The organism is Micromonospora sp. ABR4_055 (assembly GCF_056160425.1).
On sequence record NZ_JBSWXD010000012.1, the window covers coordinates 1 to 57671 of the forward strand.

General features: G+C 70.8%; 51 protein-coding genes and 1 pseudogene. 29 read left to right on the plus strand and 23 right to left on the minus strand.

All coding sequences use genetic code 11. From position 1 onward, the window contains the following. Together ACXAHD_RS05520 and ACXAHD_RS05525 are read left to right on the plus strand one after the other, a co-directional pair. Nucleotides 1-116 (plus strand): annotated as a pseudogene (locus ACXAHD_RS05520) (IS110 family transposase); the annotation flags it as partial. 153 nt (nucleotides 117-269) lie between these two features. Continuing rightward, a complete protein-coding gene (locus ACXAHD_RS05525; RefSeq protein ID WP_281551360.1) occupies nucleotides 270-557 on the plus strand; it encodes a type II toxin-antitoxin system RelE family toxin in 288 nt (95 codons plus the stop codon). Nucleotides 558-570: 13 nt separating this feature from the next. Here ACXAHD_RS05525 and ACXAHD_RS05530 read toward each other — a convergent pair whose 3' ends face one another. Next, nucleotides 571-1236 (minus strand): GNAT family N-acetyltransferase, encoded by a 666-nt coding sequence (locus ACXAHD_RS05530; RefSeq protein WP_289213528.1) that lies wholly within the window; start codon nucleotides 1234-1236, stop codon nucleotides 571-573. Further along, entirely contained in the window at nucleotides 1233-1637 is a 405-nt protein-coding gene (locus tag ACXAHD_RS05535) for a DivIVA domain-containing protein (protein WP_475048979.1), read from the minus strand. The genes ACXAHD_RS05530 and ACXAHD_RS05535 overlap by 4 nt, the downstream gene beginning before the upstream one ends. Before the next feature lie 354 nt (nucleotides 1638-1991). On the opposite strand from ACXAHD_RS05535, the gene ACXAHD_RS05540 reads away from it, so the two are divergent. Both ACXAHD_RS05540 and ACXAHD_RS05545 read left to right on the plus strand, forming a co-directional pair. After that, the gene (locus tag ACXAHD_RS05540; protein ID WP_281551357.1) at nucleotides 1992-2210 is read left to right on the plus strand and encodes a winged helix-turn-helix domain-containing protein; all 219 of its coding nucleotides are present in this window, start codon (nucleotides 1992-1994) and stop codon (nucleotides 2208-2210) included. Nucleotides 2211-2503: 293 nt separating this feature from the next. Further along, the gene (locus tag ACXAHD_RS05545) at nucleotides 2504-3058 is read left to right on the plus strand and encodes a P-loop nucleotide/nucleoside kinase family protein (RefSeq protein ID WP_475048982.1); all 555 of its coding nucleotides are present in this window, start codon (nucleotides 2504-2506) and stop codon (nucleotides 3056-3058) included. A gap of 163 nt (nucleotides 3059-3221) precedes the next feature. Here ACXAHD_RS05545 and ACXAHD_RS05550 read toward each other — a convergent pair whose 3' ends face one another. Further along, complete coding sequence (locus ACXAHD_RS05550) at nucleotides 3222-4064, minus strand: ABC transporter permease (RefSeq protein ID WP_475048985.1); 843 nt, start codon at nucleotides 4062-4064, stop codon at nucleotides 3222-3224. A gap of 29 nt (nucleotides 4065-4093) precedes the next feature. Next, the gene (locus ACXAHD_RS05555; RefSeq protein WP_475048988.1) at nucleotides 4094-4954 is read right to left on the minus strand and encodes an ABC transporter ATP-binding protein; all 861 of its coding nucleotides are present in this window, start codon (nucleotides 4952-4954) and stop codon (nucleotides 4094-4096) included. A 146-nt stretch (nucleotides 4955-5100) separates the two neighbouring features. Here ACXAHD_RS05555 and ACXAHD_RS05560 point away from each other — a divergent pair, with 146 nt between their 5' ends. Genes ACXAHD_RS05560 through ACXAHD_RS05580 form a run of 5 tightly spaced genes read left to right on the plus strand, consistent with a single transcriptional unit; the run spans nucleotide 5101 to nucleotide 8745 of the window. Beyond that, on the plus strand, nucleotides 5101-5469 hold the full coding sequence (locus tag ACXAHD_RS05560; protein ID WP_475048991.1) for a GntR family transcriptional regulator: 369 nt from the start codon (nucleotides 5101-5103) through the stop codon (nucleotides 5467-5469). Continuing rightward, nucleotides 5466-6359 carry an ATP-binding cassette domain-containing protein gene (locus ACXAHD_RS05565; RefSeq protein WP_475048993.1) on the plus strand — a complete coding sequence of 298 codons (894 nt, stop codon included), beginning with the start codon at nucleotides 5466-5468 and terminating at the stop codon, nucleotides 6357-6359. Before ACXAHD_RS05560 ends, ACXAHD_RS05565 begins: the two co-directional genes overlap by 4 nt. Further along, nucleotides 6356-7081 (plus strand): hypothetical protein, encoded by a 726-nt coding sequence (locus tag ACXAHD_RS05570; protein ID WP_281551351.1) that lies wholly within the window; start codon nucleotides 6356-6358, stop codon nucleotides 7079-7081. Before ACXAHD_RS05565 ends, ACXAHD_RS05570 begins: the two co-directional genes overlap by 4 nt. A 21-nt stretch (nucleotides 7082-7102) precedes the next feature. Next, nucleotides 7103-8005 (plus strand): ABC transporter ATP-binding protein, encoded by a 903-nt coding sequence (locus ACXAHD_RS05575; protein ID WP_289213523.1) that lies wholly within the window; start codon nucleotides 7103-7105, stop codon nucleotides 8003-8005. Then, the gene (locus ACXAHD_RS05580; RefSeq protein WP_289213522.1) at nucleotides 8002-8745 is read left to right on the plus strand and encodes an ABC transporter permease; all 744 of its coding nucleotides are present in this window, start codon (nucleotides 8002-8004) and stop codon (nucleotides 8743-8745) included. Before ACXAHD_RS05575 ends, ACXAHD_RS05580 begins: the two co-directional genes overlap by 4 nt. Nucleotides 8746-8776: 31 nt before the next feature. On the opposite strand, the gene ACXAHD_RS05585 is transcribed toward ACXAHD_RS05580, so the two are convergent. Further along, the gene (locus ACXAHD_RS05585; RefSeq protein ID WP_281551348.1) at nucleotides 8777-9394 is read right to left on the minus strand and encodes a DUF4126 domain-containing protein; all 618 of its coding nucleotides are present in this window, start codon (nucleotides 9392-9394) and stop codon (nucleotides 8777-8779) included. A gap of 69 nt (nucleotides 9395-9463) precedes the next feature. Between ACXAHD_RS05585 and nucS the strand changes: the two genes are divergently transcribed. Continuing rightward, nucleotides 9464-10120, plus strand: a complete 657-nt coding sequence (gene nucS / locus ACXAHD_RS05590) for an endonuclease NucS (RefSeq protein ID WP_278171154.1) — start codon at nucleotides 9464-9466, stop codon at nucleotides 10118-10120. A gap of 102 nt (nucleotides 10121-10222) precedes the next feature. Next, nucleotides 10223-11617, plus strand: coding sequence for a DUF2786 domain-containing protein (locus tag ACXAHD_RS05595; RefSeq protein ID WP_281551347.1), 1395 nt, complete (start codon nucleotides 10223-10225; stop codon nucleotides 11615-11617). 7 nt (nucleotides 11618-11624) lie between these two features. Here the strand turns inward: ACXAHD_RS05595 and ACXAHD_RS05600 are convergent, their stop codons facing one another. Further along, nucleotides 11625-13127, minus strand: a complete 1503-nt coding sequence (locus tag ACXAHD_RS05600) for an aldehyde dehydrogenase family protein (RefSeq protein ID WP_281551346.1) — start codon at nucleotides 13125-13127, stop codon at nucleotides 11625-11627. Between the two features lie 327 nt (nucleotides 13128-13454). Here ACXAHD_RS05600 and ACXAHD_RS05605 point away from each other — a divergent pair, with 327 nt between their 5' ends. The 4 genes from ACXAHD_RS05605 (at nucleotide 13455) to ACXAHD_RS05620 (ending at nucleotide 16935) form a co-directional block, all read left to right on the plus strand. Further along, the gene (locus ACXAHD_RS05605; RefSeq protein WP_281551345.1) at nucleotides 13455-13997 is read left to right on the plus strand and encodes an FHA domain-containing protein; all 543 of its coding nucleotides are present in this window, start codon (nucleotides 13455-13457) and stop codon (nucleotides 13995-13997) included. A gap of 70 nt (nucleotides 13998-14067) precedes the next feature. Beyond that, the gene (locus ACXAHD_RS05610; RefSeq protein WP_281551344.1) at nucleotides 14068-15681 is read left to right on the plus strand and encodes a 3-hydroxyacyl-CoA dehydrogenase family protein; all 1614 of its coding nucleotides are present in this window, start codon (nucleotides 14068-14070) and stop codon (nucleotides 15679-15681) included. A 35-nt stretch (nucleotides 15682-15716) separates the two neighbouring features. Further along, nucleotides 15717-16076, plus strand: a complete 360-nt coding sequence (locus ACXAHD_RS05615; RefSeq protein ID WP_281551343.1) for a hypothetical protein — start codon at nucleotides 15717-15719, stop codon at nucleotides 16074-16076. 43 nt (nucleotides 16077-16119) lie between these two features. Next, nucleotides 16120-16935, plus strand: a complete 816-nt coding sequence (locus tag ACXAHD_RS05620; RefSeq protein ID WP_281551342.1) for an alpha/beta hydrolase — start codon at nucleotides 16120-16122, stop codon at nucleotides 16933-16935. A 55-nt stretch (nucleotides 16936-16990) separates the two neighbouring features. On the opposite strand, the gene ACXAHD_RS05625 is transcribed toward ACXAHD_RS05620, so the two are convergent. Together ACXAHD_RS05625 and ACXAHD_RS05630 are read right to left on the minus strand one after the other, a co-directional pair. Then, on the minus strand, nucleotides 16991-17965 hold the full coding sequence (locus tag ACXAHD_RS05625; protein ID WP_475048998.1) for a glycosyltransferase family 2 protein: 975 nt from the start codon (nucleotides 17963-17965) through the stop codon (nucleotides 16991-16993). Further along, nucleotides 17962-18768, minus strand: a complete 807-nt coding sequence (locus ACXAHD_RS05630) for a WecB/TagA/CpsF family glycosyltransferase (RefSeq protein ID WP_281551340.1) — start codon at nucleotides 18766-18768, stop codon at nucleotides 17962-17964. Before ACXAHD_RS05630 ends, ACXAHD_RS05625 begins: the two co-directional genes overlap by 4 nt. Before the next feature lie 288 nt (nucleotides 18769-19056). On the opposite strand from ACXAHD_RS05630, the gene ACXAHD_RS05635 reads away from it, so the two are divergent. From ACXAHD_RS05635 to ACXAHD_RS05650, 4 genes are all read left to right on the plus strand, one after another. Continuing rightward, nucleotides 19057-19962, plus strand: coding sequence for a glycosyltransferase (locus ACXAHD_RS05635; protein ID WP_475049025.1), 906 nt, complete (start codon nucleotides 19057-19059; stop codon nucleotides 19960-19962). Between the two features lie 458 nt (nucleotides 19963-20420). After that, the gene (locus tag ACXAHD_RS05640) at nucleotides 20421-22328 is read left to right on the plus strand and encodes a DUF4082 domain-containing protein (protein WP_475049001.1); all 1908 of its coding nucleotides are present in this window, start codon (nucleotides 20421-20423) and stop codon (nucleotides 22326-22328) included. A 306-nt stretch (nucleotides 22329-22634) separates the two neighbouring features. Then, nucleotides 22635-23852: a hypothetical protein gene (locus ACXAHD_RS05645; protein WP_281551337.1), complete on the plus strand. Its 1218-nt coding sequence runs from the start codon at nucleotides 22635-22637 to the stop codon at nucleotides 23850-23852. Between the two features lie 19 nt (nucleotides 23853-23871). After that, a complete protein-coding gene (locus tag ACXAHD_RS05650) occupies nucleotides 23872-25242 on the plus strand; it encodes an O-antigen ligase family protein (protein WP_281551336.1) in 1371 nt (456 codons plus the stop codon). Nucleotides 25243-25538: 296 nt separating this feature from the next. On the opposite strand, the gene ACXAHD_RS05655 is transcribed toward ACXAHD_RS05650, so the two are convergent. Continuing rightward, nucleotides 25539-25805 carry a hypothetical protein gene (locus ACXAHD_RS05655; protein WP_281551335.1) on the minus strand — a complete coding sequence of 89 codons (267 nt, stop codon included), beginning with the start codon at nucleotides 25803-25805 and terminating at the stop codon, nucleotides 25539-25541. Between ACXAHD_RS05655 and ACXAHD_RS05660 the strand changes: the two genes are divergently transcribed. The 4 genes from ACXAHD_RS05660 to ACXAHD_RS05675 all read left to right on the plus strand — a co-directional run bounded on the left by ACXAHD_RS05660 (nucleotide 25798) and on the right by ACXAHD_RS05675 (nucleotide 34203). Continuing rightward, a complete protein-coding gene (locus tag ACXAHD_RS05660) occupies nucleotides 25798-30240 on the plus strand; it encodes a DUF4082 domain-containing protein (RefSeq protein WP_475049004.1) in 4443 nt (1480 codons plus the stop codon). The genes ACXAHD_RS05655 and ACXAHD_RS05660 overlap by 8 nt on opposite strands. Nucleotides 30241-30307: 67 nt before the next feature. Further along, on the plus strand, nucleotides 30308-31522 hold the full coding sequence (locus ACXAHD_RS05665; protein WP_475049006.1) for a glycosyltransferase: 1215 nt from the start codon (nucleotides 30308-30310) through the stop codon (nucleotides 31520-31522). Beyond that, nucleotides 31512-33074 carry a lipopolysaccharide biosynthesis protein gene (locus tag ACXAHD_RS05670; RefSeq protein WP_475049009.1) on the plus strand — a complete coding sequence of 521 codons (1563 nt, stop codon included), beginning with the start codon at nucleotides 31512-31514 and terminating at the stop codon, nucleotides 33072-33074. The genes ACXAHD_RS05665 and ACXAHD_RS05670 overlap by 11 nt, the downstream gene beginning before the upstream one ends. A 13-nt stretch (nucleotides 33075-33087) precedes the next feature. Next, a complete protein-coding gene (locus ACXAHD_RS05675) occupies nucleotides 33088-34203 on the plus strand; it encodes a glycosyltransferase family 2 protein (RefSeq protein WP_289213515.1) in 1116 nt (371 codons plus the stop codon). Between the two features lie 97 nt (nucleotides 34204-34300). Here the strand turns inward: ACXAHD_RS05675 and ACXAHD_RS05680 are convergent, their stop codons facing one another. Continuing rightward, nucleotides 34301-35407, minus strand: coding sequence for a glycosyltransferase (locus tag ACXAHD_RS05680; protein ID WP_475049013.1), 1107 nt, complete (start codon nucleotides 35405-35407; stop codon nucleotides 34301-34303). Nucleotides 35408-35643: 236 nt separating this feature from the next. Here ACXAHD_RS05680 and ACXAHD_RS05685 point away from each other — a divergent pair, with 236 nt between their 5' ends. Continuing rightward, nucleotides 35644-37038: a hypothetical protein gene (locus tag ACXAHD_RS05685; RefSeq protein WP_281567285.1), complete on the plus strand. Its 1395-nt coding sequence runs from the start codon at nucleotides 35644-35646 to the stop codon at nucleotides 37036-37038. Between the two features lie 8 nt (nucleotides 37039-37046). Here ACXAHD_RS05685 and ACXAHD_RS05690 read toward each other — a convergent pair whose 3' ends face one another. The 8 genes from ACXAHD_RS05690 to ACXAHD_RS05725 are packed head-to-tail and all read right to left on the minus strand — an operon-like array spanning nucleotide 37047 to nucleotide 45360. Next, complete coding sequence (locus ACXAHD_RS05690; RefSeq protein WP_281551328.1) at nucleotides 37047-37913, minus strand: DUF6492 family protein; 867 nt, start codon at nucleotides 37911-37913, stop codon at nucleotides 37047-37049. A 19-nt stretch (nucleotides 37914-37932) separates the two neighbouring features. Further along, nucleotides 37933-38952 carry a TolB-like translocation protein gene (locus ACXAHD_RS05695; protein ID WP_281551327.1) on the minus strand — a complete coding sequence of 340 codons (1020 nt, stop codon included), beginning with the start codon at nucleotides 38950-38952 and terminating at the stop codon, nucleotides 37933-37935. After that, complete coding sequence (locus ACXAHD_RS05700; RefSeq protein ID WP_281551326.1) at nucleotides 38952-40244, minus strand: MFS transporter; 1293 nt, start codon at nucleotides 40242-40244, stop codon at nucleotides 38952-38954. The genes ACXAHD_RS05695 and ACXAHD_RS05700 overlap by 1 nt, the downstream gene beginning before the upstream one ends. Continuing rightward, nucleotides 40241-41371, minus strand: coding sequence for a DegT/DnrJ/EryC1/StrS family aminotransferase (locus ACXAHD_RS05705; RefSeq protein WP_281551325.1), 1131 nt, complete (start codon nucleotides 41369-41371; stop codon nucleotides 40241-40243). The genes ACXAHD_RS05700 and ACXAHD_RS05705 overlap by 4 nt, the downstream gene beginning before the upstream one ends. After that, nucleotides 41368-42123: an acetyltransferase gene (locus ACXAHD_RS05710; protein ID WP_289213513.1), complete on the minus strand. Its 756-nt coding sequence runs from the start codon at nucleotides 42121-42123 to the stop codon at nucleotides 41368-41370. Before ACXAHD_RS05710 ends, ACXAHD_RS05705 begins: the two co-directional genes overlap by 4 nt. Next, nucleotides 42120-43268, minus strand: a complete 1149-nt coding sequence (locus ACXAHD_RS05715; RefSeq protein WP_281551323.1) for a DegT/DnrJ/EryC1/StrS family aminotransferase — start codon at nucleotides 43266-43268, stop codon at nucleotides 42120-42122. Before ACXAHD_RS05715 ends, ACXAHD_RS05710 begins: the two co-directional genes overlap by 4 nt. Beyond that, complete coding sequence (locus ACXAHD_RS05720) at nucleotides 43265-44308, minus strand: NAD-dependent epimerase/dehydratase family protein (protein WP_281551322.1); 1044 nt, start codon at nucleotides 44306-44308, stop codon at nucleotides 43265-43267. The genes ACXAHD_RS05715 and ACXAHD_RS05720 overlap by 4 nt, the downstream gene beginning before the upstream one ends. Next, a complete protein-coding gene (locus ACXAHD_RS05725; protein WP_281551321.1) occupies nucleotides 44305-45360 on the minus strand; it encodes a Gfo/Idh/MocA family protein in 1056 nt (351 codons plus the stop codon). Before ACXAHD_RS05725 ends, ACXAHD_RS05720 begins: the two co-directional genes overlap by 4 nt. Before the next feature lie 393 nt (nucleotides 45361-45753). Between ACXAHD_RS05725 and ACXAHD_RS05730 the strand changes: the two genes are divergently transcribed. Then, nucleotides 45754-46380, plus strand: coding sequence for an acyltransferase (locus tag ACXAHD_RS05730; RefSeq protein WP_281551320.1), 627 nt, complete (start codon nucleotides 45754-45756; stop codon nucleotides 46378-46380). 54 nt (nucleotides 46381-46434) lie between these two features. Here ACXAHD_RS05730 and ACXAHD_RS05735 read toward each other — a convergent pair whose 3' ends face one another. The 3 genes from ACXAHD_RS05735 to mce form a co-directional block, all read right to left on the minus strand. Then, nucleotides 46435-48309 (minus strand): coiled-coil domain-containing protein, encoded by a 1875-nt coding sequence (locus ACXAHD_RS05735; protein ID WP_281551319.1) that lies wholly within the window; start codon nucleotides 48307-48309, stop codon nucleotides 46435-46437. A 282-nt stretch (nucleotides 48310-48591) separates the two neighbouring features. Further along, nucleotides 48592-49836, minus strand: coding sequence for a DivIVA domain-containing protein (locus ACXAHD_RS05740; RefSeq protein WP_281551318.1), 1245 nt, complete (start codon nucleotides 49834-49836; stop codon nucleotides 48592-48594). A gap of 461 nt (nucleotides 49837-50297) precedes the next feature. After that, a complete protein-coding gene (gene mce / locus ACXAHD_RS05745; protein WP_281551317.1) occupies nucleotides 50298-50783 on the minus strand; it encodes a methylmalonyl-CoA epimerase in 486 nt (161 codons plus the stop codon). Nucleotides 50784-50860: 77 nt separating this feature from the next. On the opposite strand from mce, the gene ACXAHD_RS05750 reads away from it, so the two are divergent. The 3 genes from ACXAHD_RS05750 (at nucleotide 50861) to ACXAHD_RS05760 (ending at nucleotide 53886) form a co-directional block, all read left to right on the plus strand. Beyond that, nucleotides 50861-52048, plus strand: coding sequence for an acetyl-CoA C-acetyltransferase (locus tag ACXAHD_RS05750; RefSeq protein WP_281551316.1), 1188 nt, complete (start codon nucleotides 50861-50863; stop codon nucleotides 52046-52048). A 20-nt stretch (nucleotides 52049-52068) separates the two neighbouring features. After that, on the plus strand, nucleotides 52069-53076 hold the full coding sequence (meaB, locus tag ACXAHD_RS05755; protein WP_281555686.1) for a methylmalonyl Co-A mutase-associated GTPase MeaB: 1008 nt from the start codon (nucleotides 52069-52071) through the stop codon (nucleotides 53074-53076). 141 nt (nucleotides 53077-53217) lie between these two features. After that, the gene (locus tag ACXAHD_RS05760) at nucleotides 53218-53886 is read left to right on the plus strand and encodes an ABC transporter ATP-binding protein (protein ID WP_281555685.1); all 669 of its coding nucleotides are present in this window, start codon (nucleotides 53218-53220) and stop codon (nucleotides 53884-53886) included. 89 nt (nucleotides 53887-53975) lie between these two features. Here ACXAHD_RS05760 and ACXAHD_RS05765 read toward each other — a convergent pair whose 3' ends face one another. Both ACXAHD_RS05765 and ACXAHD_RS05770 read right to left on the minus strand, forming a co-directional pair. Next, entirely contained in the window at nucleotides 53976-54674 is a 699-nt protein-coding gene (locus tag ACXAHD_RS05765) for a hypothetical protein (protein ID WP_289213512.1), read from the minus strand. 173 nt (nucleotides 54675-54847) lie between these two features. Continuing rightward, a complete protein-coding gene (locus ACXAHD_RS05770) occupies nucleotides 54848-55774 on the minus strand; it encodes an LLM class F420-dependent oxidoreductase (RefSeq protein WP_475049028.1) in 927 nt (308 codons plus the stop codon). Between the two features lie 174 nt (nucleotides 55775-55948). On the opposite strand from ACXAHD_RS05770, the gene ACXAHD_RS05775 reads away from it, so the two are divergent. Then, nucleotides 55949-57655, plus strand: coding sequence for a proline--tRNA ligase (locus ACXAHD_RS05775; protein ID WP_475049019.1), 1707 nt, complete (start codon nucleotides 55949-55951; stop codon nucleotides 57653-57655). Nucleotides 57656-57671 lie beyond the last annotated feature (16 nt).

Here is a 57671-nt window from a genome sequence, read left to right on the forward strand (position 1 = left end):
AGCAGCGCACCAAGGAAGGCCTGTCCAAGAAAGAGATCATCCGCTGCCTCAAGCGCTACGTCGCGCGCGAGCTTTACCAGCTCATCACCTCAAAAGATCTTGAACTAGCAGCTTGACATCTATAGGAGCATCCTCGACGCCAGCTACCGGAATGCGGGCCAGTGCTCCGGCCTTCAGGCCGGGGGTGAAGGCCCGCGCGCCGCTGGCCACGGCGTCGACGCTGACGAACTACTGCGCCAGCTTGCTGACCGCGCGGAGCGCGAACAGCAGTGAGCGACGAGGCGTGCCGACTCTCCGTAGCGCCCGCTGCCCGGCGAGCCCTGACCGAGGGACCACCTGTCGGCCTGCCGCTGGCCGTCGCGATGGCCGTCGGTCAGTTCCTGACCGGCCTGCTACTGGAAAGGCCGTACGTGGTCGGCAAGCCGTTGACCCGCGAGCTGACCGGCTATCACTCGGCACGGCGCGGCCCTTACCGGGTGGTCTACCGAATCGACGAGGACAACCGGACAGTGCATGTCACCCGCATCGACCACCGAGCGGATGTCTACCGTCCGTAGCAGTCGCACCGGCTCAGCCGACGCGCAGCGCCGCCGCCAGGGGTGGTTGGTCGACCGGGTCGCCGGAGCGGCGCATGGCCCACAGCGGCGGCCCGCCGGCCGGCAGGTGCGCCACCCGTACGACGCGGTAGCCGTGGCGTTCGTGGAACGCCCGCTGCCGCTGGCTGCTCGCCTCGACCACCGCCGGCATGCTGATCCGGTCCAGCCGGGCATGATGCGCGGCGAGCAGCGTCGACCCGATTCCCTGGCGGCGTAGCCAGGGTGCCGCCGCCAGGAACGCCAGATGGTGGTGTCGGCCGGTCGGTTCCAGGCGGCCGGCGGTGAAGGTGTAGTGCGCGTACGGGCCGTGCCGGTCACCGCAGGCCCGCAACCGGCGCCGCTGATGTTCCGCCGCCAGGAGCCGGTCTGCCGGGTGCGGGTACCAGATCGCCACGCCGTCGCAGTGCCCGACCACGTCGACGATGCCGTGCCGTACGGCGTACTCCAGCTCGGCGGTGAAGAACCGGTGCATCGTCAGGTACCGCAACGCGTGGTCGCTGATCAGCCAGGACACAACCGGGTCCAGTACGCACGCCTGTGCCAGCAACTCTGCCAGGGGCTCGACGTCGGCGGCGGTGGCGGTCCGTACGGTCAGCGCCGGACCGCCACCGCTGCCGGCGACCGGCGTCGACCCGGTCACCGGCGCGCGCCGGCCTGGTAGACGCCGTGCCGGGTGGGCGTCGCCTGCGCGGACTGCCAGCGGCGCAGCGCGTCCTTGATCCGGTCGTTCTGCTCCCAGGTGCGTTCGAGCTCGGCGTACACGACGCCAAGATCGTGGGCGACGCGGTCGAGGAACGCGGCGTCCTCGCTGGGGTCCAGGCCTCGGCCGCCGCCGCGCCGGGGGACCGTCGGGAAGCGGTGGCTGCGGACCTGCCAGGGCCGGATCGGCCGGTACGCCGACCCGCGCTGATTGTGGCCGGCGGGGCTGCCGGGTGTCCGGTAGACGCCGGTGGCGCTGCCGGCGGGCCAGGCGGCCGGTGGTGTGGCGGCCATGGTGCGTCGTTGCCGGCGGACCTGCCACCGGCGCCACAGTTCACGCATCTCGTGTTCCTCCCCATTGCTCGCTGCTGCCGCTGGTGGTTCCGCTCATCTGGGTGTTGTTGGTGGGTGGACGGGGTGGCCCTGCCGCTTGCCGATGCCGGCGGGGCCACCCCCACCCCGATCACCGCAGCCCTCCTCGGCGGTACGGCGACCAGGGCGAACCTTCGGGGCCGGGACGCCCAACGGCGTGACTCGCTACACGCCCCGACCGGAGGTGACCGCCCCAAGAGCCATCCGGGGGCGTTCGCCATCAACCTACAATCGCCACCGGTTGTAGGTCAACGAGCAACGTGCAACTGGTTGAGGTCGGAGGTAGAAGCGTGATCAAATGGGCATGCCATCCGGGGAGTGTGTATGCCCAAGCAGCAGTACCAAGTTCTTGCCGACGAGCTACGAGCGAAGATTGAGTCTGGCGAGTGGCCACCGGGCACAAAGCTGCCCAGCCGCTCACAGCTCTGCCGCGAGTACGACGTCTCGGACACCGTCGTCGGCAAGGCGATGATGATCCTCCGTGCCACCGGGCTGACCGAGACCCTCGAAGGAGTCGGCGTGTTCGTGGCCGAACCAAAGTGACTGCGTGTCGGCGTTGGGCGGACAGGGGTGGCTCGGGCGGCCGTAGTTCATGATCAGGTGAGGCCTACGCACGTTAAAACGCGAAGATAACGTGCGTAGGCCTCACCTCGATAGCGTTCGGCAGGGCGCGGATGATCATCCGCGTCAGCCGGCGGTGTGTCGGTGGCCAGTTCGGTCTTCGCTGGTGGCCAGTTGGCGGGGATATTTCTGGCCGTAGATGACTATGACTACTCAGGGCCGACTACTCAGGGCCGTCCCTGCCCGTGCACCGGCCGCCGCGCTATAACGACGTGGTGGAAACAAAGCCGACCCTTGTCGTCATCAGCGGACCACCCGGGGCTGGCAAGACGACGCTTGCCCACCTGCTCGCCCGGCGGATCGGCTGCCCGGCGATCTGCCGCGACGAGATCAAGGAGGGCATGGTCCACACTGCCGGCGGCATCATCGCCGCACCGAGCGACGAGCTGACCCTTCGAACCCTGCCCACCTTCTTCAACGTGCTGCGACTGCTGCTGACCGCTGGGGTCACCACGGTCACCGAGGCGGCTTTCCAGGACCGCCTGTGGCGGCCGGGCCTGCAGCCGTTGATCGGAATCGCCGACATCCGGGTGGTGCACTGCCGGGTCGCCGCGCAGACGGCCTTCGACCGCGTCCAGCGGCGGCAGAACGAAAACGCAACCCGGCGCGCCCACGCCGATACGTACCTCGGTGACCATCAGACCCATACCGTCGGCCACCACGGCTTCCAGCCCGTCCGACTCGACGTACCCGAGATCGAAGTGGACACCAACGACGGCTACCGTCCTGGGCTCGACGAGATCGTCGCTTTCGTGAACGCCGGACGGTGAGCCGACCGTGGTCCCATTCCGTCGTGGTCCTCGACCACGGCCAGGTGTCGGCGGTCGTGTCGCCTCGCGGGGTTGGTGGTACCGGTTTAGCTTGATGCCTCAGGTGCATCAAGATGCACCTGAGGCATCAAGCTTTGGGCGAGCACCTCGGGCCCAGAGGGAGTCAGCCGTCGCGTTTGGTGGTCCAGCGGAACGTGGTCAGGCAGAGCACCAGGCCGATGACGCACCAGATGGCCAGCACCAGCGCGACCATGCCCAGCTCGAACGAGCCGCCTGGCTCCTGGGTGCCGAAGGCCTCCGGCAGGAAGACCGAGCGCAGCCCCTGGCACATCCATTTGAGCGGGAACAGCGCGGCGATCTGCTGCATCCAGCCGGGCAGCGCGGTGAAGACGAAGAAGACGCCGGAGGTGAACTGCAGCACCAGCGACACCGGGGTGGCCACCGCCGAGGCGCTGCGACCGCTGCGCGCCAGCGACGAGAAGGCGATGCCGCACAGCGTGCAGGCGGTGATGCCGAGCACCGACACCCACCCCAGGGTGAACCACTTGAACGCCGTGTCCGGAAGTTGCAGGTCGAACAGCAGGGTGGCGACGGCCAGCAGGAGCACCGTTTCGGCGAAGCCGATCACCGCCACCATGATGACCTTGCCGGCGAAGTAGACCCATTTCGGCATCGGGGTGCCGCGCAGCCGCTTGAGCACACCCCGGTCCCGCTCGATCGGGATCTGGATGGCCAGGCTCTGGAAGCCGACGGTCATCAGTCCGGTGGCGATCATGCCGGTGATGAAGTACTGGGTGAACCGTACGCCGTCGGTGATCTCGCCGGTGAAGATCGACGCGAAGATCAGGATCATGATGACCGGGAAGGCCATCGTGAAGACGACCGACTCGCGGCTGCGCATGAACTGCCGGATCTCCAACTTGCCCTGCCGCAGCCCCAACCGCGCCGGCCCGACCCGGGTGACGGCCGCCGAGGCGCCGGGGGCGCCGGCCGCTGGAGAGGTCACAGCGCCGGCTGTGCCGCCGGTGGTCGCGTTCACTTGTGTCCAATCATCCGCAGGTAGACGTCTTCCAGGGTGGGCCGGGTGACGGTCAGACCGGGCACCTCACCGTCGAAGCGCGCGGCCAGCTCGGCGACCAGCTTCGTTGGCGTGGCGCTCTCCTCGCGACGCGCCGTCCCGTCGGCGGTACGCCAGGAGACGGTGGCCAGGGCGTCCCGCCGACCACCCAGCTCGGCCGGGGGTGCCACCTCGACGAGCCGACCGGCGGCGATCACCCCGACCCGGTCGGCGAGGGCTTCGGCCTCGTCCAGGTAGTGGGTGGTCAGCAGGATGGTGGTGCCGGCACCGGCGAGTGACCGGATCAGCTCCCAGAACTCACGGCGGGCCTCCGGGTCGAAGCCGGTGGTCGGCTCGTCGAGGAAGAGCAGCTCCGGTCGGCCGACGATGCCGAGCGCCACGTCGAGGCGACGCTTCTGCCCGCCGGACAGCGTGTGGGTGCGGGCGCGGGCCTTGCCGGCGAGGCCGACCCGGTCGATCACCGCCGCCGGGTCGTCCGGTGCCGGGTAGAAGGCGGCGAAGTGGCCGACCACCTCGGCGACGGTCAGTTCGTCGAACTCGCCGGTGCCCTGCAGCACGATGCCGATCCGGGAGCGCCACTGCGGCGTACCAGGGTCGGGGTCGACGCCGAGCACCCGCACCTCGCCGGCGTCGCGGCGGCGGTAGCCCTCCAGGATCTCGACGGTGGTGGTCTTGCCAGCGCCGTTCGGGCCGAGCAGAGCGAACACCTCGCCGCGCCGCACGGTCAGGTCGACCCCGTCCACCGCCGGTGTCCCGGCGTACATCTTGCGCAGCCCGCGTACCTCGATGGCCGGCGCGTCCGCCGCCTTGTCGCTCATGGCGTCAACTATCGCCCCTGCCGTGCGGGGGAAGGCGCCCGGGTGTCGTGGTGGTGACGGACACCGCTGGCGGGCTGGACTGGGTTGGTTCGCCGGTGCTACGGTTCATTACACGAGTAATGAACCAGTGAACCAGAGGTGCTCCCGTGTTCGATGATCGAAGTCCGATCTATCAGCAGATAGCCGACAAGATCAAAAACGACATCCTGAGCGGGGCGCTGCAGGAGGGCGAGCAGGTCATGTCCACCAACCAGTACGCCAGCTACTACCGGATCAACCCCGCCACCGCCGCCAAGGGCTTCCACCAGCTCATCGACGAGGGCGTGCTGTTCAAGAAGCGGGGCATCGGGATGTTCGTCAGCCCCAACGCCCGCGAGACGCTGCGCGGCCAACGCCGCGACCGGTTCTTCACCGAGGTCGTCGACCCGATGGTCACCGAGGCCCGGATCATCGGCATCCCGTTGACCGAGGTCGTCGCCCGCATTCAACACACAGCAGGAGGGGAACACCAGTGACCGGCCTGGGCATCGAGACCCGCAATCTCACCGTCCGCTACGGCGACACCGTCGCCGTCGACTCGCTCGACCTCACTCTCGTCCCGGGCAAGATCTACGGACTGCTCGGCCGCAACGGCTCCGGCAAGACCAGCCTGCTCGCCGTACTGTCCGCCTTCCGGGCCGCCACCAGCGGCACGGCGCGCATCGGCGGCGCCGACCCGTTCGAGAACGCGGCGATCATGTCGCAGATCACGTTCGTCCGGGACCGGGTTGACGCCCAGGACACCGACCGGGTCAGCTGCATCCTGGACCTCGCCGCGACACTGCGGCCCAACTGGGACGCCGACTACGCCGCCCGTCTGGTCGAGCGGTTCGACCTGCCGATGCGCAAGCGGCTCAACGGGCTGAGCCGGGGCATGAAGTCGGCGCTCAGCGTCACCCTCGGGCTGGCCGCCCGGGCACCGCTGACCATCTTCGACGAGGCCTACCTCGGCCTCGACGCACCCAGCCGGTACGCCTTTTACGAGGAACTGCTCAACGACTACCTCGCGCACCCGCGCACCATCGTGCTCTCCACCCACCTGATCGAGGAGGTCGGGTCGCTGTTCGAGGAGGTGGTGGTGCTGCACCGGGGTCGGCTGGTCGCCCACGAGGAGACCGAGACGCTGCGGGCCCGGGGGACGGCAGTGACCGGCCCGGCCGCCGCCGTCGACGCGTTCGTCACCGGACGCACCGTGCTCGGCAGCCAGCAGCTCGGCGGCACCCGGTCCACCACCGTCTTCGGGGCCGTCGACGACGGCGACCGGGCCGCCGCCCGCGCCGCCGGCCTGGAGCTCGGCCCGATCGGGCTGCAGGACCTGTTCGTACACCTCACGGCGGACACCACGGACAAGGAGGCCCGGCGATGAACGCCACCGCCTGGAAGGTCACCCGTACGCTGCTGCGCCGGTCGCTGCCGCTGGCCGGGTGGTACTGGACGATCATCTACCTGGTCTGGGCCGTGGTCGTCGGCCTGATCGCCCGGTTCGGCACGGTCGAAGCGAGCATGTGGCAGAACATGGGCCTGCAGGCACCGCGTTGGTTCACCTTCGTGTTCGGCATCATCGCCGTCGGCACCTACCTGCCGATGTTCGTCGCCCACGGCGTCACCCGGCGGGACGCGCTGATTGGCTCCTGGGGCTTCCTCGTGCCGTACGCCCTCGGTTTCTCCACCCTGACGACGCTCGGCTTCGGCCTCGAATACCTGACCCTCGACGTCTTCGGTCTGCTCGACGGGCTCACCGAGCCGTACCTGGTCGGTTCGGCAGGCGACGCCGCCGCGATCTGGCTGGAGTACAGCCTGGTCAACCTGGGCTACATGGCGGCCGGGGTACTGACCGCGATCGTCTACCACCTGCTCAATCCGTGGTGGGGGACGTTGCTGCTGCCAGTGGTGCTGCTGCCGGCGTTCGTCGTCGAGATCGGCTTCCGTACCGAATGGACCGGGTTCGGCCTCGCCCGGATGCTCGGCCTTGACGACGAGGCACACGCTGGCACCGGAACGGCGATCGCGCTGCTGACCCTGCTGGTCGCCGGTGCCGTCACCTGGCTGCTGGTCCGCCGGCTGCCACTGAAGAAGATCTCCGGCTGAGGAGAGCTGAGGAGCGACGCCATGTCCGTCATCGAGATCGAGCAGCTGCACAAGCGGTACGGCGACCTGATCGCGGTGGACGACGTGTCGTTCACCGTCGATGAGGGGGAGATTTTCGGGATCCTCGGCCGTAACGGTGCCGGCAAGACCACCACTGTGGAGTGCGCGCTCGGGCTGCGCCGGCCGGACCGGGGCACCGTACGGGTGCTCGGCCTGGACCCGCAACGCGACGGCGCGCGGCTGCGCCAGCGACTCGGGGCGCAGCTGCAGGAAAGCCAGCTACCGGAGCGGATCAAGGTGTGGGAGGCGCTGGAGCTCTACAGCTCCTTCTACCGGCAGCCGGCCGACTGGCGGGAGCTGCTCGACCTGCTCGGCCTGTCCGCTCGGCACGACGCCCGCTTCGGCCAGCTCTCCGGCGGGCAGAAGCAGCGCCTGTCCGTCGCCCTGGCCCTGGTCGGCGACCCGAAGGTGGCGTTCCTCGACGAGTTGACCACCGGGCTGGACCCGGCGGCCCGCCGGGACACCTGGGGACTTGTCGAATCGGTCCGCAACCGGGGCGTCACTTTGGTGCTGGTCACGCACCTGATGGAGGAGGCGGAGCGGCTCTGCGACCGGGTCGCGGTGATCGACGCCGGCCGGGTGGTCGCCCTCGACACCCCGGCCGGGCTGGCCGCCAGCGTCGACAGCGGGCAGCGGATCCGGTTCGTCCCGGACCGACCGCTCGACCTCGCCCTGCTGGCCGAGCTGCCGCAGGTTACCGCCGTGACCATCGAAGGTCGTGAGGTCGTTGTCGACGGCGGTGCGGAGCTGTTCTTCGCCGTCGCGGCGGCGCTGTCCCGGCACGGCGTCACGCCGCGCGAGCTGCGCCTGCAGCAGGCGACGTTGGACGACGCGTTCCTCGCCCTCACCGGAGGTGACCGGTGACCGCGCTGCGCCGGCTCACCGTGATGGAGGCCAAACTGTTCCTGCGGGACCCGGCGGCGATCGTGATGTCGCTGGCCTTCCCGATGCTGCTGGTCGTCGTGCTGGGTGGGGTGATGCCAGGTTTCCGTACCCCGGTGGCGGAGCTCGCCGGGCTGCGGCCGATCGACATCTATCTGCCGGTGGTGGTCGCGATGGCGGTCGCCACCGTCGCGATCACCACCCTGCCCACGACCGTGGCCGGGTACCGGGAACGCGGGGTGCTGCGCCGGATGGCCACCACCCCGGTACGCCCGGCGAAGCTGCTCGGTGCCCAGCTGCTGGTCTCGGTGGCCGCGACGACGCTCGCGGTCGGTCTGGCCGTCGCCGCGGCGGCGGTCACGTTCCGGGTGCCGCTGCCCGAGCATCCGGTTAGCTTCCTCGGTGTGTTCCTGCTGGGCGGGGCGGCCACCTTCACGGTCGGGTTGCTGATCGCGGCGCTGGCGTCGACCGGGCGGGCGGCGAACGCCATCGGCATGCTGGTCTACTTCCCGATGTTGTTCTTCGCCGGGGTGTGGACCCCGGGGCCGATGATGCCCGAGACGATCCGCCGGTTGAGCGACCTCACCCCGCTCGGCGCACTGAGCCAGGCCTTGCAGGCCAGCTGGGCCGGGCAGGCGGTTCGTCCGCTGCACCTGCTGGTGATGGTCAGCTACCTGGCGGTGGTCGGTGCCCTGGCGGCCCGCTTGTTCCGCTGGCGGTGAGGCGATGCGATGCGCGGCCCGGGATGTCCGGTCAGACCCGGTATCCGGCGGCCCGGGCCGCCTGCCGATCCCGGCGGCGCTGCCGGGCCCGGCGGATCAGCAGCGGCCCGCCGATCAGCAATGCCACCAGGAAGACCAGCACCAGGACGGGCAGCAGGATCGCGACGACCGACATCACCACGCTGGTCGCGTCCTCGGCAGTGCTCGCCACCGGCGCGCCGATCCCGGCGGTGGCGGTGTTGATCACCGGTCGGGCGGTCGCCTTGAGTAGATGTATGCCGAGCGCGATCAGCACGCCGACCAGCACCGGAACCCACTGGTCCGAGGAGAAGAACCCTCCGGGGTCGCTGACCGTCACCGTCTCCGACGCCGACCCCGCTCCGAACGCCAGCCCGCCGGCGGTCGGCCGGACGACCGTCTGCACCACGTCGTTGACGTGGTCGACGACCGGCACCTTGTCGGCGACGACCTCGACAACCAGCAGGACGGCGAGGATGCCCAGCACCCATTCGTCGGACATCCACTGCCAGCCGTCCGGCAGCGTGATCAGGCTGGTGTAGCGGGCGAGCACGCCGACGGTCAGCAGCGGGATGTAGGCGTTGAGCCCCGCGGATGAGGCCAGCCCGGTCCCGGTCAGCAGTTCGAACACGTCACCAGGATCGCACCGCCGCGCCAGCCCTGCGCGGTACGCGGGCACCGCTGGCGCTACCCTCGTCGGGTGCGGCTGGTGATTGCTCGATGCTCGGTGGACTACGTCGGTCGACTCTCGGCGCATCTGCCGCCGGCCACCCGGCTGTTGATGGTCAAAGCGGACGGATCGGTCTCGATTCACGCCGACGATCGGGCGTACAAGCCGCTGAACTGGATGAGCCCGCCGTGCCGGCTGGAGGAGACGCCGGGCATGTGGCGGGTGGTCAACAAGGCCGGCGAGGAGCTGCGGATCACCCTGGAGGAGATTCTCCAGGAGATGTCGTACGACCTGGGTGTCGACCCCGGTCTGCGCAAGGACGGGGTGGAGGCGCATCTCCAGGAACTGCTCGCCGCCAACCCGACCACCTTCGGTGACGATTTCACCCTGGTGCGGCGGGAGTACATGACGGCGATCGGCCCGGTGGACCTGCTCTGTCGCGACGGCGCGGCGAGCGTCGCGGTCGAGGTGAAGCGTCGGGGCGAGATCGACGGTGTCGAGCAGCTGACCCGCTACCTCGAACTGCTCAACCGAGACCCACTGCTGGCGCCGGTGACCGGCATCTTCGCGGCACAGGAAATCAAACCGCAGGCCCGGGTGCTGGCCGAAGACCGCGGCATCCGGTGCGTGGTGGTCGACTACGACAAGTTGCGGGGCATCGAGCGGGACGAGCTCACCCTGTTCTGACCACCGTCAACTTTCGACCAGCAGCAACCTTCGGACCAGCACCGAACTTTGACCAGCTCCGAACTTTGACCAGCTCCGACACCGAGCTTCTGGAGTTCCCCGATGGGTGTGCGCAACCAGCAACGTCGAGCCGCCAAGAAGAAAGCCAGGGAGCAGCGGCAACGCCAACGGGCGCAGGCCGCCGGCGCGGCGTACCCCGACGGGTTCGGTTTCTACCAGCCACCGACCGAGGCGCAGCGGGTCGACGAGCTGCTGCGCCGGGCGGCCCGAATGGCGACGGCCGACCGACCGGACGACCTCGACGAGTGCGTGGCCGCGCTGGTCGCAGCCGACGGCCGGCTGGTGGACCAGGCGGTAGACGAGGCGTTGCGGCAGGTGGCCGCCGGGCTGTGGGGCCACGGCTGGATGCCGGCCGACGTGCTGCGGGTGGCCGGCCGCGAGCTCGGCAAGCGGGCGGTGAGCCTGACCGCCGGGTACGTCGCGGCGCAGCTGCGCGGGTACGCGCCGGCGACGGTCGCCGACCGCTGGCACCGCCAGCTGCGTGATCTCGACCTCGACGTGTGGGGTGCTGCTCGGCCCGACCACCGGCTGACCGCCTGGGCGGCCGGAGTCAAGCTGGACCGGACCGCTGCCGTGCTGCTCGCGGTGCGAGTGGCCGGGCTGCTGATCGGCCTGCCGAGACTGGAGCTGGTGGCCCCGCTGCCCGGCACGGTCCGCCCCGGTGACGACGGGACGCAGCAGCGTCGGCGGCCGACCCCCGCCGCACCCTCCGGGGCGGCCGGGACGGACGATGTGGACGAGCGTCAGCTCGGCCGGATCCGGGCGCTGCTGGCCAAGGCCGAGTCGACCGAATTCGCGGAGGAGGCCGAAGCGCTGTCGGCCAAGGCCCAGGAGCTGATGACCCGGCACCGCATCGACCATGCGCTGCTCGTCGCGCAGCAGACCGGTGCCGGCGGGCCACAGGTCGACCCGGTGGCCGTCCGGATCGGTCTGGAAGCACCGTACGAGCAGGCCAAGGCGTTGCTGCTGCAGCAGGTCGCCGAGGCGAACGGCTGCCGGTCGGTGTGGTCCAACAATCTCGGCTTCGCCACCGTCGTCGGGTTCGCCGCCGACTGCGAGTCGGTTGAGTTGCTGCACACCTCGCTGCTGGTACAGGCCACCGCGGCGATGCTGCGCAACGGCCCGCAGCGTGGCCGGGGCGGGCAGTCGACCACCCGGTCGTTCCGCCAGTCCTTCCTGGAGGCGTACGCGGTGCGGATCGGGCAGCGGTTGCGTACCGCCGCCGACGACGTCGGTCGAGAGGCGGCCGCGCGGACCGGCACCGCGCTGGTGCCGGTGCTGGCGGCCCGCGACGAGCAGGTGGACCGGGCCACCGAGCGGCTCTTCCCGACGGTGACCAGCCGGTCGATCGCCGGTCACAACCGGGCCGGGTGGATCGCCGGCACCACCGCCGCCGACCAGGCCAGCCTCGGCGCGCACCAGCCGATCGCCGGCTGACCCGCGATCAGTCGCGGCCGTACCGCAGCTTGATCACCTTGACGATGCGGGCCACGTCGGTCGGGGTCCGCTCGAACGTCATCGTCGGCAGCAGCGACGGTGCCCTGCGGCGGGTGATCGCCTTGGACCGGGTAAACTCCCGCAGCCCGTCTTCACCGTGCACCCGGCCGAAACCCGATTCGCCGACTCCGCCGAACGGCAGCTCACTGAACCCGACGAAGGTGAGCACCGAGTTGATCGACACCATTCCACTGCGAATCCGGCGGGCGACGGCGATCCCCCGCCGCTTGCCGAAGACCGCGCCGCCCAGCCCGTAGCGGGTGTCGTTGGCCGCCGTGATCGCCTCGTCGATGGTCTCGACCCGGTGGATCGTGACGGTCGGTCCGAAGGTCTCCTCCCGGACGGCGGCGCAGTCGGGCGGCACGTCGACCAGTACGGTCGGATGCACGTACGGCGGCTGTACCGCTGCGGCACCGCCGAGCACCGCCCGCCCACCGGCGGCCAGCGAGTCCTCGATGTGCCGTCGGATGACGTCGAGCTGGCCGGGCACGGCGATCGGCCCGACCTGGTCCTTCGGCCCGCTACCGACAGTCAGCCGGCCGGCCCGGTCCACCACCGCGGTGACGAACGCGTCGTACACCGGGGCCAGCGCGTACACCCGCTCGATGCCGATACAGCTCTGCCCGGCGTTGGTCATCGCTCCCCAGACGCAGGCCTCCGCCGCCGCGTCGATGTCGGCGTCGTCGTCGACGATCATCGCGTCCTTGCCGCCGGCCTCGATCACCACCGGGGTGAGTGTCTCGGCGCAGGCCGCCATGACCAGGCGGCCGGTCCGTGGTGAGCCGGTGAACGAGAGCTTGTCCACGCCGGACCGGCACAACGCGTCGCCGACGTCGCCAAGCCCGTGTACGGCCGTCAGGACCGACTCCGCGCCGACCGCCTCGGTGAGCGTGTCGACCAGCCACTGTCCGGTCACCGGGGTGTACTCGCTGGGTTTGAAGACCACCGTGTTGCCGGCGGCCAGCGCGTACGCGATCGGGCCGATCGGAATGAGCACCGGGTAGTTCCACGCGCCGATCACCCCGATCACTCCGAGCGGTTGGTACTCCAGGTGACCGCTGAACTCGGCGGTGATCAGCCGGGTGCGGGTCCGCCGGACCCCGAGCACCCGCCTGGCGTGCTGGGCCGCCCAGTCGATGTGTTCGATCGCGGCGGCGATCTCGACGACCGCCTCGGCCACCGGTTTGCCACACTCCCGGTTGACCAGATCGGCGAGTTCGGTGATCCGGGTGGCGAGCAGCGACCGCCAGCGCAGCAGCCGGCGGCGGCGTTGCGCGTGGCCGATTCCGACCCACCAATCGGCGGCGGTCCGGGCCGCCGCCACCGCCGCCGCGACCTGATCGCGGTCGGCGATCGGGACCCGGCCCACCTGCGCACCGGTCGCCGGGTGGCAGGAGAGAAGGTGCCCGTCGTCGACCACCGGCAGGCTTGGGTTCCGTACCACCGTCACCTTGGCCTCCTCCACCAGCTGCGGCTGCGCACCGGCCCCGGATCGCTCCGCCTGCCCGCCGCGCAGTATTGTCCGAGGTTAGCCGTAAAGGGTACTCGCGGGTAGCGAGACTTCGATTCTTGGCGATGCAATGACAGCCTTGGCCACCTGGCGTCAGGGCGGGTGTCCGGTTGTCGCGGACCACCGTCGAATCGGTGGCGCGGACCTGACCCGGCCGGCGGCCAACACCGGACAAGGGACCATGTCCCGGGTCGGCGCGAGCTGGCAGGCTGCAACGGGTGGCGCGACGTGCGTCGCTGTCGAGGGGGGAAGGCACTTCACCAGCTGATGTCCGAACACCAGTCGCTGCTACCTCTCCTTCAGGTGATAACCGGCCCGACTCCGGGGGCCAGCTACCGGCTGTCCCCCGGGGAACGGGTGATCGGTCGGGACGCCGGCCTGGACATCACCATCGACGACATCAAGGTCAGCCGGTGCCACGCGGTGCTAACCGCCGGTGGCGGCCGTACGGTGCTGACCGACCAGGAGTCGACGAACGGCACCTGGGTCAACGACCTGCGTATCCGGCAGCCGACCGAGCTGCGCGACGGGGACCGGATCCGGATCGGTGGCGTGGAACTGCGGTTCTACGACCCGGCCTCGGCGCTCACCGACCCGGTCGGCACCCGGATCCCCCGACCGGCCACGGCGGCGCTGCCCGGCGCACCGGTGCGCCCGACCACCGGGCCGGGTTCGCCGCTGCACACCGCGCTCGGCGAGCCCACCCAGCCGATGCGCCCCCGACGCCGGCCCAGCACGTTGCTGATGGCCGGGCTGGCGGGGATCTTCCTGGTCGGCTGGTTGACCTGGCTGGTCGTGGTGCTCTCCTGAGCGGCGGCGCGGCGGCTCGTGGCAGACTCGCCATGCATCGGGGCCGACGCAGGTGACGGACGGAGACCAGATGGCGCGCGAGTTCAACACCGTGGGAGTGGTGGGGCTCGGCACGATGGGTGCCGGGATTGTCGAGGTCTTCGCCCGCAACGGCGTCGACGTGGTCGCCGTCGAGGTGGACGGGGCGGCGCTGGACAAGGGCCGGGTCAACCTGACGGCGTCCACCGACCGGGCCGTCGCCCGCGGCAAACTCGATCCGGCCGACCGGGACGCACTGCACGCCCGGGTGACCTTCGCGGTCGGACTCGACGCACTCCGCGACGTCGACCTTGCCGTCGAGGCGGTCCCGGAGCGGCTCGATCTCAAGCGACGCCTGCTGGCCGAGCTCGATCGGGTGTGCCCACCGGGGGCCGTCCTGGCGACCAACACCTCGTCGTTGAGCGTCACCGAGATCGCTGTCGCCACCGAACGTCCCGGCCAGGTGATCGGGCTGCACTTCTTCAACCCGGCACCGGTGATGCGGTTGGTCGAGGTGATCAGCACCGTGGTGACCGCGCCGGAGGTGGCCCGCGACGTCCAGTCGCTCTGCGCCCGGCTCGGCAAGGTCGGGGTGAGCGTCACCGACCGCGCCGGCTTCATCGCCAACGCGCTGTTGTTCGGGTACCTCAACCAGGCGGTCGGGATGTACGAGGCCGGGTACGCCAGCCGGGAGGACATCGACGCGGCCATGCAGCAGGGCCACGGCCTGCCGATGGGCCCGTTGACGCTGCTCGACCTGATCGGCCTGGACACCGCCTACCAGGTGCTGGAGACGATGTACCAGCGTGGTGGCCACGACCGCCGGCACGCGGCCGCGCCGCTGCTGCGGCAGATGGTCACCGCCGGGCTGCTCGGCCGCAAGTCCGGCCGGGGGTTCTACACCTACCAGGCACCGGGCTCGTCGCGGCTCGCCCCGGACGACCTCAGCCCGGTGGCCGGCGCTGAGGCCGCTGAGCCGGCACCCCGTACGGTCGGGGTGGTCGGGTCGGGCAGCGCCGCGACCGACGTCGCGGACGTCCTCACCGCCGCCGGAGTCGACGTCGTCGCGGTGGCCGACCCCGGTGGCGTCCCGGCGGCCGACCACCACCACCAGGCCGTGCGTGACCTGGCCGCCGTCGACCTGGTGGTGGTGGTCGGCCCGTCGACGGCACCGGTGATCGACGTGGCGATGGCCACCGGCCGGCCGGCCGACGTGGTCGGACTGCACTTCGTTGGCGGTACGGCGGCGCGGGCCCGCCTGGTCGAGGTGGTGCGTACCGTCCGGACCTCGCCGAGCGCGGTGCGGGCCGCGCACCAACTCTGCGCGGCACTCGGTAGGACCGCGGTGACCTGCGGCGACCGCGCCGGCTTCATCGCCGACGCGTTGCTGGTGCCGTACCTCAACGACGCGGTCCGGATGCTGGAGAGCAACTATTCGACGGCGGACGACATCGACGCGGCGATGAAACTCGGCTGTGGCTATCCCGCCGGGCCGTTCGAGCTGCTCGACACCGTCGGCCTGGACGTGGCGCTGGCCGTCCAGACCGCCATCCACCGGGAGCTGCCCGAGCCCGGGCTGGCACCCGCCCCGCTGCTGCGCAACCTGGTGACCGCCGGTCGGCTCGGCCGGCGCACCGGGGGCGGTTTCCGCGACCACGCCGGCTGAGCAGGGCGCCACAGCGGCGACGTACCCTTGCGATCATGAGTCCGCGCCGCAACCGTCCGACCCGCCGGTCCGCCGGTCGCGCCGGCCACGGCGATTCCGGCCAGCCCGAGCCGGTCGACCCGGAGCGGGTGCGCCGGGGCGTCGCCGCCGTGCAGTCGTTCAGCGACGGCGACTGGATGGTGCGGTCGGTGCCCGGTCCGGCGGCGACCAAGACGTACCGTTGCCCGGGGTGTCTGCAGGAGATCCGGCCGGGTGTGCCGCACGTGGTCGCCTGGCCGGCGGACGGCCGGGGCGACCTGACCGACCGGCGGCACTGGCACTCCGGCTGCTGGCGGGCCCGCGAGCAGCGGCGGCCGGCGGTCGAGCGATCCCGCTCCGCGCCCCGCTACGGCTGATCCCCGACGGTCCGGCGGGTCAGGGCAGTGCGAGACTGGCCGGGTGAGCGAGCCGATCCGGTCCATGTCGATCCTGCCCGCCGAGCGCCGCGACATCGAGCTGCACACCGCCGACGGGCTTACCCTCGTCGGTGAGTTGGCGTTACCAGCCGATCGTCCGCCGGTCGCCACGCTGGTCTGCCTGCATCCGCTGCCCACCCACGGCGGAATGATGGACAGCCACGTGTTCCGCAAGGCCGCCTGGCGGCTGCCGGCGCTGGCCGACGTGGCCGTGCTCCGGTTCAACACCCGGGGCACCAGCAGCGAGCGCGGCACCAGCGGCGGCAGCTTCGACTCGGCCGAGGGGGAGCGGTTTGACGTCGCGGCGGCGATCGAGTACGCAGAGTTCGCCGAGCTACCCAGGATCTGGCTGCTCGGCTGGTCGTTCGGCACCGACCTGGCCCTGCGCTACGGCTGCGACCCGGCGGTCGAGGGCGCGATCCTGTTGTCGCCGCCGCTGCGCTTCGCCACCGACGCCGACCTGGCCACCTGGTCGGCGTCCGGCAAGCCACTCACCGCGCTGGTTCCGGAGCTGGACGACTACCTGCGGCCGGACGAGGCGACCCGGCGGTTCGCTGTGGTCGGACAGGCGGAGGTGGTCGGGGTCGCAGGTGCCCGCCATCTCTGGGTCGGCCAGGTGGAGCGGGTGCTCGACGAGGTGGTCCGTCGGGTCGCGCCGCAGGTCACGGTGCCGCTGCCGACCAGCTGGGACGGTCCGATGGAGTACGGCGACGCCAACGCGTACGCCGACCGGACGGTAGCGGCGTTCGCCGACGTCCCGGTCGCCGGGCCGCCGCAACGGCAGGCCGACGGCGGGTGACCGCACGGGTGCGGCCCACGCACGACGTGCCCGCAGGGTAGGTCATCCGGGGCGGTCAGCCGGCCGGTTCGAGCCGTTCGGTGGTCGGCCGATCCTCCTCGACCGACGGGTAGCCGGCGGCCCAGTCGCGGCGGGAACGCCAGACTTCGATCCAGTCGACGCCCCGGGACCGGTCCCGGCCGAGCAGCGTCTTGCCCACCGCCCGTAGACCGACCCCGGCGACCAGCAGCCGGACGGCGGTCCAGGCCCGCAGCGGCGACCAGTGCCGCCGGACGTAGGTGGCCTTGCCGCGCAGAATCCGGATCCGTTGCCCCTCGGAGCTGGACGAGGCGCCGACCAGGTGCACCACCTGAGCGGTCGGGGTCAGCACCGGTCGGGCGCCCAGCGCCCTGGCCCGGGTGCTGAGGTCGATGTCCTCGCTGTAGAGGAAGTACTGCGGGTCGAAGCCGCCGAGTCGGCCGAACAGCTCGCGCTCGATCAGCAGCATGCAGCCGGACAGCGCCGGCACCTCGCGTACCGACCTGCGGTCGTAGCCGGGCAGCGCTTCCGGATCCGCCCAGGCCCGGCCGCGGAACGCGGTCGACAGCCCGCTGGCGAAGCCGAAGATGCTCCACACCGTGGGCATGCCCCAGCAGGAGTAGTTGTCGTCGGTGCCGTCGGGGTGCAGGGTGCGTCCGGTGTACAGGCCGTGCCCGGGGTGCCGGTCGGCGAAGGTGACCAGTTCGTTGACCGGATGGCCGACCGGAACCGTGTCCGGATTCAGGCAGAGCAGGTAGCGCCCGGTGCTGACCGCCGCCCCACGGTTGATGCCTCGGCCGAACCCGACGTTCTCCGTCAGCCGTACCAGGCGGACCTGCGGGAACCGCTCGGCGATGGTGTCGGCGGAGCTGTCGGTGGAGGCGTTGTCGACCACCACCACCTCGGCTGTGACGTCCGGCGTCAGGCTCGCGTACAGCTCGGTCAGGCAGCGCACGATCAGTTGGCTCGTGTTGTACGAGACGATGACGACCGAGACGTCGGGGCGGCTCACGGGTGGTTCCCGGAGCCGACCGGGTCGGGACGGTTGGCGCCCCGGCTGTCCTGGCTGCTCTGGCCGCCCTGGCTGCCCTGGCTGCTCTGGCCGTCCCGGGGGGCCGGGATGTGCCGGGTCGGCGGGAGCGCAGATCCGCTGCCGGTGTTCGTGGCCTGGTCGCCGCGCCGCAACCGGGTTCGGACGCTGCCGCCGAGCAGCTGCAGCGCGAACGGTACGTCGTGCAGCAGGTAGCGGCGGGTGAGCCGGTGTGGCTCGCGGAGCAGCCGGTGCATCCACTCCAACCCAATGCGTTGCATCCAGCGGGGGGCCCGACGGTGTACCCCGGCGACGAAGCCGATCGCCGCTCCGCAACCCATGAACCAGGTGTTCGGCAGCATCGGCCGGAGCCGGGCGATGAGCCGTTCCTGTTTGGGGAAGCCGAGCCCGACGAAGATCAGGTCCGGTCGGGCGGCGGCCACCTCGGTGCAGATCTGGCTGAGCTGTTCCTCGGACCGGTCGAACCCGAACGGCGGGCTGAGCTGGCCGGCGATGGTGAGCTGGGGGAACTCGCGACGGAGTACGGCGGCGGCCTGCACCGCCGTGCCCGGCTCACCACCGAGCAGGTAGACCGACCGGCCCTGTTCGCCGAGCGCCCGGGACAGGCTCCAGATCAGGTCGGATCCGGGGACCCGGGCCGGCAGCGGGTCACCGCCGATCCGGCTGGCCCAGATCAGTGGCGCACCGTCCGCTACCACCAGAGTTGATGACTCTATGTGCCCGTGGCACTCCTCTTCGCGGTTGGCGCGGCGCAGAATGTCCACGTTCGGGGTAATGATCTGGCCGCCGGAGCCTGCGTCTAGTGCGGCGATGACATGGCGAATGACGTCTTCTTCTCGAACGGGATCAAAGGCGACATTGCTTAGAGTGATCCGATGCCTATTTACGGTAACGGGGTACTGGTCACGAGGCACAAGCTGCACCGTACTCGGCGTGGTGGTCCACCGGATGGTCCAATCGGTGTCAGCTAGGCGATAGTGAGGTTGCCCATTCGACTGGTTGTCGCATCGTCCGTGAATGGAAGCATCGTGGTTGTGCAGATTACCGTCATCATGCCGGCCTTCAACGAGGAAGAAGGGATTGGCCCGGTCTTGCGTGCAATGACCGAATCGCCATCCTTCGGGCCGGACGTCGAGATCATCGTGGCCGCCAACGGCTGCACCGACCGGACGGCGGCGGTCGCCCGGTCGTGCGGTGCCCGGGTGCTGGAGATCGCCACGCCGTCGAAAATTGCCGCGCTCAACGCCGCCGACGAGATCGCCGGGGGGGACGTCCGGATCTATCTGGACGCGGACATCGCGGTACCGGTGGAACTTCTACGCGCGCTGGCCGCCGCGATCGCCGAACCCGGGGTGGAGGCGGCGGCGCCACGACCCGTGATCGACACCTCCGCGAGTACCTGGCCGGTGCGTGGCTACTACGCGATCAATGCGCGGTTGCCGATATTCAGTGGCCGCCTCTTCGGCCGTGGGTTGATCGCGATCTCCGCCGCCGCACGGGAGCGATTCACCAATTTTCCGGACATTATTGCCGACGACATGTTTCTCGACGCGGTGGTCAGCGCCGACGAGAAGCGGGATGTTGACCTGCCCGTACGGGTGGTGGCACCGCGGCGCACGGGTGAGCTGGTCCGGCGAGTGGCCAGATCTCGTGCCGGTAACGCCGAGTTCTGGGAGTTCGTCCGAACGGATCCGCGAGGCGCTGAGTTGGCACTCGATCCGGTGCCCGGTTCCCGCCCGTGGTCCTGGTTGCGGCGGGTTGTTCTCACCGCGCCGCATCTTGTTCCGGCAGCGTTCTGTTATGTGGCGATCACTGTTGCCGCAGAGTTGAGGCGGCGTTCTCCTGGATGGAGCGTGCGTTCCGGTTGGGGGCGGCCCACCGGTGGGGTGCCGAGCGGTGGTACCGCTGATCCACAATCGGCGGTCGACGCCTTCGGATCCGGTCCGAGAGCCCGGTAAACGATCTCGATCTGTCGATGTGTGAGGTGAGTGAACTTCGCCATTCACCTCGGCGGCGAGTGGGCTCAGGGTCGTGCCGGTTTGCCATAAGAGAGCATTAAGTTCCTTGGGCGGGTCCGTGGCCTGGGTTAACGTCAGCCTTGGCCCCGATCGGGCGGCGTAGTTCGCTGCGTACCGTCGGGACGGGGATGCCTGGGGGAGATCCGCCGAACGCAATACCGACAACGGACCATGTCCCGAGAGGTGTACATCTCGTGGTAAGCAAGGATTCTTTCGAGCCGGACGGGGGGCGGGACGAGCCGTTCCCGGGGTCGTCCACGGGTAGTTCGTCCGGTTTACCCGGGTCACCGCGCGCCCGGCGGCCCGGTCGTCCGTCGCCGCGCCCCACCGCGGAGAGCGGGCCGGTCGCGACCGGCCGGCACGCGAGCGTGGCCGGGTCTGGTCGTGGCCGGCGGCGGATGCTGCGTCGCCCCACCGGCCGTCGCGGTCGGCTGGTGATGATCGGCGCGGTGGTGGCCAGTTTCCTCGCCACCGCGACGGTGGTCACCGCGTCGGTCGCCGGGGAGCAGGTCGACGGCTTCACCCTGTTCGCCGAGACGGACGTGTCCCGGGTGCCGGTCGACCCGGACACCCGGCCGGTGGAGCTCGGCGTACGCTTCACCGCCGACCGCGACGGGGTGGTCACCGCGGTGCGTTTCCTCAAGGCCAAGGGGGACCGCGGTCGACACCGGGTCAACCTGTGGACCGCGGACGGCGAGCGACTGGCGACCGCCGTACCGAAGCGGGAGTCCCGTTCCGGGTGGCAGCACGTCGCGTTGCCCGAGCCGGTTGAGGTCGAGGCGGGCGAGGTGTACGTCGCCTCCTACCACACCAGCCGGTACCGGGCCACCCAGCGCTACTTCGAGCGGCCGGTGTCCGCCGGGCCGCTGCGGGCCGACGGCACCGCCGGCGTCTACGCGTACGGATCGGGTGGTTTCCCCCGCCAGACCTGGAAGGCCAGCAACTACTGGGTCGACCTCGCCTTCGAGCCGACCGGGTCGCAACAGCCGGAACCGACGCCGTCCCCGACGGCCTCCGCCGAGCCGTCGCCGACACCGTCGCCGTCGGCCAGCCCGACCGCTACGCCGTCGGCCAGCCCGTCGGCCTCGCCGACCAGCGGTACGCCGGCCGTACTCGACCTGCCCCGGGTGCCCTGGGAGGGCGGCCCGGCCTTCTACGCGAACTTCCCGCAGGCGCGGGCGTCCGGCTGGACCGACCCGTCCTTCTTCCCGATCGGCGTCTGGTACGAGGGTGTGTACACCCAGCAGGACATCGACCGGGACAAGGCGGCCGGTCTGAACACCTACGTCATGTTGACCGACCAGTCGGATGTCTCGCTGATCAGGCGCAACGACATGTACGCCTTCATCCCGCAGCCGTTCAGCGACCGCGGCAACGAGAGCGTCGGCTGGGTGATCGGTGATGAAGCGGACATGTGGGGCGGGCCGGGCAACGGTACCTGGACCGGCAACTACCCCGGCCAAGGCCCGATCTGCACCTCCAGCCGGGACGGCTGCGGACTGGACGTGATGAAGAAGGAGTCGGCCACCGTCCCGTCCGGTGACCGCGGGCTGCGCTACGCCAACTACGGCAAGGGCGTGATGTTCTGGCAGTCCGACTCCGACGCCAGCAAGTTCGTCAACGGCTTCAGCTCGGTGGTCTCCAACGACATCTACTGGTACACCGACCCGCATGTCTGCACCGCTCCGGCGGAAGGCCCGACGTACGGCGTGAACAAGGACAACTGCCGGCGGGCGGCCAACTACGGGCTCACCATGCAGCGGATGCGTGAACTCGACGCGATGGACGGCAAGCGACAGCCGGTCTGGGCCTTCGTCGAGGTGGGGCACCCGTTCACCGAGGACTGGGCGCCGACCATCACCGGTGAGCAGGTCACCGGTGCGGTGATGAACTCGGTGATCAACGAGGCTCGTGGGATCCAGTACTTCAACCACAACTTCGGCGGGCCGTGCCTCTCGCAACACGTGCTGCGGGAGCGGTGTGGCGACGCGGTCCGTCCGGCCGTCGCCGAGGTGAACAAGCGCATCACCAGCCTGGCGCCGGTGCTGAACACCCAGTCCTACGAGTGGGAGTTCAACAACGGACTGGACACGATGCTCAAGGCCCACGACGGCTCGTTCTACGTCTTCGCCATGGTCGGCAAGGACACCCCGACTGGTGACCACTCGCTGGCCCTGCCGCCCGGCGTGACCGGTGACACCGCCGAGGTGCTGTTCGAGAACCGCTCGTTGCCGATCAGCGGTGGTGCGATCCGGGACACCTTCGCTGCGGAGCACACCTACCACATCTACAAGATCACGCCGTAAGGTTCGATCCGACGGGCCGGGTGGACGCCCTGGGCATCCACCCGGCCCACTGGTATGTCCCCCTGACGGTGGGGGCCGGAGGTGTCGCGTTGGTGACTCTCGGTACTGCTCGGTCGTTCGGTGTGGCGTAACGGGACATATGTCCGGGATGGGGCGGCGACCGGAGGCTTGCGGAGGTGCCCGCACGGCCCGGACACTGAACCCCGGCGCGGGCCTCCACGTCCCACGCCGTACCTTCATGCTTCTCGGCTGGCCATACGATGGAAGACGAGCGCCCCGACCTCGCCACCCAATGGAAGGACAGCAGTGGACTTTTGGGATCTCACCAAACTGCTGTTCCGGCGGTGGTACATCGCGGCACCGCTGCTGCTCATCTCGGTCGCGGCTGCCGGATGGACCCGAATGAGCGTCGAACCGGACTATATCGCGACATCATACGTTCAGCTGATCCCGCCCACCGCAGCCAACACCGCCCCGGACGAGGATGCCCCTACTACTCCCCGTAACCCCTGGCTGGAGCTGGGGCTGGGGTCGCTGAGCCGGGCCGCCGCCCTTACGGTGCAGGACCAGGCCGTGCTCAAGCAGTTGGACGCCGCCGGTCTCAGCGAGAGCGTCGCGATCACCCTCGACAACCAGCAGCCGATCATGACCATCGAGGTGGTCGGCGAGTCCGAGGAGCAGGCCACCGAGACGACCGAGGAGGTCGTGCGCCGGTTGGAGGCGAGCGTGGTCGGGCTGCAGGCCGACTACGGCGCGAACGAGGAGAGCTTCATCACCGCACGTCGTCTCGACCGGGGTGACAACATCCAGGAGGCCAATTCCAAGGTCAACCGGGCGATGATCGCGGTCGCCGGGGTCGGCGTCCTGCTCAGCGCGGCGCTCACCATCGGGATCGACGGACTGCTACGGCGGCGCCGGCCCCGTCCAGTGGCTGCTGCGCCGGTCACCACCGGCACCGACGAGACGATCACCATTCCACCGATGTCCGGGCGGACCGATCAGACGCGGTCGGTGTCGCGCCCACAGCCGGTCCCGAGCCCGCGGGCGAGTGACCGCGACGGCGTGGCGGCGAGCAAGTCCGGCGGTGTCTACAGCTCCGGCAACGCCTCGCAGGGTCGCCAGGAGAGCCGTTCAACGAGCCGTCCGGATGAGCATCGAGGCGCCGAGCCGTCGCCGGGTGAGGCACCGGTGGCCGGTAGCGGGCTGGTCGGCGGTCCGGTGCAGATCGGCGGGCCCGCTGGTAGTGGCTCGCTGACCTTCCGGGCGGTCGACGACCGGGCCGACAATGCTGACGGGGAGGCCTCCGGCTCGCAGCTGCCCACGCAGCAACGGTCAGCTGGCCCGCAACAGCCGCCCCAGCCGCAGCCAGCCACCCAGCAGCCGGTCACGCCGTCGGCCAACGACGAGACCGCAGTGATTCGCGCGGTCCGTGACGACGCGACGATAATCCTGCCCAAGGCCGGTGCTGGCCGTGAGCAGTGGACGCCGTCGGAGACGTCCAAGAACGGCAGCCAGGCACGATGACCGAGGGCAGGACCCGGTGATGTCGTCCGGGGTTCACCCGGCAGACCTCGAACCGGCATGGATCAGCGAGCGCACTTATGTGACCCGCCGCAGGCTGACCAGGATCGACGCGCCGGTCATGTTGTCGCTGATGGTCTGTCTGCTGACACTGATCCCGTCGCACCTTATTCTGCCCGGAATGACCGATCTGGGGCGCCCGGCGTTGGTCGTGGCGATCCTGATGTGGTTCTGGTGGATGACGGCCCGGCTCAACTCGCGGTTGGTGCTCACCGGACCGCAACCGCTGCGTTGGGCGATCCTGGCCTTCCTGCTGTCGATGCTGCTGTCGTACGCGGTCGGCTTCCTCCGCGGGCTGACCGTGATGGAGGCGAACTCGGCGGACCGCTGGATGCTGACCGCAGCGGCGATCTCCGGGGTGATCCTGTTGACCGCCGACGGCATGCCCAACTGGGACCGTCTTGACGGCGTATTGCGGGTGTTTGTCTACTGCTGTGCCTTCGTCGCCGTGGTCGGGCTGATTCAGGCGTTCTTGTACTTTGATCTTACCCAGTACATGCGGGTGCCTGGTTTGCAGATGAAAGGCTGGGTCGTCGGCCTGGAGATTCGTGGCGGCGGCGTACGGGTGCCCAGCACGACCTTCCACTACATCGAGTTCAGTCTGTTGATGGCGATGGCGCTGCCGTTCGCGATCCACTTTGCACGTTTTTCGGCTACTTCCCGACAACGGCAGATGTTCGCATTCCTGGCATTGCTCATCGCAGCGGCGATCCCGGCGACGATGTCCCGGACCGGATTCGTGGCGTTGGCGATCGTGCTGCTCGTCCTGATGCCCAGCTGGGCGTGGCGGATGCGCTACAACATGATGGCGCTGGGTCTGGTCATGTTCGCCGGAATGGCGGTGGCGAAGCCGTCACTCGTCACCACGATCACCAACATGTTCCTCGGGGCGAGCACAGACCCGAGCATCACCTCGCGGACCGAGCGGTACGACATGGTCGGGTACTACTTCACCCAACGACCGTGGTTCGGGCGGGGGACCGGGACGTGGGTGTCCCCGCAGTACCAGTACCTCGACAACCAGTGGCTGGCCTTCGCCCTGACCAACGGGGTGATCGGGGTCGTGGTGCTCGCCGCGCTGCACGTCACCGCGATCGTCGTCGCGCTACTCGCCCGGCGCAGGTCGACGTCGGAGCGTGACCGGCACCTATGCTCGATCCTCGTCGCGGTGCAGCTGGTCGCGATCGCGGCAGGCTTCACCTTCGACTCGCTGAGCTTCAGTACCTACGCTACCGCGATGTCGTTGATGGTGGGCATGTGCGGTGCTGTGTGGCGGCTTAGTCACCCGGCGTTGCGGGTGCGGACGTCCACGCCCCGGTGGTTCGGTTCGTAACGAAGCCGGTGCCGGTGCCCGAGAAACCCGGTTCATTGGCCACCCCGGTCGTCGATCCGACATCTCAAAGAACGTCTATCAACTAACCGTGTGAATGCGGATCATTACGCGTTGCCCTGGGCCCGGTTGTCCGAATGGGTGATGGGTGGGCTGTCCGGGTCGCGCCGAGGGTCAGATACATGCCCGGTTGTGAGGTTGACTCACGCTGGTAGCGTCGGCGCTGCGTAGCTGGGGGAGGCACGCGGTATCGCGTCGGGCTGGCTCCTGAAGGGACATTCGGTGAGAGCGGGCGTATCTCAATTTGTAGATCGCGGCCGGCGGCACTTCGTCGCCGTCGCGACCGCCATCGTCATGATGGCGACCCTGATGATCGCGATGCCGGCGGCATCTGCGTCCACCGATCCATGCGCACCTCCGATCAACGTGATCGCCTGTGAGAACAGCAAGTCGGGAACGCCGAGTTCGGTGTGGGACATCTCCGGGGTCGGTGACCCCACGATCCAGGGCTTCGCAACCTCGATAAGCGTGAACGCCGGGGAACAAATCGGTTTCAAGGTGCGCACCGAGGCGTCCGCGTACACGATCAAGGTCTACCGGCTCGGCTGGTACGGCGGCGACGGCGCACGCGAGTGGGCGACCCTGACCCCGAGCCTGCCGTTGGCGGCCAACGCCGACGCTGACTGTGTGCACGCCACCGACACCCAGATCTTCGACTGTGGCACCTGGCAGGTCGGTGCAACCTGGGACGTACCGGTCGACGCCGTCTCCGGGGTCTACATCGCCCGGCTCGTCCGCTCGGACACCGGCGGCGACAGCCACATCCCGTTCATCGTGCGCGACGACACCAGCACCTCGAAGTTGGTGTTCCAGACCTCCGACACCACCTGGCAGGCGTACAACCGCTACGGCGGTGCGGACTTCTACTGGGGGGAAGGCCCGACATACCGCGCCTACAAGCTCAGCTACAACCGGCCGTTCGCCACCCGGGGCGCTCAGCAGGGGCGCGACTTCCTCTTCGCCAACGAGTATCCGATGATCCGGTTCCTGGAGCGCAACGGATACGACGTCAGCTACATCAGTGGGCTCGACGCGGATGTCCGTGGTGAGTCGCTGCTCAACCACGAAGTGTACGTCTCCGTCGGGCACGACGAGTACTGGTCGCCGCAGCAGCGGGCCAACGTCGAGGCGGCCCGCGACGCCGGGGTGCACCTGGCGTTCTTCACCGGCAATGAGGTCTACTGGAAGGTCCGCTGGGAGGACAGCGTCGACGGCAACGGTACGCCGTACCGCACGCTGGTCTGCTACAAGGAGACCTGGGACAACGCGCGGATCGACCCGTCGGACGAGTGGACCGGCGTGTGGCGTGACCCGCGCTTCCCGACCGGCGAGCTGCGTGAGCCGGAGAACGCGCTGGTCGGCAACCTCTACATGGCCAACAACACCGACCTGGCCATGCAGGTCCCCGCCGAGCAGGGCAGACTGCGGTTCTGGCGGCACACCGGTGTGGCCGAGCTGGCTCCAGGCCAGACCGCCACCCTGGCACCGCACACCGTCGGCTACGAGTCCAACGAGGATCTCGACAACGGCTTCCGGCCGGCCGGCACCTTCCGGCTCTCCACCACGACCGGCCACACCCCCGAGTACCTCGTCGGCTACGGCCCGGAGAACAAGCCGGGGGAGACCACCCACCACATGACGATGTACCGGGCGCCGAGCGGTGCGCTGGTCTTCGGCGCCGGCACCATCCAGTGGGCGTGGGGGCTCGACGCCTACCACGACGGCGGCTCGGGTGCGCCGGCCGACGACGCGATCCAGCAGGCCACGGTCAATCTCTTCGCCGACATGGGCGCGGCCCCGACCACCCCGATGAGCGGGATCGTGGTGACCGGTGAGTCCGCCGACGCTCTGGCGCCCAACGTGACGATCACCGGACCGACCGACGGCAGCGCCGTGGCCCACGGCGCGCCGGTCACGGTCACCGGTACCGCGTCCGACGCCGGCGGCGGGCTGGTCGCCGGTGTCGAGGTCTCCACCGACGGCGGCGGCACCTGGCACCCGGCCACCACCGGTACGCATTCCTGGACGTACGAGTTCCTGCCCACCGACACCGTCTCGCAGGTGGTGCTGGCGCGGGCAGTCGACGACAGCGGCAACATCGGCGCCCCGTCCGACCCGGTCGCCCTGTCGGTATCCGGGCCGTACTCGCTGTTCGGCCAGGCGGTGCCGGACACCCCGGCGTTCGTCGAGACCGACAACGGCCGACCGGACGGCGAGCCGCTGAGCACCCAGCCGGCGGTCGAGGTCGGCGTGCGGTTCACCCCCCAGATCGACGGTCTGATCACCGGCCTGCGTTTCTACAAGGGCGAGGGCAACGGTGGCGAGCACCGGGGCACGCTCTGGACCAACGGCGGTTCGGTGCTGGCCACGGCGGTGTTCACAGACGAGACCGAGACCGGCTGGCAGCAGGTCAGCCTGTCGACCCCGGTCCCGGTCTCCGCCGGTACCAGTTACGTGGTCTCCTACTTCGCGCCGGAAGGCCGGTACGCCAGCGACGGCGGCTACTTCCTGACCGACCACGTCTCCGGCCCGCTGCTGGCGCCCGCCACCGAAGGCACGGTGGGCAACGGCGTCTACCGGGAGGACGAGGCGGGCTTCCCGAACAACTCGTGGGGTTCGACCAACTACTACGCCGACGTGACCTTCGTGACCGCCGACGACGCGCCACCCACGGTGTCGTCGACGGTGCCGATCGCGGACGCGGCTAACGTGCCGGCTGACGTGACCCCGTCGACCGTATTCAGCAAGCCGGTCGACGAGGCCAGCATCGACTTCACGTTGGTCGGCCCGGCCGACGAGCCGGTGCCCGGTGCCGTCAGCTACGACGCCGCGGCCCGCCGGGCCACCTTCACCCCGGTGGTGCCGCTGACCGAGCAGACGACGTATACCGCGACGGTTACCGCACGTGACGACGCCGACGTGCCGATGAACGCGCCGTACTCGTGGTCGTTCACCTCGAGCTTCTCCGATCAGGTGGTGACCCTGTTCGAGCCGGACGTGGTCCCGCAACATCCCTCGGTCGGGGAGAGCGACCCGGTGGAGGTGGGCGTCAAGTTCACTCCGTCGGTGGACGGTGAGGTGGTCGGGATGCGGTTCTACCGGGGGCCGGGGAACGTGGGTAGTCAGGTCGGTCGGTTGTGGCCGGTCGGTGGTGGTGCGCCGCTGGCGGAGGTGACGTTCCCGGAGGGCGGCGGTACGGGTTGGCAGGCGGCGGCGTTCGCCGAGCCGGTGGCGGTGTCGGCGGGTACGACGTACGTGTTGTCGTACTATGCACCGAACGGCAACTACGCCTACGACCCTGGATTCTTCGACTCCGGCTACAGCCGTGGCCCGCTGAGCTCCCCGACGGAGAACAACGGCGTGTTCAACTACAACGTCGGCGGTGGCTTCCCCACCCAGACGTACGGTGCGGCGAACTACTGGATCGACCCGTACTTCCTGCCGACCGATACGCTCTCGGAGCCGACACCATCCCCGTCGCCGACCGGCAGGCCGGGCGAGGTCGGACCGGCGGTCACCGCGACCGTACCGACGTCCGGGGCCACCGGCGTGGCGGCCGAGGTGGTGGCCTCCGCCCACTTCGACATCGACATCGACGAGTCGTCGCTGGAGTTCGAGCTGTTCGACGCGGCGGCCGAGCCGGTCGCCGGCACGGTGGCCTACGACCAGACGACTCGACTCGCGACGTTCACCCCGGACACCGCGCTGCAGTCGTTGCACACCTACACCGCCTCGGTACGGGCCAGCAGCGGCGGGGTGCCGATGGCGCAGCCGCACACCTGGTCGTTCACCACGACCTTCTCCGACGACGTGGTGACCCTGTTCGAGCCGGACGCGGTCCCGCAGCAGTCGTCGGTCGGTGAGAGCGAGCCGGTGGAGGTGGGCGTCAAGTTCACCCCGTCGGTGGACGGTGAGGTGGTCGGGATGCGGTTCTACCGGGGGCCGGGGAACACCGGTGGCCAGGTCGGCCGGTTGTGGCCGGTCGGTGGTGGTGCGCCGTTGGCGGAGGTGACGTTCCCGGAGGGTGAGGGTGCGGGTTGGCAGGCGGCGGCGTTCGCTGAGCCGGTGGCGGTGTCGGCGGGTACGACGTACGTGTTGTCGTACTACGCGCCGAACGGCAACTACGCGTTCGATGCCGGGTTCTTCAACTCCGGTTACAGCCGTGGCCAGTTGAGTGCCCCGGCGGGGGACAACGGTGTCTACCGGTACGGCTCGGGCGGCGGGTTCCCCACCGGGACGTACAACTCGGCGAACTACTGGGTCGACCCGCTGTACGTCCCCGGTGCCGGTGGGGCCGACCCCGACCCCACGCCGACCACCAGTCCGTCACCGGCCGGACCGTCGCCGACGCCGTCGACGGGACCATCGCCGTCGACCGAGCCGAGTCCGACCGTGGAGCCGACCCCGACCGGCTCGCCGTCGCCGAGCCCTGAGCCGACCCCGAGCCCCGACCCGTCGGCGCCACCGGTCAGCATCTTCGGCCCGGAAGACGTGCCCGCGGCGGTGAACTGGGCCGACGAGGACGCGGTTGAGGTAGGGGTGCGGTTCCGCTCCGACGTCGCCGGCCAGATCACCGGTGTCCGGTTCTACAAGGGCCCGGCCAACACCGGTACGCACCGTGGCTCGCTCTGGACGGCGGAAGGTGTCCGGTTGGCGACGGCGGAGTTCACCGACGAGACGGAATCCGGCTGGCAGACGGTCACTTTCGACCAGCCGGTGCCCATTGTGGCGAACACCACCTATGTGGCCTCATACCACACGTCGGTCGGCCAGTACGCCGTGACCGCCAACCAGTTCGCCGAAGCCGAGCTGGACCGCTCGCCACTGCATGTGCTGGTCGGCGGGGGTGCGTACCACTACGACCCGTACGGCTGGGTGTTCCCCGGCCAGTCGGTCAACCACAACTACTGGGTAGATGTCGTGTTCACGCCTAACTCTTGAGGACAGTCGCGGCGAAGCCGTTGAATCATCGGCAGGGCGGCTTCGCCGCGATTGAAAGGGACACTAGGTGCGTATCCTCACTTGCCTGCACACGATGGAGATCGGCGGGAGCCAGATCAACGCCATCGAGATCGCGGCGACAGTGGCCGGGCTCGGGCACGAGGTGATCATCTACGGCCCGGACGGCGAGCTGCGGAGCATGGTCGACGAGTGGGGCCTGGAGTTCGTCCAGGCCCCACCGAAGGGCGAGGCGCCGTCACCGCGCAACGTCGCCGCCATCGCCGCCGTGGTCCGGCACCGCCGCATCGACCTGGTCCACGCCTACGAGTGGGCGCCCAGCCTGGAGGCAGCCTACGGCGCGTACCTGCGCCAGGGGGTGCCGCTCGTGGTCACCGTGCTCTCCATGGAGGTCCCGGCCTGGGTGCCCCGGCACCTGCCGCTGATCGTCGGCACCGAGCAGATCGCCGCCCAGGAACGCCCGCACCGGACCGAGGTGCACGTCATCGAACCGCCCATCGACACCGACGCCAACGCCCCGGTCGCCGATCCCGGGCCGGCCCGGCGTGCCCTCGGCATCGCCGCCGACGAGATCGCCGTGGTGTCGGTTTCCCGGTTGGCGGCGGCACTCAAACTCGAAGGACTGCTCGCCGCGACCCGGGCGATGGTCGGCATCGACCCGGCGCTGCGGATGCGGCTGCTGATCGTCGGTGACGGCGAGGCCCGCGCCGAGATCCAGCAGACGGCCGACAAGGCCAACGCCGAGCGGGGCGCAGAGGTGGTCACCCTCACCGGCGCGATGCTCGACCCGCACGACGCGTACGCCGCCGCCGACATCGTCATCGGCATGGGGTCGTCGGCGTTGCGCGCGATGGCCTTCGCCAAGCCCGTCGTCGTGCAGGGCGAGCAGGGGTTCTGGCTGCCGCTCACCCCGCAGACCCTGCCGGTCTTTCTCGATCAGGGGTTCTACGGCCTCGGCGACGGCACCGACGGCACCGACCGGGTCGCCGCCGCGCTCACCGAACTCGGCACCGCCGACCCCCGGCAGCGGGCCGAGCTGGGCGAGTTCGGCCGCCGTACCGTCGTCGAACGGTTCAGCCTGCAGGCCGCCGGCCGGCGGCAGACGGACATCTACGCCCGCGCGGTGCAGCAACGGCTGAACCTGCCGCGCCGGGCCGGAGCCATGGCACATCCGACCGCCCATCTGCTGAACTTCAAGGCGAGCCTGGCCCGGCAGCGGTTCGCCGCCGGCCGGACCGGGGCCGGGAGCGGCAGTGACAGCTGACGCAGCGGCACCGGCCCCGCTCGGTGCCCGGGTCAAGCGCGCCCTCGCGTGGAGCACCCTGAACAGCATCGCCCTGCGGATCGGCAGCCTCGGTGTCGGCGTCCTGCTGGCCCGGCTGCTCGCCCCGGAGGAGTTCGGCGTCTTCGCGGTCGCGTTGACCGTGCAGACCATCGTGATGTCCCTGGCCGACCTCGGGATGAGCGCGGACATCATCCGGCACGGGGTGCAGGGCCGCGCCGGCACCGTCACTACCATCTCGTTGCTGACCAGCCTGGGCCTGGCCGGTGCGATGTCGATGGCGGCCGGGCCGGTGTCGGCGGCGATGGACAGCCCGCAGGCCACCCCGGTGGTGCAGGTGATGTCGTTGACGCTGGTGCTCAGCGGCCTGTCGGTGGTGCCGTACGCGGTCATGCAGCGGGAGTTCCGCCAACGTGCCCAGCTCGGCCTCGACGGTGCCAGCCTGGTGGTGAGCACCACCGTCACGGTCGCCCTGGTGCTGCTCGGTTTCGGAGCGATGTCGCTGGCGATCTCCCGGGTGGTGGCCCAGTCGATGGTCACCGTGATGCAGTTCGTCCTGACCCGGTCCCGGCCGACGTTCGGGTTCGCCCCGGCGGTGGCCCGCAGCCTGATCCGGTTCGGCGTGCCGTTGGCTGGCGCCAACGTACTGTCCTGGGTGGTGATGAACGTCGGTCACCTGACCGTCGGGGCCACCGCAGGAACGGTGATGCTCGGCCTCTACACCCTGGCGTTCAACATTTCCACCTGGCCGATGAGCGCCCTCGGGGTGGCGATCCGGGCGGTGGCACTGCCGGCCTTCGCCACCGTGACCGACCCCCGGCGTAAGGCCGCCGGATTCGTCTCGGCCGCCGCGTTGACCTGGACCGTCGCGCTGCTCGTCGGCGTACTGCTGTCCGGGTTGGCCAGTGTCGTGGTGCCGTTGCTGTACGGCCAACGCTGGTCGATGGCGGCCGACGCGCTGGCCGGTCTGGCCTTCTTCGGGGCGTTCCGGGTGCTGTTCGACCTGGTGGCGACCTTCCTGATCGCGGTCGGTGCGAGCCGGGCATTGTTCGTCGCCCAGGTGGTCTGGCTGGCCGCGCTCTTCCCCGCGGTGATCTTCGGCGTGCGCTGGTACGGCCTGGTCGGTGCCGGCGTCGGGCATGCGCTGGTCTGCGCGTTGCTCATCCTGCCGATGTACGCGGTCGCGCTGCGTCGCCACGGGGTCCGGCTGCGGGCGTTGGCCGGTGCGCTGGTGCTGCCGCTGGTCGTGGCGGTGCCTGCGGTGGCGCTCGGCCTGCTGGTGGTGCGTACCGTGCCGGGCGCGCTGTGGCAGTTGCTGGCCGGCGGTGCCGTGATGACCGTGGCGTTCGCCGGGCCGTTGCTGCCCTGGCTGCGGCAGCGGTTGCGGGATCTGAAGGCGGCCGGCCAGTCGGCTGAGTCTGGACCGGCCGACCAGTCGGCGGAGCACGGGCCGGCCGCCCCGGCGCAGCCCGGTCCGCCACCTCCGGAGCCACCTGCCCCGACGACGCCGCTCGCCACGGCTGTCCGACCCTGAAAGAGGTTGACGTATGTCAATGTCAGCTCGCCGGGCGCTGCTGCCCCGCACCCGGGTCCCGGCACCCGTCCCAGCCGGCGACCCGGCCCGTACCCCCCGGGTCTCGGTGATCATCCCGAGCTACAACTACGGGCGGTTCCTGCCGTCGAGCGTTGGCAGCGCCCTAGCCCAGCAGGGCGTCGAGATCGAGGTCGTCGTCGTGGACGACTGCTCCACCGACGACACCCGGCAGGTGCTGGCCACGCTCCGGGCCAATGAACCCCGGTTGGTCGTGGTGCACAACGAGACCAACCACGGCCCGTGTGTGGCGTTCAACGACGGGCTGGCGGTGGCCACGGGGGAGTTCGTTGTCCGGCTCGACGCGGACGACCTGCTGACCCCGGGGGCACTGGCCCGCGCGGTGCGGCTGTTTGACAAGTTCCCCGAGGTCGGTCTGGTGTACGGCCACCCGGTGCACTTCCATGGTGAGGTGCCGACCGAGTTCCGTTCGGAGGCCACGGGTTGGACGATCTGGTCCGGCGAGGAGTGGATCGCCCAGCGGTGCCGGTTGGGCGTCAACTGCATCACCACTCCCGAGGCCGTGGTCCGGGCCAGCGTCTACGCCGAGGTCGGCCCGTGGGACAGCCGGATGCGGTACGCCTGCGACATGGAGGCCTGGATGCGGGTGGCAGCGGTCTCCGACGTCGGCCACGTCGACGGTGCCGATCAGGCCTGGCACCGGGAACACGCGGCCAGCGTCAGCGTCACCGCAGCGTCCGGGCGGCGGACCGACCTTATCGAGCGGCGGACCGCCTTCGACGTGCTGTTCGGCGGTCCCGGTGGCAGCTTGCCCCGGGCCCGGGAGCTGCACGACCTGGCCCGTCGGGCGCTGGCCACCGAGGCTCTCGAATCGGCGTGTCATGCCTACGACCGGCGACTGACCGACCATGAACCGGTCGATTGGTACGTGGAGTTCGCCCGGGAGACGTATCCGGCGGCAGAGCAGCTACCGCACTGGGCGGGGCTGCAGCGGCGTCGGGCGATCGGTCCACGGTTCGCCCCGCTGGTGCCGGGTTTCGCCGCCAGCGTGGTCGGGCGCCGACTGCGCAACGATGCCCGCTACCGCACCTGGAGCCGGTACGGCGTCTGACCAGGCCGACCGGTGCGGGCCGGACAGCTGACCGGGCCGACCGGTGGCGGGACTTTGGCGCGGCTGACGGGTCGGTGGGTGCGTTCCGCGCCGGTGGTCAGCCCGTGGTCAGCCCGTGGTCAGCCGGTGGTGAGCCGGTGGTGAGCAGCGGGCGGTAGAAGGCGGTGAGGTCGTGACGTAGGCCGGCGACGGTGTAGCGGTCCCGCACCGCAGCCGAGGCGGCACCCGCCCGTCTGGCCAGTTCCTCCGGCTGGGTGGCCCAGGTGGCGCAGGCCTGTTCGACGGCGCGGGCGAAGGCCAACAGGTCTCCGTCGGGCACCGGCGCACAGTGGGCCGGATCGAAGAACTCGCGACCGGCCAGGCCCGGATAGCCGACCACGTACGCGCCGCAGGACATCGCCTCGGCGGGTGGCATACCGAACCCCTCGCGGTCGCTGAAGCTCAGGAAGATGGCGCAGTCACGCATGATCTCCGCGGTCTGTTGCTCGGTGCGTCCGGCGATCCGGGTGACCTCCCAGCCGTCCAGCACCCGGCGGGACCGCAGTATGTGCAGCAACTGGTCGCGTTCGTCGGCCCGCCGGTGCCCGACGTACGCGATGCGTCGTCGCCTGGGCCAACTGCCGAAAGCGAACACGTCGGGGTCGACCACGTTGCGCGTCAACCGCACCGGAATGTCGGGGAAGGCATGGCTGAGCAGCTCGACGTTGTCATGCGAGACGGCCAGCAGCGCGGTCATACCGGGTAGGTCGGCGTAGGGCGCACCGGGGCGGGTGTCCGGGTACGGGATGTGGTCGAAGGTGTCGTACGCCCGTTGGTTGAACACCACGAGGCGTGGCCCGGTCGGGATCGCGGTCAGACCGGGTCCGTACCACTCGGGGACGACGAGGATGTCGGTCGGGCCGAGGCAGGCGCTCGCGGCCGCGACGACGGGTGTCTGGTTGGCGAACCAGGTGCAGCGGAACGCCGGGTCCTTGTGCATGACGTACGCCCGGACGCCCATGTCGTTGAGCAGGTCCACATGGCGATAGATGACCCGTACCCCGCCGCTGGGCCGCGGGTTGTCCGGCGCGAGGTAGTAGACGGTCGGTGTGCCGGTTTGTACGTCGGTGGTCCGGAAGGTTGGAACCTGCCGCCGGTTGATCTCTGCCGCCGTCATACGGGACTGGACCAGGCCCTTGGCCTGGTCCGCGAGTCGGTTGATCACGTGAGAACTCCGTGCAGCGGGGGGTCGGGGTACCGGCGCGATCGTACCTGGGCGCCACCACTGCTGCGCTACTGTCGGTTGCCGGACAGCGCGTTGCTGAACGCGGAAAGTGGCGGGCAAAGCGGGCGTTTGTCGCCGACGGCTGTTGGTAGCATCGGACTCTCCGCTCATCGTGGTTGTCCGACTACTTCTGGTTGAATCACTGGCGCCGGTAGGTGCCGTACAAAGGGGCGCCCATGGTCGTCGCCGCCACGTCACGTCGGCGCTGGATCTTGATCGTCAGCATGATCGTCCTCAGCGCGCTCGGCGTCGCGGGCACGGCATGGGCGATCAGCGTCACGGCCCGAGGCCCGGTCGCCGCTGGGATCGCCCCCGGCACGGTCGCGACTGCGGGCGGTGCCGGTGCGACGCTGCGCCCGGTCGACGGCGGCCCGGACTTCTACGACCGCTTCTCCCCGTCCCTGCCCACCGATGCGGGGTTCTTCCCGATCGGGGTCTGGCTGGAAAGCGTCACCGACCCCGCCGACACCGCCAAGGACGCCGAGATCGGCCTCAACACGTACGTCGAGTTGACCGGCACCACCAACCTCGACCTCGTCCGAGCCGCTGGGATGCACACGATCACCAGCCCGATCGGCGAACACGGTGACGAGACCGGCGGCTGGCTGATCTCCGACGAGGCCGACATGTGGGCGGGGCCGGGCGACGATCCCTGGACTGGCAACTTTCCTGGGCAGGGTGATATCTGCCAACCGGCTGACGGCGAGTGCGGCTATACCGTGCAGCGCGACATCCTCGACCGGCTCCCGGACGACCAGCGACTGCGGATGGCCAACTACGGCAAGGGAATTGCGTTCTGGCAGAGCGACGCCGATGCCGCCCGCTTCGTCAACGAGTTCGCCGACGTCGTGTCGGTCGACACCTACTGGTTCACCGACCGTGGCATCTGCGGGCACAGCGAAGGCGGTCGGTTCTTCGACCCCGACCAGCTCACCACCGTCGACGGAGCCGAGCGGCTGCCCGCCGAGCTGTGCCACCGGGCCGCGAACTACGGCCGTACCGTCGACCGGGTCCGGTCCCTGGTCTCGCCGCCCGGCAGCCGACCGGTCTGGAGCTTCGTCGAGGTCGGGCGCCCGTTCAACGAGGAGCACTACCCGACGATCGCCCCGGAGCAGGTCGTCGCGGCGGTGTGGAGCAGCATCATTCACGGCGCCCGAGGGATCGTCTACTTCAACCACAGCTTCAGCGGCCCCTGCCAGAGCCAGCACGCCCTGCGGGAGCCCTGCTATGCGCCGGTGCGGTCGGCCGTCGCGGCGGTCAACGCCCGGATCACCCAGCTCGCGCCGGTGCTCAATGCGCCGTACGCCGACGGGGTGGCCAGCGTTTCCGCCGGCGTCGACCTGGCCACCAAATGGTACGACGGCCATTTCCACCTGCTCGCCGGCTCGGCGGGTGGCAGCGTCGCCGAGGCGACGTTCCAACTGCCGTGCGTCGGTGACGCCCGGATCACCGTGCTCGATGAGGACCGCACCCTGCTCGCCGACGACGGTCGGTTCACCGACTCGTTCATCGACGGCAACGCCGTGCACGTCTACCGGGTCGACGGCGGTTCCAGCTGCGGCGCGTACTGACCGGTCGCTCAGCCGGTCAGCGCGGTGATCGCCGCCCGGCGAAGTTCCAAGGGCGTCCGCGACTTCGCCGAGATCATCACGGCAACGTCGTCCGGGCCGATCCCGGCGACGAAACGGGCCACCGACGACTCGTCGAGCGGCACCTCGTCCCAGTACGCGTGGCACCGGCTGCCAGTCGCGGCGTACCCGGTCGCCGCCCGGCCACCGAGCACCTCGTCGACGTAGACGCCGTACAGCGTCCACTCGGAGAAGTGCAGTTGTGCGCCGACGACATCGACCCACCGCCGCCCGGTGACCGACTCGATCCGCTGCAGCAGCCCTCGGACGATCTGCGGATCCCAGGCCAGCAGGGACGAGACATAGTCCGGGTAGGGCGGCGGCTGCGCCGGCAACCCCAGCAACGCGCGGGCCACCTCGTGCCACCGGACATGTCGGGGCAGCCGCTGGTCGACCTCGTCCGGTTGGCGGTAGAACCGTACGACGTCGTCGCGGCGGAAGGTCGCTGCGGAGAACGGCCGGACGAACTCGATGTCCGAGTCGACCAGCACCACGACGTCCGCCGGGATCCGGGCCGCCGCCGACAACTTGATCACCTGTTGCAGGATCCAGCCGCGTAGCGGCGGGAACGGCCGGCGCAGGTTCACCGAGTACTTCGTCCCCGGCAGCGACCGGACCGACGACGGCAGGAACTCGGCCTCGTCGTGCAGCACCGTGCGGTCGCCCCGCAGCGCGCCGAAGCGGGGCAGGTCCGCCCGGGGCACGATGATGTGATGCCGCACCGAGGCGGGTGAGTGGGCCAGCACCGAGCGGTGCAACGCGGCGCACAACTCGAAATCCGGGCCGAAGCTCGGGGTGACCACGGCAAGCTCCGTCAAGATGATCTCCTTCGTCGGGTCACCGGACCACCGCCGGTGACCAGGCATCGTGCACCAGTACCTGCGGTGCTCCCGAACCGTCCGCCGGGACCTGCCACACGTCGCTGGTCGCCGCACCGCCGTCCGCGTCGCGGGGCAGCCCGTAGACGACGTTTCCGTCGTCGAGCCACTCGACCTGGTCGTCGACGCTGCGGGTCTCGGCCAGCACGGTCTCGGTGCCGGTGGCCAGGTCGTAGACGGCCAGCCGCCACTGGCCGGGCGGCAGGTCGCCGCGCTTCTTGAACACCACCCGGGTCCGGTCCGGTGACAACGACGGGCACTCGGCGTCCTCCCGCAGCGCGTCGACCCGGCGCCCGCCGATGCTCCCCTCGACCAGCCAGGTCCGGCCACCCGAGGCGGCGGTGGCGTAGAACCGGTCGTCGTCGGCGAAGGTGACCCCCCACAGGTTCTTGTCGACCGCGGTGACCAGTTCACCGTCGACGTAGAGCGGGAACTGTTCGATGTCGCCGACCATCTCGCCGTCGGTGCGGGTGATCACCGTACGGGTGGAGAACTCGCCCGGGTTGGCGTAGGAGTCGCCGGCCACGAACGACGTCGTCGCGGCCAACGTACCGTCGCGCGACAGCCGGGCCCGCGACGGGATCCCGGTGAACGGCAGGTCCTGCTTCGGCTCGAACCCGGTGTCCAGCAGCTGCGCCCGGTACACGGTGAGCAGCCCACGCTCGGCGGACAGGCAGATGGTCTGCGAGTCGGTGGCGTACACCCGCTCGCAGCTCGCCCCGGTCAGCGCCCGCGGACCGTCCGGGTCACTCAGCGGCGTCATCGCGATCTCGCCGTAGCCGGTGCCCAGCGCGGTGGAGCGGAACACCAGGTGCGCCTCGGCGCGGACCGCAGCCACGTCGGCTCGCACCGGCACCGGGCTGGCGTCGGCCTGCACCCGGGCCTGCGACTGCCGGACCTGCCACACGTACCCGCCGGCGCCGAACGTCACCAGCAGCACGATCGCGGCGAGGACCGCCAGCCGGACCCGCAGCCCCATCAGGACCCCCCACCCGCCGGTACGGCGTCGCCGGCCGCCGGAGCCCGGTCCACGCCATGCAGCAGCCACCAGGCCGTCGGGATGCCGCCGGCCAGGACCGCCGAGAAGACCAGCACCGCACCGGCCGGACCGGTCACCGACCACAACAGACCGAAAGCGACCGACGAGACGAACCGGGTCAGCACCACCACCGTCTGCGCGGCGGCGATCCCGCTGCCCCGGGCCGGGGCCGGCACCAACCGGGCGACCAGCGCCGGCAGCACCCCGTCGGTGGCGGCGTAGAAGACGCCGAGCAGCAGCAGCACCGCGACGGTCAGTCCGACGCCGCCGGCCGGCACAGCGGCCAGCAGGTAGCAGGCGAGCAGCGCGCCGTGCCCGGCAACCATCACCTTCGCCCGGCCGACCCGGTCGGCCAGCCGGCCCATCGGCACCGCCAGCAGCAGGTACGCCACGTTGGTGCCGACGAACAACAGCGGGAAGTACAGCGCGGCGAAGTCGTCGCGGTCCTGCAACGTCAGGTAGAGGAAGCCGTCGCCGACGGTCGACAGGCCGAGCAGCCCGGCGGCGAGCAGCGGCCGGCGCAGCCGCGCACCGGTCACCTCGGCCACCATCCGCCGTACCCCGAACCGCACCGCGCCCACCGCGGTCGACAGGTTCGGCACGAACAGCACCAGCACCGCCACGCCGACCACCGCGAACGCGAACGACACCAGGAACACCGAGTCGTAGCTGCCCGGGACAGCGGCGAGCAGGGCGAACGCCACCAGCGGCCCGAGCGCGGCGCCGAGCGTGTCCAACGCCCGGTGCACGCCGAACGCCCGCCCCAGCATCGCCGGGTCCGACGAGGCCGCGATCAGCGCGTCCCGGGGCGCGGTGCGCAGCCCCTTGCCGAGCCGGTCCGTGGTGATCACCGCGGTGATCGCGGCGAACCCCTGGGCCGGCACCATGGCGATCCGGCTCAACGCCGACGCGCCGTAGCCGACCACCGCCACCCACTTCGGGTGCCCACCGCGGTCCCCGGCGTACCCGCCGGCGATCCGGACCAGCGCGCTGACCCCCTGGTAGACGCCGTCGAGAAAGCCGTACGCCACCGGGCTGAGCCCGACCACCACGGTCAGGTACAGCGGCAGTACCGAGGCGACCATCTCCGAGGAGACATCGGTCAGCAGGCTGACCGTGCCGAGTAGCAGCACGGTGCCGGACACCCGCCGGCCGACGGCCCGGCCCGGGGTGCCCGAGTCCGCGCCGGGCCGGTCGCGCAGGGTGACGTACACGGTGGACTGTCCGGTCAACCCGCCAGCGCGGCGGCCAGCACCTCGACGACCCGGTCCTGCTGCTCGGCGGTCAACTGCGGGTAGATCGGCAGCGACAGCAGCTCCGGCGCGGTCGACTCGGCGTGCGGGAACGACCCGGCCGGGTAGCCGAGATCGGCGAAGGCCGGGGTCAGGTGCACCGGTACCGGGTAGTGAATGCCGGCACCGATCCCTGCGGCGTTCAACACGGCCAGCACGGCGTCCCGCCGGGTAGCCCCGCCGGGCACCCGGACACAGTAGATGTGCCAGACGTGCACGTTGCCGTCCAGCGTCACCGGCCGGACCACGTCGAGGCCGGCCAGCAGCTCGTGGTAGCGGGCCGCGATGGCGCGCCGTCGGTCGTTCCAGTCGGCCAGCCGGGCCAGCTTGGCCCGCAGCACCACCGCCTGCAGCCCGTCGAGTCGGCTGTTGAAGCCGACCACCTCGTGCACGTACTTGCGGACGCTGCCGTGCGCCGACATCCGCCGGACGTCAGCGGCGAGCTGGGCGTCGGCGGTGACCACCGCGCCGGCGTCGCCGTACGCGCCGAGGTTCTTGCCCGGGTAGAAGCTGGTGGCGGCGATCCCGTCGGCACCGGCGCCCCGGCCGTGCCGGGTCGCCCCCTGGCACTGCGCGGCGTCCTCGACGATCGCGATCTCCTGCCCGGTGGCGGACAGGCTGGCGAGCCCGGCGCGCAGCCGGTCCACCTCGGCGAGCTGGCCGTACAGGTGCACCGGGGCGATCGCCCGGGTGGCCGGGGTGACCGCGGCCAGTGCCGCGTCCACGTCGATCAGGTACGTCGCCGGGTCGCAGTCGACCAGCACCACCCGGGCGCCGGCCCGGGCGACCGCCTCGGCGGTGGCGATGAACGTGTTCGCCGGCAGGATCACCTCGCTGCCCGGGCCGACCCCGACCGCCCGCAGGGCCAGCTCCAGCGCGTCGGTGCCGTTGGCCACCCCGACGCAGTGCGGCACGCCGCTGAACGTGGCGTACTCGGCCTCGAAGGCGGTCACCTCGGCGCCGCCGATGAACGCGGTGCCGGCGAGGACCCGCTTGAAACCGGCATCGACCTCCTCGGCCACCTCGGTGTGGGCGGCGGCCAGGTCGACGAGGGGGATGCTGCTCACGCGTGACTCCTCAACTGCGACTCGTTCGTTCGATCGGCGGGGTGGTCGGCCGGGGCGTCGGCCGGGCCGTCAACCGGGGTGTCGGCCGGGCCGTCAACCGGCGCGTTGGCGCGGCGCAGGAAGCGGGCCGGCGCGCCGACCCACACCTCGTCGGCGGGTACGTCGCGCAGCACCACCGAGCCCATGCCCAGCTGCGACCAGGCACCGACGGCGATCCCGTCGCGCAGCAGCGCGCCGGCACCGACGTAGACGCCGTCGCCGAGCCGTACTCCGCCGCCGAGGCGCGCCCCGGAGGCGATCGTGGCGTACGGCCCGATCACGTTGTCGTGGGTCAGCACCACCTGTGGCATCACCGCGACGTGTGCACCGACGGACACCTCGGCGGTCAGATCCACCCCGGCCAGCAGCACACTGCCCGGCCCGACGGTGCAGCCGGCACCGATCCGGGCCGCCGGGTGCACCACGGTGGCGTAGCGCTGCGCTGGCAGGCCGAACCGTTCGACCAGCCGCTGCCGGGACCGGTAGTTGCGGGGGTTGCCGACGCAGACCAGCACGGCCGCGTCGGCCAGTTCGGCGACCAGGTCGGTGCCACCGATCACCGGTACGTCAACCCGCCGGCTGCCGTGCAGCGCCGGGTCGTCGTCGAGGAAGCCGCGCAGCCGCCAGGTCGGCGACACCGCGTTGACCGCCGCGACGGCGGCGGCGGTCTCCCGGGCGAACCCGCCGGCGCCGACGATCAGCAGATCCCTCATCGGCCGGCCAGTTTGCGCAGCACCGCGACGATGTGGTCCTGGTCGGCCTCGGTGAGGGCGTGGTGCAGCGGCAGGATCAGCGAGTCGCGGGTCAGCCGCTCGGTCACCGGCAGCGGGGCCGGGGTGACGTCGGCGTACGCCGGCTCCAGATGAGCGGCCATGATGCCGCGCCGGGCCGACACCCCGGCGTCGGACAGCCCGGTGAGCACGTCGTCGCGGCTCACGCCGAACTCCGGGTCGACCCGTACCCAGAACGACTGGAAGTTGGTTTCGCCGTACGCCGGGTCGACCACCGCTACCAGGCCGTCGATGCCGGCGAGCAGTTGGTGGTAGCGGGCGGCGAGCGCCCGCCGGCCGGCGACCAGGCCGGCGAGCCGACCGACCTGGACCAGGCCGACCGCCGCCTGGATGTCGGTCATCCGGTAGTTGAAGGCCGGTTCCAGGTAGGCCTCCAGCACCGGCTGGGCGCTGGCATGCCGGTCGGCGGCGGAGACGTTCATGCCGTGCTCGCGCAGCCGGCGCAGCCGGGCCGCACCGTCGGCGTCGTCCAGGGTCAGCATGCCACCCTCACCCGTGGTGATCACCTTGCGCGGGTGGAACGACCAGGCGGAGACCGTCGCCCCGGCACCCACCGGTCGGCCGTACGCGCGGGAACCAGCCGCGCAGGCGGCATCCTCGATCAGCGGTACGCCCCAGCCGGCGGCCGCCGTACGCAGCGTGGCCGTGTCGAACGGCATGCCGCCCTGGTGGACCGCGATCACCGCCCGGGTACGCGGGGTGCGTACCGCCTCGATCGTCTCGACGGTCAGGTTGCCGGTGACCAGGTCGACGTCGGCGAAGACCGGCTCGGCACCGGCGTGCCGGACCGCGTTCGCGGTGGCGATGAACGACAGCGACGGCACGACGACCTCATCGCCGGGGCCGACGCCGTGTAGCACCAGCGCCAGGTGCAGCGCGGTGGTGCAGGAGCTGACCGCCACCCCGTGGTCGGCGCCGACGACGGCGGCGAACTCGCGCTCGAACTGCGCCACCCGGGGGCCCTGGGCCACCCAGCCGGAGCGGATCGCCGCGGCGGCGGCCTGCTCCTCCTCCTCGCCGAGCATCGGCAGCATCACCTGGATGCGGCGCGGACTGGTCTCGCTCATGCCGGTTGGCTCCAGTTCCTGGTCTGCATCCGCTCCAGCGCACCGGGCTGCTCGCGCAGCAACCGCTGGAAGTACTCGAGGGTGTGGCCGATGCCTTCGGCCAACGACACGCGGGGGGCGAAGTCGACCGTCTTGCGCAGTCTGGAGGTGTCCACCCAGAGCCGGGGGACATCGGCCGGGCGCGGCGGCTCGTACACCGGTTGCAGGTCGGTGCGGCCGACCGCTTCCAGCACCGTGCGGGCCAGCAGCCCGATGGACAGCTCCTCGCCGTACCCGAGGTTGACCACCTCGCCGACCAGCTCGGTCGACTCGGCGACCCGGGCCAGCGTCTCGACGCAGTCCCGCACGTACAGGAAATCGCGGGTGACGCTGCCGTCGCCGAAGACTACCGGCGGCTGCCCGGCCAGCGCCCGCAGGATGAACCGGGGGATCACCTCGCCGGAGTCACCCTCGAAGTGCGACCGCGGCCCGTAGTTGTTGAACGGCCGGACGCAGACCACCGGCAGCCCCCAGCACTCCAGGTACGAGCGGGCGTAGTGCTCGCCGGCGAGTTTGCTGCTGCCGTAGACGGTCAGTGGCCAGGGGGTGGTCTGCTCGGTGATCGGGAACTCCAGCGCCCGACCGTAGATCTCCGAAGTCGACACGTACAGCAGCCGGGACACCTGCGCGGCCCGCGCCGCCTCCAGCACGTTGAGTGTGCCGAGCGCGTTGACCTGGTGGTTCTCCACCGGACTGTGCAGCGAGTGGCGTACCCCGAGGCAGGCCAGGTGGAACACCACGTCGACCCCGGCCATCGCGTCATGGCAGGTCTGCGGGTCGCAGATGTCGCCCTCGATCACCCGGACCGACTCGGCACCGGGGAACGTCAGATTCTCCCGGGTGCCGTTGCGGAAGTTGTCCAGCACCACGACCTGCGCGCCGAGCGAGACGAGATGCTCGGTCAGGTGTGAGCCGATGAAGCCGGCGCCGCCAGTGACCAGCACGGTCGAGTTGGCCAGGTCGACCGCGGGAGCGGCGCCGGGAGTGGCTGCGACGGTCATGCGGCGGGCTCCTCGTCCAGCGGGATCATCGTGCCGCCGGCGGCGAGGCTGCGGGTGGCGGCTTCCAGGATGGCCAGCACCCGCAGGCCGGAACGGCCGTCGGTCAACGCCGGGGTGCCGGTACGGATGGCGCGGGCGTATTCGTCGACCATGGTGCGCAGCGCCTCCCGCTCGGTCAGCGCCGGGGCGACCATGTCGCCGGAGCGATACGACACCAGCATGTCCCGACGGGCCTCGGTGCCGAGCTCGTCGGAGGTGGCGACGTCGACGCCCCGGTCGAACAGGGCGAGCCGCTGGCCCGGGTTGAGGTCGTCCCAGACCAGGGTCCGCTTCGACCCGCCGATGATCGTCGTACGGATCTTGACCGGGGACAGCCAGTTGACGTGCACGTGGGCGATCGCGCCGCTGCTCAGCCGCAGGGTGAGGTACGCCACGCAGGCCCGGCCGGCGCCGATGCCGTCGGCGCCGTGCGCCGCGACCGACACCGGCCGTACCCCTGGCGGCAGCACGAAGTCGAGAATGGACAGGTCGTGCGGGGCGAGGTCCCAGACGACGTCGATGTCGCGCTGCACCAGGCCCAGGTTGATCCGTACGGAGTCGAGGTAGTGCAGCTCACCCAGCTCGCCGGAGTGCAGCATCTCCCGGATACGCAGCACCGCCGGGGTGTAGCAATAGGTGTGGTCGCACATCAGGGTCAGTCCGCGCTGCTCGGCCTCGGCGACCAGCCGCGTTCCGTCGGCGTGGTTGGCGGCGAGCGGCTTCTCGACCAGCACGTGCTTGCCGGCGCGCAGCGCGGCGAGGGCGACCTCGAGGTGGGTGCCGGCCGGTGTGGCGATCGCCACGGCACGCACCGAGTCGTCGGCGAGTACCCGGGCCAGGTCGTCTGTCGCGCCGACCGTCGAGTAGTCGCCGAGCACCGCGCGGGCCCGACCGAGATCGAGGTCACAGAGCCAGTGCAGCCGGAACGCCGGGCTGGACATGAAGTTGCGGACCAGGTTGGGGCCCCAGTAGCCGGCGCCGATGACGGCTACGCCGATGGGCTCGTCCGGCATGGCAGGCGGATGAGTCACGGATGTCCATTTCGTCGGGGGGCATGCTGACCCGGGCGAGCCGGGCCGACCCGGGCCACCGCCGGATGGGCGCGGCCCATCGGTGGGCCCGGCGGAGAGGGTCCGTTCGGGAAGCTACCGAGCGCTGCCACGCCGACGCCAGCACTGTGACGTAAACCCGGCACAACCGCGAGGTCACGAGGTACCTTCGTCGGCCTGGGTCCACCTGTCGGCCAGTGCCGGCCCGGAGGGTCGGTCCCTTCCAGCCGGAGAGTCGGCCGCTTCGGGGCGCAGGGTCGGTTTCCCGACATCGGCGGCGCCGGTGACCCCCTACCGTGTGCGCCGCACCTCCGGCAGTTCTGGCACACTGCCGGTGACCAGGAAGGATCACGGCTCATGAGTGCAACCGCAGCGCGTCCGGACGCCACTGACGCCGACGCCACTGTCGCCGGCTCGGCCGACGTGGCCGACACGGCGAGTATCGGTGCCGGCACCCGCGTCTGGCACCTGGCCCAGGTCCGCGAGGACGCGTCGGTCGGCCGCAACTGCATCATCGGCCGCGGAGCGTACGTCGGTCCGGGGGTCCGGCTCGGCGACAACGTCAAACTGCAGAATCACGCCCTCGTCTACGAGCCGGCGCAGCTCGACGACGGAGTGTTCATCGGGCCGGCGGCGGTGCTGACCAACGACGAGTACCCCCGGGCGGTCACCCCGGACGGGCGGCTGAAGACCGGCGACGACTGGACTGCGGTCGGTGTCACCATCGGCACCGGCGCGGCGATCGGTGCCCGGGCGGTCTGTGTCGCCCCGGTGCGTATCGGCCGCTGGGCGACGGTCGCCGCCGGGGCCGTGGTCACCCGGGACGTCCCGGACTTCGCCCTGGTCGTCGGGGTGCCGGCGCGCCGGGTCGGCTGGGTCGGCCGGGCCGGCGTACCGCTGGTCGCGGACGGCGACGGCCGGTTCGTCTGCCCCCGCACCGGGCAGCGCCACGTCGAGTGCGATGGGCTGCTCACCGAGGAGTGAAGCCGGCCACCCCACATGTGCACGGCAGGATCATCGGCGGTCCGCGGGCCGGGGTCAGGCGTGGGTACGGCGCTTGCGCTCGGGCGCGCCCGCAACGACCTTCTCGGCGGTCTGATCGACCGACACCGCCTCGGTCGGGACCGCGTCCACCGGTAGGGTCTGCTCCGGCTCCGCCGCGGGAGCCTGCGTCGCCGGTGCCCGCTCAGGCTGTTGTGCGGTCGGCTCGGGCTGTTGTTCCGCCGGCTCTGGTTCCTGCGCCAGAGTTACCTGCTCGGCTTCCCGCATCCCGGCGAGGCGCTGCTGCTCGCCGGCAAGCTCGGCCTGGACCGCGCTGAGCGTACGCCGTGCCTCGTCGGACTCCTGCCGGGTGAGCACCATCTGGTGCCGCAGGTCGGCCAGTGCCTGCTGCGCCTCGGCGACCTCCTGCAGCACCTCGGTGAGTTGCTGACCGGCGGAGACCACCTCACGCTGGGCGGATGCCACCTGCTGCTGACTGCTGGCCAGCTGGCGCTGGGCGATCGCCGCGTGCTCCTCGGAGAGACGTCGGACACTCGCGGCGTGCTCGTCGGCGCTGCCCCGCGTGCTGAGCGCGTACTCCTCGGCCTGCTGGCGGATGGTCACCGCCTGCTCCTCGGCCCGGGAGCGGATGTGGGTTGCGTACTCCTCGGCCTCACCGCGCTGGTTGGTGATGATCTCCTGGGTGGTGCTGCGCCACTGCTCCACCTCCTGCTCGGCGGCGGTCCGCAACTCGCCGATCTCCTGCTCCATCGTCGCGCGGCGCCGGTCGACCTCCTGCTGTACGCCGTCGCGTAGCTCGGCGACCTCTGCTTCGGCGGTACTGCGCAGCGTGGTCAGCTCCTGCTCGACCTGGTCACGTCGGGCGGTGAGCTCCTGGTCCAGCTCGGCGCGGGTCTGCGCGACGAACGCGTCGGTCTCGGCGTGCGTCCGGGTGACGTACTCGGTGGCCTGCTCGACGGCCTGGGCGGCCTCCCGGTGGGCCGACTCGGCGGCGGCCTCGCCCTCGGTACGGATCCGTTCGGCGTCCTGCCGGGCGGCGGCGACCGCCGCTTCGGCGGCCTCGCGCAGGTTGGTTGCCTCTTCCTGGGCGGTGGTGACCATGCGGCTGGCGTCCATCCGGGCCTGGGTGACCAGCCGTTCGGCTTCGGCCTGAGCGTCGGCCAGGGTCCGGTCGGCGGTCTCCTGGGCGGTGCTGACCGCGTTGCTGGCCTGTTCCTGGGCGGTGGTGACGGTCTGCCGGGCTTCCCGCTGGGCGGCCTTGACGGTGTCGTCGGCTTCCCGTCGTGCCGCGTGCAGCGCGTCGTCGGCCTGCTGCTGGGCGGTGGCGATGAGCTGGTTGGCCTCCTCCCGGGCAGCGACGAGAGCGGCCTCGGCCGCAGCCCGCAGGTTGTCCGACTCCTCACGGGCGCTGGTCACGGTCGCCTCGGCCTCGGCGCGGCGGGCGGCGTTGGCGCGGTCCTCCTCCGCGCGGCGAGCGGCGAGCGCCAGCTCGAAGTCGCGCATCGCGGTGTCGGCCTGCTGCCGGGCGTCGGCGAGCACCTGCTCGGCCTCGGCGCGGCGGGAGTCGATCTCCTCGGCCGCGTTGAACCGGATCTCCTCAGCCTGGTCCTCGGCGAGCCCGAGGATCTGCTCGACCCGCGGGCCGAGGTGCCGGAACGACACCTGGTCCAGAAAGCTGGTCTCCCTCCGGGCCTCGGTCAGATCGGCCTGGAGCTGCTCGATCTGCGCAGCCAGGGTGTGCATCTGCACGTAAATCTGTTCCCGTTCCGCGCCGAGCGTGGCCAGCTCGTTCTCGGTACGGGCGATGTAGCGGTCGACCTGACGTTTGTCGTACCCCCGGATCGCCAGCTCGAAGTTGGGCCCCGATCCGGAGTCCCCGTCAAGGTTGAAGAGTTCTTCGCCTTGCGCCATGGCTCCATCCTCACACGCAACGCCCTGTTGCGGGGCGATACCCATGCTCCTGACAGGACGCGCGTCACTTCGGATGATTTGCCAGGTGTGAACCATTCGCCCAGCGGGTATGCCGCATCACCGGCGGTGATCGTGCGCGTCGCCGCCGGGCGGCAGGGCTGGCCGGGACACGCACAGCAGGGGACCGGGCACCGAACGCGAAGGGCCGCGACGGAGCACCGGCGCGGCCCTTCGGCGGTTCGGTTCAGCTGGTCAGCTCGCTGAACGGTGTCCAATCAGTGGTCAGCTCGCCGACTTGGCGTTGACCGGCTCGGCGTTCTCGTCGGCCTTGCCGCTGTCCGCGCCGCCCGCCGGCACGCCGGGAACGATGCCGGCCAGGCCGGAGAGCATCTGGCCCAGCTGCGAGGTGACCGCGTCCTTCTGCCGGTTGAGGTCCTCGACCTCGCGGCGGGCGGCCTGGGTGGTCAGCTCGGCCTCGGTCCGGGCCTCGGTGAGCAGTCGGTTGGCTTCGCTGCGCGCCTCGTTGAGAGTCTTGTCCGCCAGCGACTTCGCCTTGTCCACGGTCTCCTGGGCGGACCGCTCGGACTCGATCCGGCGTGCCTCGGCGCGCTGCTCGATCTCCTTGGACCGGTCCTCGGCGGCCCGGGCACGCCCCTCGGCCTCGGCGACCATCCGCTGGGTCTGTGCGACCTGGGCGGCGTGCCGCTCGGACTCTTCCCGCTCGGCCTTCTCCCGGCGTTCAGCCAGCTGCAGCTCCAGTGCCTGCAGATCCTTGTCCCGCTTGTCGCGGGCGTCGGTGAGCAGCTTGGTCGCCTCGGCCCGCTTCTCCTCAGCCTCCCGGGCCGCCTTGGCCCGCAGTTGGGTGATCTCCCGCTCCGCGGTGGCCCGCAGGGTGGCGACCTCGCGCTCCACGGTCGACTTCAGCTCGGCGACCTCGTGGGCGGTGACCGCCCGCAGCTGCTTGGTCTCCCGTTCCGCGTCGGCCCGCAGCGTGTCCGCCTCGCGGCGGGCCTGCACCCGGACCTCGGCCGCCTCCCGCTCAGCCGCGGTCCGGACGCTGCCCGCCTCCCGCTCGGCCCCGGCCTTCATCGCGGCGGCCTCGGCCCGCGCCTTGTCGGTGATCTCCCGGGCCTCCAGCCGGGCCGCGGAGAGGATGCCCTCGGACTCCCGCTTGGCCTCACCGCGGTGGTCGTTGGCCTGCTCCTCGGCCAGCCGGAGAATCTGCTCCACCCGGGTTCCCAGGCCGGAGAGGGTGGGCCGGTTGTTCTCCTCGAGCTGCTTGTTGGTGTCGGTGAGCTTCTGTTCGACCGCGTTGAGCCGCTGCTCGGCCTGGCGGAGCCGGCGCTGCGCGTCGTTCATCCGCTGCTCGGCCTCAGCTCGAGCCTGCTCCGACTGGGTGAGGGCGGCTACCAGGCGCTGCAGGTGGTCATCCACCTGGTTGCGGTCGTAGCCACGAAGCACGACGGTGAAGTCGTGCGGAGCGCTGGCGTTATCGAAGAACGCAAGGGAGGACTGCTGCTGGGGCATTGAGACATAGTGGCAGATGTACCAGGGTGTTTCGCAAGAGCGAACTGCCCGTCACCACGATAGCCGACATGGTCATCTTTCCTTGGCCGACCGGCGCTCGGTATACGAATTGTAGGCGTATGCGTACGCAACGAAGTCTTTCGGGTGGTCGGGTCATCGCCGTGCACTCCGTCCAGAGCCCGGTCATGGCGATGTATGAGCAGCTCAGAGCGGTTCCTCTGGGTGCTTTCCGGGCGACGCCGGGTGGGGCCGTGGCTCAGCCTGCGGGCCAGCCGACGACGAACCGTTACGCCGCCAGTGCCACGCCGGGTGGCCCGCCGTCGGACGCCGTACCTGAAAACCGGTGAAGTTGTCCGGCCCGCTTCCTTTCGGCATTCCCGACCGACCAGTTCCGGTCCGTCGATCCGCATCAGCGGACCGGAACTGGCCGGCCAGTCGGTACGACCGGGCCGGTTTGTGACTTAGGCCGGCTGGTCCGGGGTCGCCGCCGGCTGGACCAACTCGACCAGGACGCCGCCGGCGTCCTTCGGGTGCACGAAGTTGATCCGCGAACCTGCGGTGCCCGGCCGAGGTGCGTCGTAGAGCAGCCGTAGTCCGCGCTCGCGCAGCGCCGCGCACGCCGCGTCGATGTCCACCACCGTGTACGCCAGCTGCTGCATCCCGGGGCCGTTGCGGTCCAGGAACTTGGCGATGGTCGACTCGGCAGACAACGGGGCGAGCAGCTGCACCTGACCGCCGTCGGGCACCGGCCCGACGGCGAGCATGGCCTCGCGTACCCCTTGGGCGTGATTGACTTCCAGGTGTACGCAGCGCATGCCGAAGGTGCGGGTGTAGAAATCGAGCGCGGTGTCCAGATCCGCCACAGCGATCCCGACATGGTCGATCTTCAGCAGGCCGATGTCTGTGACATAGTCCGCAGCGGCCTCGGCAGGAGCTTCTTCCGTCATGGCGATAGTCTGGCCGAACCATCGTTAAGTTGTCGCCGGCACCCCGGCCTTGTCCCACTGTGCGGAGGCGGAATCCCATGACCTCGGTGATCGTCAGCGGCGCACGCACCCCGATGGGCCGGTTGCTCGGCAACCTGAAGGACTTCCCGGCCACCGCCCTCGGCTCGACCGCGATCTCCGCCGCCCTCGGTCGCGGCGGCGTCGACCCCGATCAGGTGCAGTACGTCATCATGGGCCAGGTGCTCCAGGCCGGCACCGGCCAGATGCCGGCCCGGCAGGCCGCGGTCGGCGCCGGTATCCCGATGAGCGTACCCGCCCTCACCATCAACAAGGTCTGCCTTTCCGGTCTCGACGCGATCGCGCTCGCCGACCAGTTGATCCGGGCCGGCGAGTTCGACGTCGTGGTGGCCGGCGGGATGGAGTCGATGACCAACGCGCCGCATCTGCTGCGCGGCCAGCGTGCCGGCTACAAGTACGGCGACGTGGTGGTCGCCGACCACATGGCCCTGGACGGGCTGACCGACGTGTTCGACTGCTGCGCGATGGGCGAGTCGACCGAGCGGCACGGCACCCGGCTCGGCATCAGCCGGGCCGAGCAGGACGCCTTCGCCGCCACCAGCCACCAGCGGGCCGCAGTAGCCCAGAAGAACGGCGTCTTCGCCGAAGAGATCACCCCGATTGAGGTGCCGCAGCGCAAGGGTGACCCGGTCCGGCTGCTCAACGACGAGGGAATCCGGCCGGACACCACCGTCGAGACGCTGGCCCGGCTCCGTCCCGCCTTCACCCCGGACGGCACCATCACCGCTGGTAGTTCATCACCGATCTCGGACGGCGCGTGCGCCGTGGTGGTGATGAGCCGGTCCCGGGCCGAGGCGCTCGGCCTCGACTGGATCGCCGAGATCGGCGCGCACGGCAACGTCGCCGGCCCGGACAACTCGCTGCACTCCCAGCCGTCCAACGCCATCCGGCACGCCCTCGGCAAGGCCGGGATGACCGTCACCGATCTCGACCTGATCGAGATCAACGAGGCGTTCGCCGCCGTCGGCGTCCAGTCGACCCGGGACCTCGACGTCGATCCAGGCATCGTCAACGTCAACGGCGGCGCGATTGCTCTCGGTCACCCGATCGGCATGTCCGGCGCCCGGCTGGCGCTGACTCTCGCGCTGGAGCTGCGCCGACGCGGCGGCGGGACCGGCGCCGCTGCGCTCTGCGGTGGCGGCGGGCAGGGCGACGCCCTGATCCTGCGGGTGCCGACCGCGAAGTGACCGCAGGCTCCGACGGCGAAGTGACCGCAGGCTCCGACGGCCAGGTGAGCCGGGGCGGCTCCCGGGACGTACCGGATCTCGTCCGGCGGGCCCGCGCCGGCGACGCTCGGTCCGTCGCGCGGCTGATCACGCTGGTCGAGTCCGGTGGGCCGCAGCTGCCGCGGATCGCCGCCGAGCTGGCCGGGCACACCGGGCACGCCCTGGTCGTCGGGCTGACCGGCGCCCCCGGCGTCGGCAAGTCGACCACCACCAGCGAGCTGGTCCGGGTGCTGCGCGGCCGGAACCTGCGGGTCGGCGTCCTCGCCGTCGATCCGTCCAGCCCGTTCACCGGCGGTGCGATCCTCGGCGACCGGGTACGGATGCAGGACCACGCCACCGACCCGGGCGTGTACATCCGGTCGATGTCCAGCCGGGGCCACCTCGGCGGGCTGTCGTCGGCGACCCCGGCGGCGGTCCGGGTCCTCGACGGCGTCGGCTGCGACGTCGTGCTGATCGAGACGGTCGGCGTCGGGCAGGCGGAGGTCGAGGTGGCCGGGCTGGCCGACACCACGGTGGTGCTGCTCGCCCCCGGCATGGGTGACGCCGTGCAGGCGGTGAAGGCTGGCATCCTGGAGATCGCCGACATCTTCGTGGTCAACAAGGCCGACCGCGACGGCGCCGACGGCACCGTACGGGACCTGAAGGGCATGCTCGCGCTGACCGCCACCGCCCCGGGCGGCTGGCGCCCGCCGGTGCTGCGGACCGTGGCCGCCCACGGCGACGGTCTCGACGAACTGGTGACCGCGATCGAACGGCACCGCGACTGGCTGGCCGGCCGGGGCGAGCTCACCGCCCGTCGGGCCCGGCGGGTCGCCGCCGAGGTCGAGGCGATCGCGATCGGCACGCTGCGCGGGCGGATCAGCTCGCTGCGCGACGGTACGCTGCCCGCCGAACTCGCCGCCGAGGTGCTCGCCGGCCGGCTCGACCCGTACGCCGCCGCCGATCGGCTACTCACCGAGTTGACCGGGCCGGCCCCGCCGTCGCGCTGACCGGGCCCACCCCGCTTCCACCCCATGCCATGCCGACGGCTGCCATCCCCCCGCTGAACCGGCTGCTCCCGCAGGGCGCGGTCGGCGCACCGACGCGAGGTCCGCTAGGGTCGGCGCGTGCCCACCACCGTCGATCTCCCGATCATCGAGCTCGCGGCTGCGACCGTAGGCTACCTCAGTGCCGAGCCGGTGCTGCGTGACGTGACGCTGACCGTGCGACCCGGTCACCTGCTGGCGGTCACCGGGCCGTCCGGCGCGGGCAAGACGACCCTGCTATCGGCGATGGCCGGCCTGCTGCGGCCGATCGGCGGATCCATCTCGCTTGGCGGTGAACCGCTGCGCGGCCGCGACCACGCCGTGGATCGCAAGGTCGTGCTGGTCCCACAGGACAACGGTCTCGCCGCGATACTGACAGCAGGGGAGAACCTGCAGGTGGCGCTGATCGCTGTCGGGATGAGCCCAGCGGCAGCGCGGCGGGCCGGCGCGGCCGCACTCGACCGGCTCGGCCTCGCCGGTCAGTCCGACCAACTCGTCGAGGAGCTCTCCGGCGGCCAGCAGCAGCGGACCGCGTTGGCCCGGGCGCTGGCGCTGCACGGTGACGTGCTGCTCGCCGACGAGGTGACCAGCGAGCTGGACGCGGCCAACCGTCAGCTGGTCCTCGACCTGCTGCGGGCCGAGGCCGACCGGGGTGCAGCCGTCGTCTTCGCCACCCACGACTCGGAGGCGGCTGCCGCCTGCGACGCCGAACTGCACCTGCTCGACGGCCGGGCCGAACTGACCCGGCCATGGCCCGACCTACGAGTGATCTAGAAGGATCTGGCCGGTATATCGACCATGGTTCTTCTAGATCGCGGCGGGACTCGGTCGGCACGCGGCGAACTCAGCCGGCGCGGGCAGGTTCAACCCGGCCAGCCGGCCGCTCGGAGCGCCGCGGTCAATGGTCGACTATTTCGGCCGGGCGCACCCGGATCAGATAGGCCGGGAAACGGAGGATCCGGTCGCCGGCGACGCCAGCACGCGTCGAGGTAACGCACCCGTCCGGCCCGGTCCTTGCGCCGCTGTTGCAGGTCCGGTGGCGGCAGTCGATGCCGCCGGCAGAGCCGGACGAAATCGATCTCGGACAGCGCGGTCGCCCCACCATCGGCGTCCGCCGCCGCAGCGGCGATCAACCGGCGTCGCCGGACCCGGGGCAGCCAGCGCAGGGCGGCGAGGATCTCGGCCGGAACGACCCGACGCTGTTGGCAACCGGCGGCGATGATCGCCTGCGCCTCGTCGTCGGAACGGGCCCATTCTGCGGCATCGACCAGCGACCGCGCCATGCTGGTACGCATCGGGCGACCCACCTGGTGATGTTCCTCGGGCGTCACCGTGGTCCGCCGGACCATCATCGCCGGCATGTCGAGGGGCAGCCGACGACGTAGCTCCGGGTACTGCCGGTCACCGTCGACGAGTACCTGGATCGGACCCGCGCCACCCGCGAAGCGCAGCACTCCTTCACGGGCTGCGGTGAGCCCGCCCAGCAGCGCCGTCGGGCCTGCCAACAGCACAGCCACCCAGAGTGTCTGCTCGGCGGTCAGCGGCCCGTTGCTGGTGGACACGATCCCGGCACAGATCCGCCGTCACTGCCCACGACCGATACGCCGGCGCAGCCCGGACCGGCCCAGATGCTCGGTGGCCTGCGTCGAGGTGAGGACGCCGGACTGCTCGAACACCAGCCAGTCGAGATTCCGGCACCGGCCGGCATTCCGACATCGGCCGGCCCGGCAGCGGGTCACAACTGCGGTGCCACCTCGGCGGCGACGAGCTCGATGTGGTCCAGGTCGGCCAGGTCCAGCACCTGCAGGTAGATCCGTTGGGCGCCGATCTCGGCGTACCGGCCGATCTTGTCCACCACCTCGGCCGGCGTGCCGGCCAGGCCGTTGGCGCGCAGCTCGTCCGGCTCCCGGCCGATGACCGCCGCCCGCCGCGCCACCTCGGCGTCGTCACGACCACAGCACAGCACCAGCGCGTTGGACAGCCGCAGGCCGTCCGGATCGCGGCCCGCCTCGGTGCAGGCCGTCCGCACCTGCTGGAACAGCCGCGCCGACTCGGCGAGGCCCTCGAACGGCACGTTGAACTCGTCGGCGTAGCGGGCGGTCAGCTGCGGGGTCCGCTTGCGGCCCTTCCCGCCGAGCAGCACCGGCGGCCGGGGCCGCTGCACCGGCTTGGGCAGCGCCGGAGAGTCGGTGACCTGGTAGTACCTGCCCAGGAAGTCGAAGGTGTCGCCGACCGGGGTCTCCCACAGGCCGGTGATGATCGCCAGCTGCTCGTCGAGCCGGTCGAACCGCTCGGCCAGCGACGGGAACGGGACCGCGTACGCGGTGTGCTCCGCCGAGAACCAGCCTGCCCCGATGCCGAACTCGACCCGGCCGCCGCTCATCTCGTCGACCTGCGCGACGGTGATCGCCAGCGGGCCGGGGTAGCGGAAGGTGGCCGCGGTCATCAGGGTGCCGAGCCGGATCCGGCTGGTGTCCCGGGCCAGCCCGGCGAGGGTCGTCCAGGCGTCGGTCGGGCCGGGCAGTCCGTCGCCGCCCATCGCCAGATAGTGGTCGGACCGGAAGAATGCGTCGTACCCGGCGTCTTCGGCGCACCGGGCCACCGCGAGAAGCTGCTGGTAGCTGGCACCCTGCTGAGGTTCGGTGAAGATCCGCAAGTCCACGCCGTCGAGCATATGCCGGTCAGGACGACCGGGCCGGGCGCACCGGTACGCCCGGTAGGAGACGTTGTCGTCGGGGACTTCATCGACCAGCACCGCGCTACCTGGGACCCGACCCGGTTTACCCTGTGTCGTTGCTGAGTGCCGCGCCGCCGCCGGAAGTGAGGAAGGCCGTTCATGCGCTGGTCCCGACTACACATTCCTACGTTGCGCGATGACCCGGCGGAGGCCGACGCGCCGAGCCACCGGCTGCTGCTGCGGGCCGGCTACCTGCGGCAGTTGATGGCCGGCCACTACTCGCTGCTGCCGCTGGCGGTGCGGGTACGGGCGAAGGTCATCGAGGTGATCCGCGACGAGATGACGCGGATCGGGGCGCAGGAGTTCAGCCTGCCCGCGTTGCATCCGGCGGAGATCTGGCGCCGGACCGGTCGGTGGGATTCGATGGGTGAGGAGATGTTCCGGCTGCGCGACCGCAGGGGCGCCGACCTGGCGTTGGGCATGACCCACGAAGAGGTCTTCACGATCCTCGCCCGGGAGCTGAACTCCTACCGGGAGCTGCCGCAGCTGTGGTACCAGTTCCAGACCAAGTTCCGGGACGAGCCGCGGCCCAAGGCCGGGCTGCTGCGCACCCGCGAGTTCACCATGAAGGACTCGTACAGCTTCGACCTGGACCGGGCCGGGCTGGACCGGTCCTTCGACCTGCACCACGACGCGTACCGGCGGATCTTCGACCGGCTGGGCGTCCCGGCGGTTGCCGTGCAGGCGTCCAGCGGTGCCATGGGCGGGTCGGCGTCGGTCGAGTTCATGTGCCCGGCACCGACCGGCGAGGACCAGGTGGTCGACTGCCCGGCCTGCGGCTACGCCGCGAACCTGGAGAAGGCGACGTCGCGGCTCGATCCATGGACGGACGCCGCCGGGTCCGCCGCCCCGCAGCCGTTCGACACCCCGGGCGTACGGACCATCGACGACCTCGCGGTGCGTTTCGCCGCGCCGGCCGACCGGCAGATCAAGACCCTGGTGTACGTGCTCGACGGCGAGCTGACCCTGGTGCTGCTGCGCGGCGACCATCCGCTCAACGAGCAGAAGCTGGCCGACGCCACCGGTGCGGTGCAGCTGCGGGCGGCAGCCGCCGACGAGATCCGGGCGGCGTTGGGGGCGGCCCCGGGCAGCCTGGGCGCGGTCGGGGTGACCGGGGTGCCGGTGATCGCCGACGAGGCGCTGCGCGGCCGGCGGGACATGTTCACCGGCGCCAACGTCGACGGCGTCCATCTGCGTGGCGTCGACGTCGGCCGGGACGTCTCCGTCGGCAGCTGGGCCGACCTGCGCGAGGTGGCCGCCGGTCAGCCGTGCGTGACGTGCGGGGAGCCGCTGCGGGTACGCCGGGCGATCGAGGTCGGGCACATCTTCAAGCTCGGGCAGCGCTACAGCGAGGCATTGGACGCGGCGGTGCTCGACCCGGCCGGCGACCGGATTCCGGTGGTGATGGGCAGTTACGGGATCGGGGTGGAACGGGCGATGGCGGCGATCGTTGAAAGCCACCACGACGCCAAGGGAATCGTCTGGCCGGTGGCGGTCGCCCCGTTCTCGGTGGCGGTGGTCGTCGCCCAGGTCGACGACCGGCCGGTCGCCGAGACCGGCGAGCGGATCTACCAGCGGCTGCTCGCCGAGCGGGTGGACGTGGTGATCGACGACCGGTCCGAACGGGCCGGGGTGAAGTTCCGGGACGTGGAGCTGACCGGTATCCCAATGCGGATCACCGTCGGCAAGCGGTCGCTTGCTGAAGGTCTGGTCGAGGTGACCGACCGGGCCACCGGGGAGACGATCCGGGTGCCGGTGGACGGGGTTGCCGACCATGTCCGGGAGTGGCTACGGCGGGCGGGCTGAGCGGCTTCCGTCGCCG

Coding starts and splice junctions, on each gene's coding strand:
- ACXAHD_RS05535 (WP_475048979.1), bottom strand. CDS start 1,637: ATGCGTGAACTGTGGCGCCGGTGGCAGGTCCGCCGGCAACGACGCACC.
- ACXAHD_RS05540 (WP_281551357.1), top strand. CDS start 1,992: ATGCCCAAGCAGCAGTACCAAGTTCTTGCCGACGAGCTACGAGCGAAG.
- ACXAHD_RS05555 (WP_475048988.1), bottom strand. CDS start 4,954: ATGAGCGACAAGGCGGCGGACGCGCCGGCCATCGAGGTACGCGGGCTG.
- ACXAHD_RS05570 (WP_281551351.1), top strand. CDS start 6,356: ATGAACGCCACCGCCTGGAAGGTCACCCGTACGCTGCTGCGCCGGTCG.
- ACXAHD_RS05575 (WP_289213523.1), top strand. CDS start 7,103: ATGTCCGTCATCGAGATCGAGCAGCTGCACAAGCGGTACGGCGACCTG.
- ACXAHD_RS05595 (WP_281551347.1), top strand. CDS start 10,223: ATGGGTGTGCGCAACCAGCAACGTCGAGCCGCCAAGAAGAAAGCCAGG.
- ACXAHD_RS05605 (WP_281551345.1), top strand. CDS start 13,455: ATGTCCGAACACCAGTCGCTGCTACCTCTCCTTCAGGTGATAACCGGC.
- ACXAHD_RS05610 (WP_281551344.1), top strand. CDS start 14,068: ATGGCGCGCGAGTTCAACACCGTGGGAGTGGTGGGGCTCGGCACGATG.
- ACXAHD_RS05615 (WP_281551343.1), top strand. CDS start 15,717: ATGAGTCCGCGCCGCAACCGTCCGACCCGCCGGTCCGCCGGTCGCGCC.
- ACXAHD_RS05635 (WP_475049025.1), top strand. CDS start 19,057: ATGCCGGCCTTCAACGAGGAAGAAGGGATTGGCCCGGTCTTGCGTGCA.
- ACXAHD_RS05640 (WP_475049001.1), top strand. CDS start 20,421: ATGCTGCGTCGCCCCACCGGCCGTCGCGGTCGGCTGGTGATGATCGGC.
- ACXAHD_RS05650 (WP_281551336.1), top strand. CDS start 23,872: ATGTCGTCCGGGGTTCACCCGGCAGACCTCGAACCGGCATGGATCAGC.
- ACXAHD_RS05675 (WP_289213515.1), top strand. CDS start 33,088: ATGTCAATGTCAGCTCGCCGGGCGCTGCTGCCCCGCACCCGGGTCCCG.
- ACXAHD_RS05685 (WP_281567285.1), top strand. CDS start 35,644: ATGGTCGTCGCCGCCACGTCACGTCGGCGCTGGATCTTGATCGTCAGC.
- ACXAHD_RS05695 (WP_281551327.1), bottom strand. CDS start 38,952: ATGGGGCTGCGGGTCCGGCTGGCGGTCCTCGCCGCGATCGTGCTGCTG.
- ACXAHD_RS05710 (WP_289213513.1), bottom strand. CDS start 42,123: ATGAGGGATCTGCTGATCGTCGGCGCCGGCGGGTTCGCCCGGGAGACC.
- ACXAHD_RS05715 (WP_281551323.1), bottom strand. CDS start 43,268: ATGAGCGAGACCAGTCCGCGCCGCATCCAGGTGATGCTGCCGATGCTC.
- ACXAHD_RS05720 (WP_281551322.1), bottom strand. CDS start 44,308: ATGACCGTCGCAGCCACTCCCGGCGCCGCTCCCGCGGTCGACCTGGCC.
- ACXAHD_RS05725 (WP_281551321.1), bottom strand. CDS start 45,360: ATGCCGGACGAGCCCATCGGCGTAGCCGTCATCGGCGCCGGCTACTGG.
- ACXAHD_RS05730 (WP_281551320.1), top strand. CDS start 45,754: ATGAGTGCAACCGCAGCGCGTCCGGACGCCACTGACGCCGACGCCACT.
- ACXAHD_RS05735 (WP_281551319.1), bottom strand. CDS start 48,309: ATGGCGCAAGGCGAAGAACTCTTCAACCTTGACGGGGACTCCGGATCG.
- ACXAHD_RS05740 (WP_281551318.1), bottom strand. CDS start 49,836: ATGCCCCAGCAGCAGTCCTCCCTTGCGTTCTTCGATAACGCCAGCGCT.
- mce (WP_281551317.1), bottom strand. CDS start 50,783: ATGACGGAAGAAGCTCCTGCCGAGGCCGCTGCGGACTATGTCACAGAC.
- ACXAHD_RS05750 (WP_281551316.1), top strand. CDS start 50,861: ATGACCTCGGTGATCGTCAGCGGCGCACGCACCCCGATGGGCCGGTTG.
- ACXAHD_RS05775 (WP_475049019.1), top strand. CDS start 55,949: ATGCGCTGGTCCCGACTACACATTCCTACGTTGCGCGATGACCCGGCG.